Source organism: Streptomyces sp. Z423-1, from assembly GCF_013009255.1.
Lineage (GTDB): Bacteria > Actinomycetota > Actinomycetes > Streptomycetales > Streptomycetaceae > Streptomyces > Streptomyces gossypiisoli.
The window spans coordinates 3,705,614-3,762,682 of sequence record NZ_CP053109.1 but is presented as its reverse complement, the minus strand read 5'-3'; the positions used below and the strand labels follow the sequence as shown (position 1 = coordinate 3,762,682).

The window sequence follows — 57,069 nt, the reverse complement described above, 5'->3', positions numbered from 1 at the left end:
CTTCGGTCATGGGGCGTGACCGTACTGCCCGGCACTGACAGCGGGGCGGTTTTCCGTCACGCCCCGGCCGCCGGGGCAGCGAATACCCGACGCCGGCTCCTCGGCTTCTCGGCTCCTCGGCTCCTTGGAATTCCCGGAGAATTCATCTTCCCGATGTGCGGGAAAAGGCAGGAGCCCCGTCGCCGGATGGCGCGGGGCTCCTTGGGTACTGCACTCGATCCTGGATCAGAGGATCAGACCGGGGTGACGTTCTCCGCCTGCGGGCCCTTCGGGCCCTGGGTGACGTCGAAAGACACCTGCTGGTTCTCCTCGAGGGAGCGGAAGCCGCTCGCGTTGATCGCGGAGTAGTGGACGAAGACGTCGGGGCCGCCGCCCTCCTGGGCGATGAAACCAAAGCCCTTTTCGGCGTTGAACCACTTCACGGTTCCGGTAGCCATAAGCCCTCCTTGGGCTCAAAAGGGTTGCCCTGCTCCAGAACCAGCAAGTGTGAAGATTTGAGTTCTGCACAACTGCATATGTCTGAGAACGACGAGAGCCCGCGGTCACATGCTCCGCAGGCTCTGTACTGCAAGGGAAACCAAACTGCAACTTGCGATGAGCCTAGCACGAGGGCACCCGAAAGCAATAGGGGTCAAGATCACGTCACCCGAATGTTTGAACGCCGTGTCGACGTTGACGCCGGGGGAGGGGTCACCCCAGAAGGCTGCACCCTACCCCACGGGGTCTAGCCTCTCGACGTGGACATTTCTCGCATGCGGCCGCGCGTCGGCCACATCCAGTTCCTGAACTGCCTGCCCCTCTACTGGGGGCTCGCCAGAACGGGGACGCTGCTGGACTTCGAGCTGACGAAGGACACCCCGGAGAAGCTCAGCGAGCAGCTGGTGCGGGGGGATCTCGACATCGGGCCGATCACCCTCGTGGAGTTCCTGAAGAACGCCGACGATCTCGTCGCCTTCCCGGACATCGCCGTCGGCTGCGACGGACCGGTGATGTCCTGCGTGATCGTCTCCCAGGTCCCGCTGGACCGGCTGGACGGCGCCCGGGTGGCCCTCGGCTCCACCTCGCGCACCTCCGTACGCCTCGCCCAGCTGCTGCTAGCGGACCGCTTCGGCGTACGGCCCGACTACTACACCTGCCCGCCCGACCTCAGCCTGATGATGCAGGAGGCCGAGGCGGCCGTACTCATCGGCGACGCGGCCCTGCGGGCGAACCTGCACGACGGGCCGCGGTACGGGCTGGCCGTGCACGACCTCGGCGCGCTGTGGAAGGAATGGACCGGGCTGCCGTTCGTCTTCGCCGTGTGGGCGGCCCGCCGGGACTACCTGGAGCGCGAGCCCGACATCACCCGCAAGGTCCACGAGGCGTTCCTCGCCTCCCGCAACCTCTCCCTGGAGGAGGTCGCCAAGGTCGCCGAGCAGGCGGCCCGCTGGGAGGCCTTCGACGAGCGGATCCTGGAGCAGTACTTCACCACCCTCGACTTCCGCTTCGGCGGCCCGCAGCTGGAGGCCGTGGCGGAGTTCGCCCGCCGGGTCGGGCCCACGACCGGGTTTCCGGCGGATGTGAAGGTGGATCTGCTGCGGCCGTAGTCGTGAGCGTGGATCTGCTGCGGCCGTAGTACGGGGTCCTCAGTACGCCGATACCCTGCGGGCAGTGGAGGCGTACGGGGGAGAGGGGGCGGACGCCATGCAGCCGCTCGGCGTCGATGAACCCACCGTGATCGGGCCCTACCGGCTGCTCGGCCGGCTGGGTTCCGGCGGTATGGGCCGGGTGTATCTGGGCCGCAGCGCGGGCGGCCGTACCGTCGCGGTGAAGGTCGTCCACCCGCATCTCGCGCTCGACGAGGAGTTCCGCGCCCGCTTCCGCCGTGAGGTGGCGGCCGCGCGGCGGGTGGGCGGCGCCTGGACCGCGCCGGTGCTGGACGCGGACCCCGAGGCGCCGGTGCCGTGGGTGGCCACCGCGTACGCCGCCGGGCCGTCGCTCGCGGCGGCGGTCGCGGACGGCGGTCCGCTGCCCGCGCATTCGGTACGGGCGCTGGGCGCGGGCCTGGGCGAGGCGCTGGCGGCGGTGCACGAACTGGGCCTGGTGCACCGGGACGTCAAGCCGTCCAACGTGCTGCTCACCCTGGACGGGCCGCTGCTCATCGACTTCGGTGTCGCGCGCGCCCTGGACGGCACCGCGTCGCTCACCTCGACCGGGGTCTCGGTCGGCTCGCCCGGTTACATGTCGCCGGAGCAGATCCTGGGCAAGGGCGTCACCGGGGCGGCGGACGTCTTCTCGCTGGGTGCGGTGCTGGCGTACGCGGCGACCGGTGAGCCGCCGTTCCCGGGGGACTCCTCGGCCGCGCTGCTCTACAAGGTCGTGCACGAGGATCCGCAGCTCGACGCCCTGGAGGGCGGGCTGTTGCGGGAGGTCGTCGAGGGCTGCCTGGCGAAGGAACCGCGGGAGCGGCCGACCCCGGCGGAGGTGGCTCGGCGGCTCGCGCCGGAGGGGGCGGCGGGGCTGGTGGCGAGTGGGTGGCTGCCGGGGGTGCTGGTGGAGCAGGTGACTCGGGGGGCTGTGCGGCTGCTGAACCTGGAGGCGGCGGGGGCGGAGACTGGGGCTGGTGTCGGGGCGGGTGCGGGGGCTCCTTCGGGGCCGGTGGGGTTCAGTCGTCCGGCGGTGGGGGAGGGGGCGGCGGTCGGTGGGGGTTCGGCCGTGGGGGCGTTCGGGCCGCCGCCCGTGATGCCGGGGGCTGTACCCGAGCCGCGTACGGCGGAACCGGAGGTTCCCGCCTCGGGCAAGCGGCCCGGCAAGCTTTCCGTGAGCGTCGCGGCGACGGCTGCGCCGGAGGCCGACGGGCGGGGCAGGCGAGTGAGCTGCACGGTGGCGCTCGCCGTCGCCGGGGCGTTCGCGGCGGCGACGGTCGGCTCGGTCTTCGTCTTCGACCTGCTGCCCGGCGAACGCCGGGACAGCGCGGGCGATTCCGGCTCCGACGACGCCTACTCCCCGGCCCCGAGCGCCAGCCTGAGCACCGGCCCGTCCGGCATCCCGACCCGCTACCTCGGTACTTGGGAGGGCCAGGGCACCGCCCTGGACGGCACGCTGCCCGCGGGTACGTTCCGGGTCACCGTCCAGCAGGCCGAGGTGGGCGAGGAGTTGGGGCAACTACGGCAGACCGACCAGCTGGGCGGCGTCTGTGTCGACGTACTGACCCTGAAGCAGGTGACGGAGAAACAGCTCGTCGCCAGGTCGGTCGGTCAGAAGGGCAACCACGGCGGCTGCAACCAGGAGCCCACGACGGTCCGCCTCGTCCCGACCGGTGACGACCTCACGTATGAGTCGGACAGCGCGCGGTCCGGGTATCCGAAGGCCCGGATGTCGAAGGTGAAGTAGTCCCTCCGGCGCGGCAGCGGGGGACGAACAGGGGGCGAGCGGGGCTTGGGTGAGGGTCTGTTGGTCGCCGCCGCGCTGGGCTGGGGCGCGGTGGCGGGGGCGCTGCTGCCGCGGGCCGCGTACCGCTTCTCCGTGCCGCCCGACGAGGCGTGGCGGGACCGGTGTTCGCGCGGGCATCCGATCCGGGGGTGGGTCGGGCGGGCGCGGTGCGGCGAGTGTGAGGGCCACGGCCCCGGTGTCCCGCTCCTCGGCACCGTCACCGCCCTGCTCTGCGCCGCCCTCGCCGCCGTCACCGGCCCCCGTCCCGAGCTGGCCGTATGGCTGCTGATCACGCCCGTCGGCGTGCTGCTGGCCGTCGTGGATCTGCGTGTGCGGCGGCTGCCCGATCCGCTGACCCTGCCCCTCGCGGCCGCCACGCCCGCCCTGCTCGGCGTGGCCGCGCTCGCGCCCGGGCACGCCGGGTACTGGGCGAGCGCCCTGCTGGGCGCCCTCGGCCTCGGCGGGTTCTACTTCCTTCTCTTCCTGATCAACCCCGGCGGCCTGGGCTTCGGCGATGTGAAGGTGGCAGTCGGTGCGGGGGCCGTGCTCGGCTGGTACGGGTGGTGGCCGGTGCTGCTGGGGACCTTCGCCGCGTTCGCTTGCGGGGCGGTCTACGGCTGGGTCCGCGCCGTCGTACGGAAGACGGGGCGCAAGACCGTGATCCCGTTCGGGCCGTTCCTGCTCGCGGGCGCCTACGCCGGGCTGCTGCTGGGCGCGGCGGGGTGAGGGTGGGCGGGCCGACGGCCGACGGCTGAGGGCGCGGCGGGCTGAGGGCCGGACGGGCTGCGGGCAGGGCGGGAAAACGGCTGGCGTAGGCTGGTTCAGTCCGTCCACGACCCTTGACGAAAGGGACACCCGGTGACCGAGAAGGCCGACCTCCAGTCCGTTCTCGAACGTGCCGCCGCGGGCGGACGGATCACCCCGGAGGAGGCGCTCGACCTCTACCGCGACGCCCCGCTGCACGCGCTGGGCGCCGCCGCCGACGCCGCCCGCCGCCGTCGGTACGCGGGCACCGAGCACATCGCGACGTACATCATCGAGCGCAACATCAACTACACGAACGTGTGCGTCACGGCGTGCAAGTTCTGCGCCTTCTACGCCCCGCCGAAGGACAAGGCGAAGGGCTGGACCCGCGATCTGGACGACATCCTGCGCCGGTGCGCGGAGACCGTCGAGCTGGGCGGGACGCAGATCATGTTCCAGGGCGGTCACCACCCGGACTACGGCGTCGAGTACTACGAGAAGCACTTCGCGGCCATCAAGAAGGAGTTCCCGCAGCTCGTCATCCACAGCCTGGGGGCGAGCGAGGTCGAACACATGGCCCGCATCTCCAAGGTGACGGTCGAGGAGGCCATCCAGCGGATCAACGCCGCCGGACTGGACTCCTTCGCCGGGGCCGGCGCCGAGCTGCTGCCCGAGCGGCCGCGCAAGGCCATCGCCCCGCTGAAGGAGAGCGGCGAGCGGTGGCTGGAGATCATGGAGACCGCCCACCGGCTGGGGGTCGAATCCACGTCCACGATGCTGATGGGGACCGGCGAGACCAACGCCGAGCGGATCGAGCACATCCGGATGATCCGTGACGTACAGGACCGCACGGGCGGCTTCCGGGCCTTCATCCCGTACCTCTACCAGCCGCAGAACAACCACCTGAAGGGCCGCACCCAGGCCACCATCTTCGAGTACCTGCGGATGATCGCGATCGCCCGGCTCTTCCTGGACAACATCGCCCACATCCAGGGCTCCTGGCTCACCACCGGCAAGGACGCCGGGCAGCTGACCCTGCACTACGGGGCGGACGACCTCGGCTCGGTGATGCTGGAGGAGAACGTCGTCTCGGCGGCCGGTGCCAAGCACCGCTCCAACCTGATGGAGATGATCGAGATGATCCGGGGGGCGGACCGGGTCCCGGCCCAGCGGAACACGACGTACGAGCACCTCGTCGTGCACGACGACCCGGCGAACGACCCCGTCGACGAGCGCGTCATGTCCCACATCTCGTCCACCGCGATCGAGGGCGGCACGGCTCATCCGGAGCTGAAGCTGCTCGCCTCCAACTGAGTTGCTCACGGTTCACGCGGACTCCAGGGGCCGCGCCCTGGCCGTGCGCGGCGAGTGGGTCATCGACGCCGGTCCCCTGGACGAGCTGGCCGCCGCCCATCCGCTCGCGCGCGTGCGGCAGTGGCCCGGCATCCTCACCTCCGGGCTGGTCAACCCGCACGGGCCCGAACTGCTGGAGCAGGCCTACCACCCCGACCCGCGCGAGGCCGACGAACTGGGCATCGAACCGTTGACCGGGGACGCCCTCGCCGCGCTCGCCATGGACGAGGCGCGGTGGGGTGCCAGCGCGCGGCGCGGAGTGCAGCGGATGCTGGCGCGCGGGACCGTCGCGGTGGCGGGGACGTTCGGCAACCGGGCCGTGGTGACCGCCGTACGGCGGTCCGGTATCGGCGTCGTGGGTCGGCTCGGAGCGCCCGGTGGGGTGCCCTCGCTCGACCCGTTCGAGGCTGGGCTGCCAGTGGAGTTCCCGCCGCCGCGCGAGAGCGGGTCCGCCGCGCGGTTCGCCGTGTTCGACGTACGGGACGAGGCGGAGCTGGCCGAGCGCGGGGGCGGGAGCTGTGTGGTGACTGTGGTGGCGGGACGGCTGGTGTACCGCCGCCGATGAGCGTCAGCCCGCCACGCATCCCCGAACGCCCCCGAACTCTGCCGTGAACGCGAACTGCAACAATGGGGCCCGTGACCCGCGCTTCCCTGAACAAGCAGCCGCACGAAGTCGCCTCGATGTTCGACGACGTGGCGGAACGGTACGACCTGGCGAACGATGTGCTGTCGCTCGGCCAGGACCGGGTGTGGCGCCGGGAGGTCGCGAAGGCGGTCGACGCGCGCCCCGCGCAGAAGGTGCTCGACCTGGCCGCCGGTACGGCCACCTCCTCGCTGCCGTTCACGCGTGCGGGCGCGTACGTCGTGCCCTGCGACTTCTCCCTCGGCATGCTCCAGGTCGGCAAGCAGCGCCACCCCTGGCTGCCGCTGACGGCGGGCGACGCGACGCGGCTGCCCTTCAAGGACGACGTGTTCGACGCCGTCACCATCTCCTTCGGGCTGCGCAACGTGCAGGACACGGACGCGGCGCTGCATGAGATGTACCGGGTGACCCGGCCGGGTGGGCGGGTGGTGATCTGCGAGTTCTCGCATCCGACGTGGGAGCCGTTCCGCAAGGTCTACACCGAGTACCTGATGCGGGCGCTGCCGCCGGTGGCCCGTGCGGTGTCGTCGAACCCGGAGGCGTACGTCTATCTCGCCGAGTCCATCCGCGCCTGGCCCGACCAGCCCGCGCTGGCCGAGCAACTGCGCAAGGCCGGGTGGTCGAAGGTGGCGTGGCGGAATCTCACGGGCGGGGTGGTGGCGCTGCACCGGGGGTTCAAGGCCTGAGAACACCGGGGGTTCAAGGCCTGACAACGGACAGGCTTGACCGCCGACGGGCTTACCTGATCGCCTCGAACGCGTCCCCGGGCCGGTCGGGTTCGCGTTCCATGCCGCCTCTCGGGGGCTTCGGCAGCCGCGGTTCCCGTACGCCCGCGCCTCCGCCGCCCTCGCCCTCCCCGAAGTCGAACCACACGGTGACCACCGCACCGCGCGGCACCTCGACGCCGGGCAGCGGGTACTGCCGTACGACATAGTCCACGACGGTGCGATGGAAGTCGGGCCGGTCGGGTGCGGTGAGCAGCACTCCCTGTGCCTCGGCTGCCTCACGGGCGTCCACGGCCATCAGTCCCACGAGCTTCGGCACGCGCACTTCGGGCGTCTTGCGTGTGATGCGCACAGATGTCACCCCCAGAGGTACGGGCAGCGTAACCGCCCGGGGGTGCCGTCCGGAAGCGTCAAGTGTCTTTCCGTAGCCGACTGTTACTCTCTGTTATAGATCCAGTCGGTAGCAGTGCCCCAACTTGTCGGTTTCGGGACTGGTGAAGGTCTCGGCGAGGCGCATACCGAGTCGCTCGATGACCGCGATCGACCGGGTGTTGCGCGCGTTGACCATGGCCACCACGCTGCCGACGCCCGCCGCGCGCACCCGCTCCAGGGTCATCAGCGCGGCCGTCGTGACGTACCCCTTGCCCCAGTGCTCCCGGCCGAGCCGCCAGCCGATCTCGATCTCGCCCGCCGGTCCCCACGGGCGCGGCCACGGCTGGGCGCCGGTGAAGCCGATGACCCGGTCGTCGGCGTCGAGCATCGTCCACAGGCAGAAGCCGAGTTCGGCGTCGTGCTTGCGCTGGCGGGCGGTGAGCTCCTCGTAGACGGACAGCTCCGCGGACTTGCCGCCGTGGAACTCCATGACGTCCGGGTGGTCGAACACCCGGTGCCAGGCGACGGCGTCCTCGTCGGTGGGGACACGCAGCCGTACCACGGGGAGAGCTCGGTTCACTGGGTATCCCTTCAGCCGGTTGATCAATTCTGCTGAATAGACTGCCCATGTCCAGTGCCGGTCGGCACACAGATTTCGAACTTGGGGAGATCCCGCCGTGGCCGAGTCTCTGACGGACAACACCGCCGATGTGATTGTCGTGGGCGCCGGCCCGGCCGGCGCCACGACGGCGTACCACCTCGCCAAGGCCGGACTGGACGTACTGCTCCTGGAGAAGACCGAGTTCCCGCGCGAGAAGGTGTGCGGCGACGGGCTCACCCCGCGCGCCGTCAAGCAGCTCGTGGCGATGGGCATCGACATCTCCGAGGAGGCCGGCTGGCTGCGCAACAAGGGCCTGAGGATCATCGGCGGGGGCGTGCGGCTCCAGCTGGACTGGCCGGATCTCGCCTCCTTCCCCGACTACGGACTGGTCCGCAAGCGCGACGACTTCGACGAGCAGCTGGCCCGGCAGGCGCAGAAGGCGGGCGCGCGGCTGTACGAGCGCTGCAATGTGAGCGCGCCGATCGTGGACGACCGCACGGGCCGCATCACCGGCGTGCACGCGAAGCTCGGCGACTCCGGGGACAAGCGTGAGGTCACCTTCCACGCGCCGCTGGTCGTGGCCGCCGACGGCAACTCCACCCGCCTGTCCCTCGCGATGGGCCTGCACCGCCGCGAGGACCGTCCGATGGGCGTCGCGGTGCGGACCTACTTCACCTCCCCGCGCCACGACGACGACTACCTGGAGTCCTGGCTGGAGCTGTGGGACCGCCGCGGTCCCGGCGAGGACCGGCTGCTGCCGGGCTACGGCTGGATCTTCGGCATGGGCGACGGCACCTCCAACGTCGGCCTCGGCGTGCTCAACACCTCCGACTCCTTCAAGGAACTGGACTGGCGCGAGGTCCTCAAGGCCTGGTGCGCGTCCATGCCCGAGGACTGGGGCTACACACCGGAGAACATGACCGGACCGATCCGCGGCGCCGCCCTGCCGATGGCCTTCAACCGCCAGCCGCACTACACCCGGGGCCTGTTGCTGGTCGGCGACGCCGGCGGCCTGGTGAACCCCTTCAACGGCGAGGGCATCGCCTACGCCATGGAATCCGGCCAGATCGCCGCCGACGTCATCGTCCAGGCGCACGCGCGCTCGACTCCCGCGGGGCGGGAGATGGCGCTCCAGCGCTATCCGCGTGTCCTCAAGGACACCTACGGCGGCTACTACACCCTGGGCCGCGCCTTCGTGAAGCTCATCGGCAACCCGAAGGTCATGAAGATCGCGGCGCAGCGCGGGCTGACGCACCCCCTGCTGATGAAGTTCACCCTGAAGCTCCTGGCCAACCTCACCGACCCGACGGGCGGCGACGCGATGGACCGCATCATCAACGGGCTGTCGAAGGTGGCCCCGAAGGCGTGATCCGCGGGTTCCCTGCGGGTATTGAGGACCATCGGGGTCCACGGGTGTTCGATGTTGGTGGGGTATGCGGGAATGTGATCCCGCTGTGATGTGCCTGTGGACAACGGACCGGCTCCGGCTCAGGTCGAAGGGGGTGTGCCCGCCCGGGCACACCCCGATCGACGAGAGAGCACCCGATGACACTCAAGTCAGCGCGGCCGACGCGGCTGTTCAGATCCGTGGGCCTGCTGGCCGCCACGGGTCTGGCCGCCGTCGGCCTCGTGGGAACCGCCCAGGCCGCGCCCGCACCGCTGCCCGTGACGATCACCGGCGAGGACCGGGTCGACCTGTCGCTGAACTCCGGCAACGGGGACGACACGGAGCCGCAGGTCGACCTGCGGCTGAACGTCCCGGGTGAGGAGTTCGACGGCGACGGCGTCATCCCGCCCGTGTTCACCGGCGACTACACGATCCGTATCGACGCCTCCGAACTCGCCGGCGTCGCCTCGGTGAAACTGCCCTGTGACGCCGACGGCCTCGTCGCGGTCTGCAGCGGCTACGAGCTGTACGCCGGCGAGACGTACAACCGCCTCGGTGGCATCCGGCTCGACATCAACGACGACAGCCAGGCCGGCGACTTCGGCACCGTCAAGGTCACCGGCGAGGGCGAAGGGCTGGAGTTCACGCCGCTCGACATCGACGTACTGGTGGGCGGCTCCGAGTTCGTGAACCGCCGGCTGTCGCTGCCCGCCGGCCTCAAGGCGGGCGACACCTACGCGGCGCCCGTGGGCCTGCACAACAAGGGCGCCATGGACTCCGAAGGCGCGGTACTGCGCTTCCACGGCTCCCGCGGGCTGTCCTTCCCCGACTCGTACGGCAACTGTACCTACACCGAGGTGACCACCGGACCGCTGCTGCACCAGGGCACGGACGCGATCTGCACCTTCCCCGACACCATCAAGGCCGGCACCGCGTACGCGCTGACCGAGCCGCTGAACGTGAAGACCGCCGACTTCGCCCTGTACGACGTCTTCACCTACTCCTTCAGCGCGGTCAGCCCGGCCGAGGCGAAGAGCCTGCGCGAGGCCAAGGACTATCGGCCGGGCAGCGGCCCGGACCTGAAGCTGAAGGAGGTCCCCGGCGCCGACCCGGCGGACTACTCCCGCTACGCCGAGCTGGACCTGCCCGCGACGAACACCTACGACCTGGAGCTGACCGGCGCGTCGCTCAAGGGCACCGCGGGTGACACCGTCACGGCGGACCTCGGCTTCCGCAACAACGGCCCCGCCTGGATCAGCGCCCTGCGCTCGGGCGGTGAGCCGATCGGCTTCACGGTGGAGGTCCCCGAGGGGGCGACGGTCACCAAGGCCCCGGAGGCCTGCCGCGAGACCGACATCGCCGAGGGCACCAGGGGTTACCTCTGCTGGGTGGACACCCCGCTGCTGGAGGACGCGGAGCTGAGCTTCCCGTTCGGGCTGCGCATCGACCGGGTCGTGGAGAACGCCAAGGCGAAGGTGGCGCTGCCCGACTGGGACAACCCGTCCGAATCCGACAAGTCCAACGACACCGCCTGGATCGTCCTCAACGCCCCCGGCGACGAGGGGTCCACGGACGGTGGCACCGGCTCGTCCGACGGCGGCACGTCGAACGGCGGCACGTCCGGCGGCGGTTCCTCGTCCTCCGGCACGGACGGCGGTTCCGGCTCCGGTGGCACCACGGGAGGTGACACCTCCGGCGGCGACTCGGGAGCCGGCACCGACGGCGGTCTGGCGCTCACGGGTGCCGGTGGCGTGACGCTGATCGCCGGGGGCGCGATCCTCGCGCTCGGCCTGGGAGCGGGCCTGGTGCTGTTCCTGCGCCGCCGCGCCGGGCAGCACGGCGGCACCACCGCCTGACAGCCCCTCCTCATTCCCACGCCGACGGGTGCCGTTCGCGAAGAGCGGCACCCGTCACGTATGTCGGTGTATGTGATCGATACGGCTCAGAGCACGCGCACCGCACCCGACGCCGGGTAGCCGGAGAGGTCCTGGATGACGACGCCCTTGGAGGGGTTGGCCGCGTCCAGGTACTGGCCGTTTCCGATGTACACGCCCGTGTGGTACGCGGAGCCCTTGCCGCCCCAGTACAGGATGTCGCCCACCTGGAGGTTGGACAGGGAGACCTCCGTGCCGACCATCGACTGGTCCTGCGACACGCGCGGAAGGTCCACGCCGACCTGCCGGAACGCGGCCTGGACGAGGCTGGAGCAGTCCCACGCGTTGGGACCGGTGGCGCCCATGACGTAGGCGTCGCCCAACTGTGCCTTGAGGAAGGAGATGACCGTCCCCACGCTGCCGCCGACCGGTGTCGTCACGCTTGTGCCGGTGCCCACGGACGCGGACAGGGTCTCCCGCTCGGCGTCGCGCGCGGCACGCTCCGCGGCGGCCTTGCGCGCCTCCTCGGCGGCCTTCTTCCGGGCCTCCGCCTTCTTCTTGGCCTCGGCCAGGTCGGCCTTGGCCTCCTTGGCGGCCTGGGCGGCGGCCGCGTCGCGCTCTGCCTGCAGCTCGTAGTTCGCGGCGGCCAACTGCGTGGCGTCCGCCGACCGGGCGACCTGAGCGGACAGGTCGGCCGTGAGGGTGGGCAGTTCGATCGTCTGCGTCACCGGCTCGGCAGCGTTCGCCGAGGCCGACGCGCCGGCCACTGCCACGGTGCTGAGGATGCCACCGGCAACTCCGGCCCGCATCGCCATCTTCGACGTGCTGGGCTGGCGGGGTTTCCGGTGGCTACGTATGTGAGCGGTGTGGGACATGGGAACAACCGGTATCAGGGGCTCCTCCATACCTTCAAGAAACGTGTGGTCCGCCACAGTTGTTCAATCGATGCACCGAATCCTCGGCGCGTCGCCCTTTATTGCCGCCGTAACGGACATTGCGGACGCCAGTCATCAAGCCTGTGATCATGGGCTTTCTTCGTTACGTCCGAATTGCCCCCCGCTTACCACTGGTTGGGACCGTTGGCCAACCCCGCTTCTTGGAGGCCTCTCGTGAATGTGGCGGAGGTCACGGAACGGTTACCGGAGCCGGAGCGTCCGGCCGTCGCGTCCGGTCGCGTCCGGTCGCGTCCGGCGCGCGGAGTCGGCGCCGTCGAGCTCGTGAACGCGTGCACGCGTCCACACCTCGCCGCCACCTCCCCCTGATGTGTGAACGAGATCCCCTATCAGGCCGTGTCGTCCAACTCCAATTTGCATGCAAGGGAACTCTCTTGATATTGAGACGCCCCTTGCGAGCTGCACTGACGAGCGAAAATGTCACCTCTGGTGATCACTTGAGCGCTTCACGTGCGAAGATCGCCGATCATCCGACTTCATGATCGTTCATCAGGTGGTGGAGATCACAAAGCTTGTGCAATACCCCGTGTCGCAGATCACAGAGCGGCGGGCATAAGATGCGAGGCAGTTGGGCTTGTGACCTGCTTCACATGTTCTCGATCTTCGCCGGGGCCAGCGGGGCTCGTGGGGCTGATGAGCAGGAAGTGAGCTCAGTGCAACCCGCCAGCAGTCAGTGCCGACTGAGAGGAGCGAGGAGCGGTGAACGCGTATGCGCCCATCCTCGTACTGGGAGCCCTCGGGGCAGGCTTTGCGATCTTCTCCGTGGTCATGGCCACGCTGATCGGTCCGAAGCGGTACAACCGCGCCAAGCTCGAGGCCTACGAGTGCGGTATCGAGCCGACCCCCACGCCGGCCGGCGGCGGGCGCTTCCCCATCAAGTACTACCTGACGGCGATGCTCTTCATCGTCTTCGACATCGAGATCGTCTTCCTCTACCCGTGGGCCGTCACCTTCGACGCCCTGGGTGTGTTCGGGCTCGTGGAGATGCTGCTCTTCGTGCTCACCGTCTTCGTCGCCTACGCCTACGTGTGGCGGCGCGGCGGCCTGGAATGGGACTGAGGGGCCTTTAGTCATGGGACTCGAAGAAAAGCTGCCGAGCGGATTCCTGCTGACCACCGTCGAGCAGGCCGCGGGCTGGGTGCGCAAGGCGTCCGTCTTCCCCGCCACGTTCGGCCTCGCCTGCTGTGCCATCGAGATGATGACCACCGGCGCCGGCCGCTACGACATGGCCCGGTTCGGCATGGAGGTCTTCCGCGGGTCACCCCGCCAGGCGGACCTGATGATCGTGGCCGGCCGGGTGAGCCAGAAGATGGCGCCGGTGCTGCGGCAGGTCTACGACCAGATGCCGAACCCCAAGTGGGTGATCTCCATGGGGGTGTGCGCGTCCTCCGGTGGCATGTTCAACAACTACGCCATCGTCCAGGGCGTCGACCACGTCGTTCCGGTCGACATCTATCTCCCCGGCTGTCCGCCCCGGCCGGAGATGCTGCTGGACGCCATCCTCAAGCTTCACCACAAGATCCAGACCTCCAAGCTCGGCGTGAACGCCGAGGAGGCGGCCCGGGAGGCGGAGGAAGCGGCGCTCAAGGCCCTGCCGACGATCGAGATGAAGGGGCTGCTGCGATGAGCGACGCAGGCGGCAACGGGGTCAACCCCGAAAAGGACCTCAGCGCCTCGAACCTCCCGGGGCAGCGCGGCGAGGGCGGTGAGGAGATCCGCGTCCAGCGCGGCATGTTCGGCGCCAACAACGGTGGCGACACCTCCGGCTACGGCGGCCTGGTCCGCTCCGTCCGGCTCCCGGGACCGGCCACCCGCCCCTACGGCGGCTGGTTCGACGAGGTCGCCGACGAGCTGGAGGGCGCCCTGGAGGAACAGGGTCTGCTCCCCGAGAACGCCATCGAGAAGACGGTCGTCGACCGCGGTGAGATCACCTTCCACATCGAACGCGAGCACCTGGTCCGCGTCGCCCGCACCCTGCGCGACGACCCGGCCCTGCGCTTCGAGCTGTGCACCGGCGTCAGCGGCGTCCACTACCTGAACGACAAGGGCCGCGAGCTGCACGCCGTCTACCACCTGCGCTCGATCACCCACAACCGGCTGATCCGCCTGGAAGTCAGCGCCCCGGACAGCGACCCGCACATCCCGTCGCTGGTCGCCGTCTATCCGACCAACGACTGGCACGAGCGCGAGACCTACGACTTCTTCGGCATCGTCTTCGACGGTCACCCGGCCCTGACGCGGATCATGATGCCGGACGACTGGCAGGGCTACCCGCAGCGCAAGGACTACCCCCTCGGCGGCATCCCCGTCGAGTACAAGGGCGCCCAGATCCCGGCTCCGGACCAGCGGAGGTCGTACTCATGAGCACACAGCACGCAACTCCGCGCGAGACCACCGAGGGCACCGTCTACACGGTCACCGGTGGCGACTGGGACGAGGTCGTCCAGTCCGCGGCCCGCGCCGACGACGAGCGCATCGTGGTCAACATGGGCCCCCAGCACCCCTCCACCCACGGCGTGCTCCGGCTGATCCTGGAGATCGAGGGCGAGACGGTCACCGAGGCCCGCTGCGGCATCGGCTATCTGCACACCGGCATCGAGAAGAACCTGGAATTCCGCACGTGGACGCAGGGCACCACCTTCGTCACGCGCATGGATTACCTGACGTCCTTCTTCAACGAGACCGGCTACTGCCTCGCCGTCGAAAAGCTCCTCGGCATCGAGGACGAGATCCCCGACCGGGCCACGATCATCCGGGTGCTCCTGATGGAGCTGAACCGGCTGTCGTCGCACCTGGTGTGCATCGCCACCGGCGGTATGGAACTCGGCGCCACCACGGTCATGATCTACGGATTCCGTGATCGTGAATTGATTCTCGACATCTACGAGCTCATCACGGGCCTGCGGATGAACCACGCGTACATCCGCCCCGGCGGACTCGCCCAGGATCTGCCACCCGGCGCGGTGGACCAGATCCGCGAGTTCGTCAAGAAGATGAAGAAGAACCTCCCCGAGTACGACAAGCTCGCCACCGGGAACCCCATCTTCAAGGCCCGCATGCAGGACATCGGCTATCTCGACCTGGCCGGCTGCATGGCCCTCGGCGCCACCGGCCCGATCCTGCGCGCCGCCGGCCTGCCGCACGACCTGCGCAAGACTCAGCCGTACTGCGGCTACGAGACCTACGACTTCGACATCCCGACCGCCGACACCTGCGATGCCTACGGCCGTTTCCTGATCCGCCTGGAGGAGATGCGCCAGTCGCTCAGGATCGTCGAGCAGTGCCTGGACCGGCTGCAGCCCGGCCCGGTCATGGTCGCCGACAAGAAGATCGCCTGGCCCGCCCAGCTCGCCCTGGGACCGGACGGACTGGGCAACTCCCTGGACCACATCAAGAAGATCATGGGTACCTCCATGGAGGCCCTGATCCACCACTTCAAGCTGGTGACCGAGGGCTTCCGCGTCCCGCCGGGACAGGCGTACGCGGCGGTCGAGTCACCCAAGGGCGAACTCGGAGTGCACGCCGTCTCCGACGGCGGCACCCGCCCCTACCGGGTCCACTTCCGCGACCCGTCCTTCACCAACCTGCAAGCCATGGCGGCGATGTGCGAGGGCGGCCAGGTCGCCGACGTCATCGTCGCCGTCGCGTCCATCGACCCCGTGATGGGAGGCGTCGACCGGTGACCACCTCTTCTTCGGAGCGGGGCGTCAGCCTGGGCATGCCGGAGCTGCCCGCGCCCGACTACCCGGACGACGTTCGAGCCCGGCTGGAGCGGGACGCGCGCGAGATCATCGCCCGCTACCCGGACTCCCGGTCCGCCCTGCTGCCGCTGCTGCATCTCGTGCAGGCGGAGGAGGGCCATGTCTCGCGCACCGGGATGCGGTTCTGCGCGGACATGCTGGACCTGACCACGGCCGAGGTCACCGCGGTCGCCACCTTCTACACCATGTACCGGCGCAAGCCGAGCGGTGACTACCAGGTGGGCGTGTGCACCAACACCCTGTGCGCGGTGATGGGCGGTGACGCGATCTTCGAGGCGCTTCAGGAGCACCTCGGCGTCGGCAACGGCGAGACCACCGACGACGGCAGGATCACCCTGGAGCACATCGAGTGCAACGCGGCCTGCGATTTCGCGCCGGTCGTGATGGTCAACTGGGAGTTCTTCGACAACCAGACCGTTCAGACCGCCACGCGGCTGGTCGACGACCTGCGCGCGGGAGCACGGGTCGAGCCGACCCGCGGGGCGCCGCTGTGCACGTTCAAGGAGACCGCCCGGATTCTGGCGGGCTTCCCCGACGAGCGGACCGGGGCCGTCGAGGCCACGGGCAGCGCGGGACCGGCGTCGCTGGTGGGTCTCCGCCTGGCCAGGGGAGAGACCGCACCCGCGCGCGTGGTCCACCCGCGGGAGGGCGGCCCGCACGACGAGCCGCAGGACGCGGCCGTCCACGAGCCGTCACCGGCGGAGCACCTCAGCTCGCACGACGCGCCGCAGAAAACATCGGCATCCGACCCCGCCCACCCGGCAGGGCCTATCGCCGAGGAGGGGGAGTGATGACGTTGGCAGCCGAGCTGAAGGACCCCAGCCCCGAGAAGCTGCTCGCACCGGTGCTGTCGGCCTTCTGGGACGAGGACGGTTCCTGGACGCTGGACGTCTACCGACGGCACGAGGGATACGAGGGGCTCCGCAAGGCGCTCGCCATGTCGCCCGACGACGTGATCGCGTACGTCAAGGACTCCGGGCTGCGTGGCCGGGGCGGTGCCGGCTTCCCGACGGGAATGAAATGGCAGTTCATTCCCCAGGGTGATGGAAAACCGCACTATCTAGTTGTCAACGCCGACGAATCGGAGCCCGGAACCTGCAAGGACATCCCGCTCCTCTTCGCGAACCCGCACAGCCTCATCGAGGGCATGATCATCGCGTGCTATGCCATCAGGTCGTCGCATGCCTTCATCTATCTGCGTGGTGAAGTCGTCCCCGTGCTGCGGCGGTTGCACTCAGCCGTCGCTGAGGCCTATGCGGCGGGCTACCTCGGCAAGAACATCCTGGGCAGTGGGCTCGACCTCGACATTACGGTGCACGCCGGCGCGGGCGCGTACATCTGTGGTGAGGAAACTGCACTGCTCGACTCGCTCGAAGGCCGCCGGGGTCAACCGCGGCTCCGTCCCCCCTTCCCTGCTGTCGCGGGCCTCTACGCGTGCCCGACTGTTGTGAACAACGTCGAGTCGATCGCCTCGGTTCCCGCCATTCTGAACAACGGCAAGGAATGGTTCAGGTCGATGGGCAGCGAGAAGTCCCCCGGCTTCACGCTCTACTCGCTCAGCGGTCACGTCGCGAGCCCCGGCCAGTACGAGGCGCCGCTCGGCATCACCCTGCGCCAGCTCCTCGACATGAGCGGCGGGATGCGGCCCGGCCACCGGCTGAAGTTCTGGACGCCGGGCGGCTCCTCGACGCCGTTGCTCACCGACGAGCACCTCGACGTCCCTCTTGATTACGAAGGAGTGGGCGCCGCGGGTTCCATGCTCGGCACCAAAGCCCTGCAGTGCTTCGACGAGACGACCTGCGTCGTGCGCGCCGTCACCCGCTGGACGGAGTTCTACGCCCACGAGTCCTGCGGCAAGTGCACGCCGTGCCGCGAAGGGACGTACTGGCTGGTGCAGTTGTTGCGCGACATCGAGGCAGGCAAGGGCGTGATGAGCGACCTGGACAAGCTGAACGACATCGCCGACAACATCAACGGCAAGTCCTTCTGCGCCCTCGGCGACGGTGCCGCCTCGCCGATCTTCTCCTCGCTGAAGTACTTCCGTGAGGAGTACGAGGAGCACATCACGGGCCGTGGCTGCCCCTTCGACCCGGCCAAATCGACGGCCTGGGCCGACCGTACGGAGGTGAACGCATGACGGTGACCACGAGCGCTCCCTCCGGTGGAGGAGAGGCGGCAGTTCCGCCGGAAGACCTCGTCACGCTGACGATCGACGGCGTCGAGATCAGCGTGCCCAAGGGCACCCTGGTCATCCGGGCCGCCGAGCAACTCGGCATCGAGATCCCGCGGTTCTGCGACCATCCCCTCCTCGACCCGGCCGGTGCCTGCCGCCAGTGCATCGTCGAGGTCGAGGGACAGCGCAAGCCGATGGCGTCCTGCACCATCACCTGCACCGACGGGATGGTGGTGAAGACCCAGCTGACCTCGCCGGTCGCCGAGAAGGCACAGCACGGTGTGATGGAGCTGCTGCTCATCAACCACCCGCTGGACTGCCCGGTCTGCGACAAGGGCGGCGAGTGCCCGCTGCAGAACCAGGCGATGTCCCACGGCAACGCCGACTCCCGGTTCGAGGGCAGGAAGCGGACCTTCGAGAAGCCGGTCCCGATCTCCACGCAGGTGCTGCTGGACCGTGAACGGTGTGTGCTGTGCGCGCGCTGCACCCGGTTCTCCAACCAGATCGCGGGCGACCCGATGATCGAGCTGCTGGAGCGGGGCGCGCTTCAGCAGGTGGGCACCGGTGAGGGCGAACCCTTCGAGTCGTACTTCTCCGGGAACACGATCCAGATCTGCCCCGTCGGCGCGCTCACCTCGGCGGCGTACCGCTTCCGCTCCCGCCCGTTCGACCTGGTCTCCTCGCCGAGCGTGTGCGAGCACTGCTCCGGCGGCTGCGCCATGCGCACCGACCACCGGCGCGGCAAGGTCATGCGGCGGCTCGCGGCGAACGACCCCGAGGTCAACGAGGAGTGGATCTGCGACAAGGGGCGCTTCGCGTTCCGGTACGCGCAGCTGAAGGACCGCCTTCAGACACCGCTGCTGCGGAACGCCGAGGGAGAGCTGGAGCCCGCCTCCTGGCCCGAGGCGTTGCAGATCGCCGCCCAGGGGCTGCTCGCCTCGCGCGGCCGCACCGGCGTTCTGACCGGCGGTCGGCTCACCATCGAGGACGCCTACGCGTACAGCAAGTTCGCGCGCGTGGCGCTCGACACCAACGACATCGACTTCCGCGCGCGCGTGCACAGCGGCGAGGAGGCCGACTTCCTCGCCGCGCGGGTCGCCGGCCGCGGCCGCGACCTCGACGGTACGGGCGTCACGTACACGTCCCTGGAGAAGGCGCCCGCCGTCCTGCTGGTCGGGTTCGAGTCGGAGGAGGAGGCGCCCGGCGTCTTCCTCCGGCTGCGCAAGGCCTGGCGCAGGCATGAGCAGAGGGTGTTCTCGCTGGCCACGCACAGCACACGCGGCCTGGAGAAGGCCGGCGGCACGCTGCTGCCCGCCGCTCCCGGCACCGAGACCGAATGGCTGGACGCGCTCGCGAGCGGCGTCGGCCTGGAGGACGACGGTGCGCTGGCCGCCGAGGCGCTGCGCGGCGAGGGCGCGGTGATCGTCGTGGGCGAGCGGTTGGCCGGCGTGTCCGGTGGCCTCACCGCCGCCGTACGGGCCGCGTCCGCGACCGGCGCGCGGCTGGTGTGGGTCCCGCGGCGGGCCGGGGAGCGCGGCGCGATCGAGGCGGGTGCGCTGCCGTCGCTGCTGCCGGGCGGGCGTCCGGCGACCGACCCGCGCGCGCGGAACGAGGTCGCGGCTGTTTGGGGCGTCGCCGAGCTGCCGGTCCGCTACGGCCGTGACACCGGCCAGATCGTCGAGGCCGCCGCGACCGGTGAGCTGCAGGCGCTGCTGGTGGCCGGTGTGGAGGTCGCCGACCTGCCCGACCCGGCACGCGCGCGTGAGGCGCTCGGCGAGGTGGGTTTCCTGGTGTCGCTCGAACAGCGGCCCAGCGAGGTCACGGAACTCGCGGACGTGGTCCTGCCGGTCGCCGCGGTCGCCGAGAAGGCGGGCGCCTTCCTCAACTGGGAGGGCCGGGTCCGCTTCTTCGAGGCCGCGCTCAAGCCCGACCAGATCGCCCGCACACTGTCGCCCACCGACGCGCGCGTACTGCAGATGCTGGCCGACGCCATGGACGTACACCTGGGCCTGCCGGATCTGCGGACCACGCGCGCGGAGCTGGACCGGCTCGGCGCCTGGGACGGGCCGCGGGCCACCGAGCCGCTGGAGAGCGCGGGCGCGCTGCCGCGGCCGGCCGCCGGGGAGGCCGTGCTCGCCGGGCACCGGCTGCTGCTCGACCAGGGGCTGCTCCAGGAGGGCGACGAGGCGCTCGCCGGGACACGGCACGCCGCACGCGCGCGTGTGTCGCCCGCCACGGCCGCCGAGGCGGGAGTCAAGGAGGGCGACCTGCTCGCCGTGACCGGACCCGCCGGAAGCGTCCAACTGCCGCTTCGGATCACCGAGATGCCCGACCGTGTGGTCTGGCTGCCGCTGAACTCCGTCGGCGGGGGCGTCGCCTCCGGCACCGGGGCGCTGCCCGGCTCCCTCGTCCGCATCGGCCCGGCGACGCTCGCCGGTGAGGCCCCCGAGGAGGTGGAGGCATGAGCCCGTACCTCGCCGCTGAAGACCTCTCCATGTTCGGCCGCGACCCGTGGTGGCTGATCGCCATCAAGGCGGTCTTCTGCTTCGCCTTCCTGATGGTGACCGTGCTGTTCTCCATCGTCTGGGAGCGCAAGGTCGTCGCCTGGATGCAGCTGCGCATCGGCCCCAACCGGCACGGCCCCTGGGGCATGCTCCAGTCGCTCGCCGACGGCATCAAGCTGATGCTCAAGGAAGACGTCGTCGTCAAGCGCGCGGACAAGGTGGTCTACGTCCTCGCGCCGATCGTCGCGGCCATCCCGGCCTTCATGGCGATCGCGGTGATCCCCTTCGGGCCGGCCGGCAACGAGATCTCGATCTTCGGCCAGCGCACCACGATGCAGCTGACCGATCTGCCCATCGCGATGCTGTACATCCTCGCGGTCGCCTCGGTCGGCATCTACGGCATCGTGCTGGCGGGTTGGAGTTCCGGATCCACCTATCCGCTGCTGGGCGGTCTGCGCGCCTGCGCGCAGATGATCTCGTACGAGATCGCCATGGGCGCCGCGTTCGCCTCGGTGTTCCTCTACTCGGGCTCGATGTCGACGTCGGCGATCGTCGATGCGCAGGCGGACCGCTGGTTCGTGATCCTGCTGCCGGTCTCGTTCCTGGTCTACATCGTGACGATGGTCGGCGAGGTCAACCGTGCCCCGTTGGACATGCCGGAGTCCGAGGGCGACCTGGTCGGCGGCTTCAACACCGAGTACTCGTCGATCAAGTTCGCGATGTTCATGCTCGCCGAGTACATCAACATGGTGACCGTCTCGGCCGTGTCCGTGACGCTCTTCCTGGGCGGCTGGCGGGCGCCCTGGCCGGTCAGCACCTTCTGGGAGGGCGCGAACCACGGCTGGTGGCCGATGCTCTGGTTCGTCGTCAAGGTGCAGCTGCTGCTGTTCTTCTTCATCTGGCTGCGCGGCACGCTCCCGCGGGTCCGCTACGACCAGCTGATGAAGCTCGGCTGGAAGGTCCTCATCCCGGTCGCCGTGGTCTGGCTGATGCTCGTCGCGACCGTGCGGGTCTTGCGGAACGAGGGCTACGCCTTCGCCGACATCGCCCTCTACGTCGGCGGCGGTGTCCTGGCCTTGCTGCTGCTCTCGTTCGTCGTGGACTTCTTCCGCGAGCGCGTCAAAGCCGCGCCCGAACCCCCCGCCCAGCAGCCCGCCTTCGACCCCATGGCCGGTGGGTTCCCCGTGCCGCCGCTGCCCGGACAGCAGCTGCCACCGGTGCCGCGGCGCCGCTCGCGCCGCGAGCGGGAGCTGATTGTCAGTGGTGGGCCCGATACTCAGAGTGATGGATCTCTGGGTGGATCTACGGATGGAAAGGAGGCGTCCGATGGCTGAGGAGCCCAAGGAGACCAAGCCCGGTTTCCAGAACCCCGTGGCCGGCTTCGGCGTGACCTTCAAGGCCATGTTCAAGAAGCGGCTGACCGAGCAGTACCCGGAGCAGCAGAAGACCACAGCCCCCCGGTTCCACGGACGGCACCAGCTCAACCGCCATCCGGACGGCCTGGAGAAGTGCGTCGGCTGCGAGCTGTGCGCCTGGGCCTGCCCCGCCGACGCCATCTACGTGGAGGGCGCGGACAACACCGACGAGGAGCGCTACTCGCCGGGCGAGCGGTACGGGCGCGTCTACCAGATCAACTACGCCCGCTGCATCCTGTGCGGCCTGTGCATCGAGGCGTGCCCCACGCGCGCGTTGACCATGACGAACGACTTCGAGCTCGCCGACTCCAGCCGCGCCAACCTCATCTACACCAAGGAGCAGCTGCTGGCCGGCCTCGAAGAAGGCATGGTCGACACGCCGCACGCCATCTACCCGGGGATGGACGAACAGGACTACTACCGGGGCCTGGTGACGGAGGCGGCGCCCGGCACGGTGCGTCAGGTCGCCCTCTCCGAGGGGGAGACGCCCCAGGAGGCGGCCTCGACCTTCGGTGAGGGCGAGCCCGCCTCGGAGAAGGTGATCGGCCGATGACCACACAGCTCGCCGCCTACACCACCTCCACCGGAGAGGCCGTCCAGTTCTGGATCCTCGGTACGGTCGCGGTGATCGGCGCCCTGTGCACCGTCTTCATGAAGAAGGCCGTGCACAGCGCGCTCTGCCTGGCCGGCACCATGATCGTCCTGGCGGTGTTCTACCTCGCCAACGGCGCCTACTTCCTGGGCGTCGTACAGATCATCGTCTACACCGGCGCGATCATGATGCTGTTCCTGTTCGTGGTGATGCTGGTCGGTGTCACCGCGGCGGACTCCCTGAAAGAGACCATCAAGGGCCAGCGCTGGCTGGCCCTGCTCTGTGGCCTCGGCTTCGGCATCCTGCTCGTCGGGGGCATCGGCAACGCGTCCCTGACGGAGTTCAACGGCCTCGGCCAGGCCAACGCGAGCGGCAATGTGGAGGGCCTCGCGGCCCTCATCTTCACCAAGTACGTCTTCGCGTTCGAACTCACCGGCGTCCTGCTGATCACGGCCGCCGTCGGTGCCATGGTGCTCACCCACCGCGAGCGCACCGAGCGCGCCAAGACCCAGCGCGAGCTGTCCGAGCAGCGCGTGCGTGAGGGGAAGTACGTACCGCCGCTGCCGGCACCCGGTGTGTACGCGCGACACAACGCCGTGGACATCGCGGGCCTGCTGCCCGACGGCACCCCGTCCGACCTGACGGTCAGCAAGACGCTGCGCGAGCGTGGCCAGATCCGGGACGTGTCCACCGAAGCGCTCAACGACCTGCGGGCCCTCGAACAGCGCGCGGAGGAGCGGCTGGAGCGGAACGCGATCGAGCCGCCGACGTTCAAGCGGGCCGAGGAGGCGTCGAAGTGAACCCCGTCAACTACCTCTATCTCGCCGCCCTGCTGTTCACGATCGGCGCGACCGGCGTGCTGATCCGGCGGAACGCGATCGTGCTGTTCATGTGCATCGAGCTGATGCTCAACGCCTGCAACCTCGCGTTCGTCGCCTTCGCCCGGATGCACGGCAACCTCGACGGCCAGATCATCGCGTTCTTCACGATGGTCGTCGCCGCGGCGGAGGTCGTGGTCGGGCTCGCGATCATCGTGTCGCTGTTCCGTTCCCGCCACTCGGCCTCGGTCGACGACGCCAGCCTGATGAAGCTCTAAGGGGTCGCTGAAGTGGAGAACCTGATTGCGCTGCTGATCGCGGCGCCCCTGCTCGGAGCGGCCGTCCTGCTGTGCGGCGGCCGGCGGCTCGACGCCGTCGGCCACTGGATCGGCACGGTCCTCGCGCTCGTCTCCTTCGCCCTCGGCGCGGTCCTCTTCGCCGACCTGCTGGGCAAGGACGCGGAGCACCGGACGCTGACGCAGCACCTGTTCAGCTGGATCCCCGTCGAGGGCTTCCAGGCCGACGTCGCCTTCCAGCTGGACCAGCTGTCGATGACGTTCGTGCTGCTGATCACCGGCGTCGGCTCGCTGATCCACCTGTACTCGGTCGGGTACATGGAGCACGACGAGCGGCGCCGCCGCTTCTTCGGCTACCTGAACCTGTTCCTCGCGGCGATGCTGCTGCTCGTCCTCGCCGACAACTACCTGCTCCTGTACGTCGGCTGGGAGGGCGTCGGTCTCGCCTCCTACCTGCTGATCGGCTTCTGGCAGCACAAGCCCAGTGCCGCCACCGCCGCGAAGAAGGCATTCCTGGTCAACCGCGTCGGCGACATGGGCCTGTCGATCGCGATCATGCTGATGTTCACGACGTTCGGCACCTTTGCCTTCGGGCCGGTGCTCGGCAGCCACGAAGAGCCGGGCCTCGTGCGCGACACCTCCGAGGGCATGCTCACCGCGATCGGCCTGATGCTGCTGCTCGCCGCCTGCGGCAAGTCCGCCCAGGTGCCGCTGCAGTCCTGGCTCGGGGACGCGATGGAGGGCCCGACCCCCGTCTCGGCCCTGATCCACGCCGCGACGATGGTGACGGCGGGCGTGTACCTGATCGTCCGCTCCGGGGCCATCTTCAACGCCGCGCCCGACGCGCAACTGGTCGTCACCATCGTCGGAGCGGTCACGCTCCTGTTCGGTGCGATCATCGGTTGCGCCAAGGACGACATCAAGAAGGCGCTGGCCGGCTCGACCATGTCGCAGATCGGCTATATGACCCTCGCCGCCGGCCTCGGCCCCATCGGCTACGTCTTCGCGATCATGCATCTGGTGACGCACGGCTTCTTCAAGGCCGGGCTGTTCCTCGGCGCCGGTTCGGTGATGCACGGGATGAACGACGAGGTCGACATGCGCCGCTACGGCGGCCTGCGCAAGTACATGCCGATCACCTTCGTCACCTTCGGCCTCGGCTACCTCGCGATCATCGGCTTCCCGGGCCTGTCCGGCTTCTTCTCCAAGGACAAGATCATCGAGGCGGCGTTCGCCAAGGGCGGCACCGAGGGCTGGATCCTCGGCGGCGCGGCCCTGCTGGGCGCGGCCATCACGGCGTACTACATGACGCGCGTGATGCTGCTGACGTTCTTCGGAGAAGAACGCTGGCGGCACGCCCCGACCCCGTCCCCGGCCGAGCCGAGCGTGGAGCCCGCGGCGGAGACTCGGGGTGAGCACGCGGAGCCGCACCCGCACGAGTCGCCCAAGGTCATGACGATCCCGATGATCCTGCTGGCCGTCGGGTCGGTCTTCGGCGGCGCGTACTTCAGCATCGGCGACCGGTTCGTGCACTGGCTGGAGCCGGTCACCGGCCATGACCACGGGAACCCGCCGATCAGCGCACTGACGGTCACGCTGTCCACGGTGGCCGTGATGGTGATCGGCGTCGCGGTCGCCTACGCGCAGTACGGCCGCCGCCCGGTCCCGGTCGTCGCCCCGCGCGGGTCGCTGCTCACCCGGGCCGCCCGCCGCGACCTCCTCCAGGACGACTTCAACCACGTCGTCCTGGTCCGAGGCGGCGAGCACCTCACGCGGTCCCTGGTGTACGTCGACCACACCCTGGTCGACGGAGTCGTCAACGGCACGGCGGCCTCCGTCGGCGGCCTGTCCGGGCGGATGCGCAGGCTGCAGAGCGGCTTCGCGCGGTCGTACGCGGTCTCGATGTTCGGCGGCGCGGCGATCCTCGTCGCCGCGACCCTGCTGATGAGGGCGGTCTGATACCGATGTCCTTTCCTCTGCTGACAGTGACAGCGGCGCTCCCGGCGCTCGGGGCGATCGCCACGGCCGCCGTCCCGGCCGCGCAGCGCACCGTCGCCAAGTGGCTGGCGCTGCTCGTCTCGCTCGCCACGCTCGCCCTCGCCATCACGGTGCTGATCCGCTTCGACCCGGACGGCGCCCGCTACCAGCTCACCGAATCGCACGCCTGGATCGCCGACTTCGGCGTCCGCTACGAGCTGGGCGTGGACGGCATCGCGGTGGCGCTCATCGCACTCACCGCCCTGCTGATTCCGTTCATCATCCTCGCGGGCTGGCACGACGCCGACCCGTTGGAGACGGGCAGCAAGCGGTGGCGCCCCACGCAGGGCTTCTTCGCCCTGATCCTGGCCGTCGAGGCGATGGTGATCCTCTCCTTCGAGGCCACCGACGTCTTCCTCTTCTACATCTTCTTCGAGGCCATGCTCATCCCGATGTACTTCCTCATCGGAGGCTTCGGGGACCGTGCCCACGAGCACGGCGAGCAGGTGGCGTCGACGCAACGGTCGTACGCGGCCGTGAAGTTCCTGCTCTACAACCTGGTCGGCGGTCTGATCATGCTGGCCGCGGTGATCGGCCTCTATGTGGTCGCCGGGAACTTCTCCCTCACCGAGATCGCCGAGGCCCGGGCCAACGGCTCGCTGGACATGGCGACCAGCACCGAACGCTGGCTGTTCCTCGGCTTCTTCTTCGCCTTCGCGGTGAAGGCGCCGCTGTGGCCGCTGCACACCTGGCTGCCCAACGCCATGCAGGAGTCCACCGCCCCGGTCGCCGTCCTCATCACGGCGGTCGTGGACAAGGTGGGCACCTTCGCGATGCTCCGCTTCTGCCTCCAGCTGTTCCCGGAGGCGAGCAAGTGGGCGACGCCGGTGATCCTCGTACTGGCGCTCGTCAGCATCATCTACGGGGCGCTGCTCGCGGTCGGCCAGCGCGACATGAAGCGCCTGATCGCGTATGCGTCGATCTCGCACTTCGGCTTCATCATCATGGGCATCTTCGCGATGACCAGCCAGGGCCAGTCCGGCGCGACGCTGTACATGGTCAACCACGGGATCTCGACGGCCGCGCTGATGCTGGTGGCCGGTTTCCTGATCTCTCGGCGCGGCTCGCGGCTCATCGCGGACTACGGCGGTGTCCAGAAGGTCGCCCCGGTGCTCGCCGGCACCTTCCTGGTCGGTGGCCTGGCCACCCTGTCGCTGCCCGGGCTCGCACCCTTCGTCAGTGAATTCCTGGTCCTGGTCGGCACGTTCGCGCGCTACCCGGTGATCGGCATCATCGCCACCTTCGGCATCGTGCTCGCCGCGCTCTACACCCTCGTCCTCTACCAGCGGACGATGACGGGCCCGGTGAAGCCGGAGGTCTCCGCGATGCCCGATCTCAGAGTGCGTGAACTGGTGGTCGTCGCCCCGCTGGTCGCGTTGTTGATCTTCCTGGGCGTCTACCCGAAGCCCGTCACGGACATCGTCAACCCGGCGGTGAAGCAGACCATGTCCGACGTTCAGAAGCAGGACCCCCGGCCCGAGGTGGAGGCGGCCAAGTGAGCGCAACAGCCGTCCACAGCCTGTGGACAACGGCGGCCGAGCCCATCGGCAAGATCGACGCCCCGAAGATCGAGTACGCCCAGCTGTCGCCCATGCTGATCGTGATCGGCGCGGCGATCCTCGGGGTGCTGATCGAGGCGTTCGTACCGCGCAAGTCCCGTTACTACGCTCAGATGTTCGTGTCCGCCGTGGGACTGGCCGCCGGTTTCGCCGCGGTCGTCGCCCTCGCGGCGGACGGATACGGCACCACGAAGGCCCAGATCGCGGCGATGGGCGCCATCGCGGTCGACGGACCGGCGCTGTTCCTGCAGGGCACGATCCTGCTGTCCGGGCTGGTCGCCCTGTTCATCTTCGCCGAGCGGCGGCTCGACCCGGCCGCGCACGGCAACCGGGTCGACTCCTTCGCCGCGCAGGCGGCGTCCGTGCCCGGCAGCGACAGCGAGAAGGCCGCGGTCAAGGCCGGTTTCGCCACGACCGAGGTCTTCCCGCTGCTGCTCTTCGCGGTTTCCGGCATGCTGCTCTTCCCCGCGGCCAACGATCTGCTGACGCTGTTCGTGGCCCTGGAGGTCTTCTCGCTGCCGCTGTACCTGATGTGCGCGCTGGCCCGCCGCAAGCGACTGATGTCGCAGGAGGCCGCGGTGAAGTACTTCCTGCTCGGTGCGTTCGCGTCGGCGTTCACACTGTTCGGGATCGCGCTGCTGTACGGCTACTCCGGCTCGATGGCGTACGGCACGATCGCGCAGGTCGTCGACGGCACCATCACCGACATCACCCCGGCCCTGGCGAACACCATGGGCAACGACGTGCTCCTGCTGCTCGGCACTGCGCTGATCGTGATGGGCCTGCTGTTCAAGGTGGGCGCTGTCCCGTTCCACATGTGGACGCCGGACGTGTACCAGGGCGCGCCGACGCCGGTGACCGGCTTCATGGCGGCGGCGACGAAGGTGGCGGCGTTCGGCGCGCTGCTGCGGATCCTGTACGTCGTGCTACCGGGCCTGCGCTGGGACTGGCGGCCGGTGATGTGGGGCGTCGCGATCGTCACCATGCTGGGCGGCGCGATCGTCGCGATCACGCAGACCGACATCAAGCGGCTGCTGGCGTACTCGTCGATCGCCCACGCGGGATTCATCCTCGCGGGTCTCATCGCGATGACGCCGGACGGTGTGTCCTCGGTGCTCTTCTACCTGCTGGCGTACTCGTTCGTGACGATCGGGGCGTTCGCGGTGGTGACGCTGGTACGGGACGCGGGCGGCGAGGCGACGCACCTGTCCAAGTGGGCCGGCCTGGGTCGTAGGTCGCCGCTGGTGGCGGCCGTGTTCGCGGTCTTCCTGCTGGCCTTCGCCGGCATCCCGCTGACCTCCGGGTTCGCCGGGAAGTTCGCCGTGTTCAAGGCGGCGGCGGAGGGCGGGGCGGTGCCGCTGGTGGTGATCGGCGTGATCTCGTCGGCGATCGCCGCGTTCTTCTACGTCCGGGTGATCGTGCTGATGTTCTTCAGCGAGCCGAAGCCGGAGGGGCCGACGGTGGCGGTGCCGTCACCGCTGACGGTGACGGCGATCGGGGTGGGCGTGGCGGTCACGCTGGTCTTGGGTGTGGCGCCGCAGTACTTCCTGGACCTGGCTGGGGACGCGGGGGTGTTCGTGCGCTGACGCGTTCCCTTGACGGCCCTCCCCGAGTGATCGGGGAGGGCCGTTCTACTACCCGGGCCCGACCGGTGTGGTCGCACGTTTGACCGGTGGCGGAGGGCCCCGGGGAAAGCCTGTGGATAACTCCGAAGCTGTCAGTGCGGGCGCCTATCGTGGACGCAGTGGTCGAGGGACGACGTACGGGGGACACGACGATGGGTGGGACAGGCGGTATCACCGAGATGCCATTGACGGAGAGCGAGGCGCTGGCCACGCTGCACCGGATCTTCGGGTACGAGGCCTTCCGGGGCGAGCAGGAAGCAGTCATCGAGCATGTGGTGGCCGGTGGCGACGCCGTCGTCCTCATGCCGACCGGTGGCGGGAAGTCGCTCTGCTATCAGATTCCGGCCCTGGTCAGACCCGGTACGGGCATCGTCGTCTCGCCGCTCATCGCGCTGATGCAGGACCAGGTGGACGCGCTGCGGGCGCTGGGTGTGCGGGCCGGGTTCATCAACTCCACGCAGGACTTCGACGAGCGGCGGGTGGTGGAGGCCGAGTTCCTCGCCGGTGAGCTGGATCTGCTGTATCTGGCGCCGGAGCGGCTGCGGCTCGACGCCACGCTGGATCTGCTGTCACGCGGGAAGATCTCCGTCTTCGCGATCGACGAGGCGCACTGTGTGTCCCAGTGGGGGCACGACTTCCGCCCCGACTATCTGACGCTGTCGCTGCTCGGCGAGCGCTGGCCCGACGTGCCGCGGATCGCGCTCACGGCGACGGCCACCCGGGCCACGCACCAGGAGATCACCCAGCGGCTGAACATGCCGACGGCCCGGCACTTCGTGGCGAGCTTCGACCGGCCCAACATCCAGTACCGGATCGTGCCGAAGGCGGACCCCAAGAAGCAGCTGCTGAGCTTCCTGCGCGAGGAGCACGCGGGTGACGCGGGGATCGTCTACTGCCTGTCGCGCAAGTCGGTGGAGTCGACGGCCGAGTTCCTGACCCGGAACGGTATCGAGGCGGTGCCGTACCACGCGGGCCTGGACGCGGGCACGCGCGCGGCGCATCAGTCCCGGTTCCTGCGGGAGGACGGGCTGGTCGTCGTGGCGACCATCGCCTTCGGGATGGGCATCGACAAGCCGGACGTGCGGTTCGTGGCCCACCTGGATCTGCCGAAGTCGGTGGAGGGGTACTACCAGGAGACCGGGCGTGCCGGGCGGGACGGGCTGCCGTCCACGGCCTGGATGGCGTACGGCCTCAACGACGTCATACAGCAGCGCAAGCTGATCCAGTCCGGCGAGGGCGACGAGGCGTTCCGGCGGCGGGCGCAGACGCACCTGGACGCGATGCTGGCGCTGTGCGAGACGGCCCAGTGCCGGCGCGGGCAGCTCCTTGTCTACTTCGGGCAGGAGCCCGACCCGGCCGGCTGCGGCAACTGCGACACCTGTCTCACGCCGCCCGAGACCTGGGACGGCACGATCGCGGCGCAGAAGGTGCTGTCGACGGTGGTGCGGTTGCAGCGGGAGCGGGGGCAGAAGTTCGGTGCGGTGCAGATCGTCGACATTCTGCTGGGCAAGCGCACCGGCAAGGTGATCCAGTTCGATCACGACCAGCTGTCCGTGTTCGGCATCGGTCAGGAACTCGCCGAGGGTGAATGGCGGGGCGTAGTCCGGCAGTTGCTGGCGCAGGGGCTGCTCGCGGTCGAGGGGGAGTACGGGACGCTGGTGCTGACCGAGGCCAGCGGTGCGGTGCTGCGGCGGGAGCGGGAGGTGCCGCTGCGCAAGGAACCGAAGAAGCCGGTGGGCTCGCGGTCGGGTTCGTCCTCCTCCGGCCGAGGTGAGCGCAAGCCGAAGGCTGCCGCCGCCGAGCTGTCCGAGGAACTGCTGCCCGCCTTCGAGGCGTTGCGCGCCTGGCGCGCCGAGCAGGCCCGCGAGCAGGGCGTCCCGGCCTACGTCATCTTCCACGACGCCACGCTGCGGGAGATCGCCACGGTGTGGCCCACGTCGGTGCGGGAGCTGGGTGGCATCAGCGGGGTGGGGGAGAAGAAGCTGGCGACCTACGGGGAGGGGGTGCTGGCCGTCCTCGCGTCCCTCGACGCCCCGACAGGCGCGGACACACACGCGGAGGCGGCCGGATCAGACGACTGGCCCGAGATGGAGGGCGAGCCGGAGCCGGACGACTGGATGTAGGGACCCGACCGGCCTCAGGCACAGGGACAGCCCCGCACACTCACCCGAGGGCTGTCAGCCCCGGCGCGAAGGTGATCAGCAGGGGGAGCAACGGCACCAGAGCCGCCGCCGTCGTCGTCAAGGCCCGGTGTCTGCGGTCCAGTCGAGCGGGGGGCTCCAGAAGCCGGTCCACGCGTTCGCCCAGGAGGCGGTGGCTGGAGGCGCAGGAGAGGACGCCCCGGTGCTGGTTGAGCTCGATCAGTGCCAGCGCCGTGGTCAGGTGGCCGCAGCGCCGGGAGGCCGTGTCGTCGGCGGCGAGTTCGACCAGGCGGTGGGTCTGGTCGCAGAAGTGGGTGAAGAGGGGGACACGCGGGAAGCCGGTGGCCAGCGCGGTGGACAGGTGCAGCAGCCAGTCGTGGCGGGCGCGGGCGTGGCCGCGCTCGTGGGTGAGGACGGCGTCGAGCTGATGGTCGGTCAGGCGGTGCAGCGCGCCGGTGGTGACGATCAGCTGGGGCGGGCTGCCCGGCATCCACCAGGCGTCGGGGTACTCGTCCTCCAGGACGAGCAGCGGGCCGCGCGCCGCGCCCAGGCCCGCTGGTAGGTCGGGGGCGCGTTCGCGCAGGTGGGCGCGGGCCTGGCCACGGCGGCGGCGGGCCTCGAACAGCTCGCGGGCGAGCATCGCGGTGGTCCAGGCGGCACCGCAGGCCAGCAGCAGGGTGAGCGCCACGGCCCACGGCGGCGCGGCGGACAGGTTGTACGCGGCGGTGACGTGGGGCGGTGCGGGGGCGAAGACCTGGTCACGCACGGTCTGGAAGACGGCCGCCGCGCCGAGGGTGAGCGCGGTCAGACAGCACAGCAGGACGGTGGCGACCAGGCACTGCCACACCCACAGCCCGACCACGGGCTCCCGTTCGGGCCACGCCGCCCGGACCAGCGCACGAGGCATCGGTACGGCGGCCGTCAGGGCGACGGCGCTGAGCAGGAGCAGGCAGACGGTCATGCCACGGGCTCCGGATCCTGATCGGGAGTGGGCGGCTTCGGGTTGGTGCGGTGTGGTGCGGTGCGGGCGGCGGTCGCGCGCCGTATGCGTCACACGTCCCGCGTCACGCCTGGCGCACACCGCCGCCGCCAGTATGACGGTGATGGGCGCCCGGAGTCAGTGCCCGGACCGTCGCTGTCGCGGAAACGTCATCCCGCGACGACCCGCCCACTCACCTCCCCCAGCCCGACCCGGGCCCCGCCCGCCCCCGGTGCCCAGGCCGTCATCGTCACCACGTCGCCGTCCTCCAGGAACGTCCGCTTGCCGTCGGGGAGTTCGAGGGCATCGCGGCCGTTCCAGGTCAGTTCGAGGAGAGAGCCGCGTTCGCGCTCGCCGGGACCGCTGACCGTGCCCGACCCGTACAGGTCGCCGGTGCGCAGGGAGGCGCCGTTGACGGTCATGTGGGCGAGCTGCTGGGCGGCCGTCCAGTACATGGTGGAGAAGGGCGGCTCCGAGATGACGTGGCCGTTGAGGGCGACGGAGATCCGGAGGTCGTAGCCGCCGGGTTCCTCGTCGGTGTCGTCCAGGTACGGCAGCAAGGGGTGCGTCCGCTCCGGCGGCGCCACCCGTGCCTCGTCCAGCGCGTCCAGCGGGGTGATCCACGCCGACACCGAGGTGGCGAAGGACTTGCCGAGGAACGGGCCGAGAGGGACGTACTCCCAGGCCTGGATGTCGCGGGCGGACCAGTCGTTGAGGAGACACAGGCCGAAGACGTGGTCGCGGAAGCCGGACAGCGGGACGGGCGTGCCCATCGCCGACGGGACGCCGACCACGAAGCCGACCTCGGCCTCGATGTCCAGGCGGACGGACGGGCCGAAGACCGGCGCGGCGTCGGTCGGGGCCTTGCGCTGGCCGCAGGGGCGGGCGACGTCCGTGCCGGAGACGACGACCGTGCCCGAGCGGCCGTGGTAACCGATCGGCAGATGCTTCCAGTTGGGGGTGAGGGAGTCGGCCGCGTCGGGGCGGAAGATCCGGCCGACGTTCCGGGCGTGGTTCTCGGACGCGTAGAAGTCGACGTAGTCCGCGACCTCGAAGGGCAGGTGCAGGGTCACCGAGGAGAGGGGGTGCAGCAGGGGCGCGAGGGTCTCGCGGTGGGAGGGCACGGTGACCCAGGCGGTCAGTGCCCGCCGGACGTCCGACCAGGCGGTGCGGCCCGCGGCGAGCAGCGGGTTCAGGGTCGGGCGGGCCAGCAGTTCGGCGTACGGGGAACCGAGCGCCAGCGCCGCCGCGCCGGCGTCGAGGACGTGGTCGCCGAGGCGGACTCCCACCGTCCGGTCGGCGGAGCCGGCGGGCGAGAACACGCCGTACGGAAGGTTGTGCGGGCCGAAGGGGTCGCCCTCGGGGACATCGAAGGGGGGCATGGGGTGCTGCCTCACTTTCGTACGCGGTCCATGCGGTCGCGGATCACGTTACGGCTGGGGCCTCTGTCTTGGGAGTGTCTGCAGCGCGACAAATGGATCTTGATGTTCTGAATTTCGTCCCTCAGGTCCGTCACAACGACCGCCCCCGATCCGTCAGTGCAGTGAAAGCAAGCATCGCACCGGCCACTGACAACAGGAGGCAGCACCATGCAGGCACGGATGACGAACCCGGCGTACGTCCTCCCGAACGCGATGAAGGGCATCGGCACCCTCACCCAGGCCATCGGGGAGGGCGGGCTGTCCCAGGAGTTCGCGGAGCTCGTGGCGCTGCGGGTCAGCCAGATCAACGGATGCGGCGCGTGCGTGTACGGGCATGTGCACAATCTGCGCAAGGCGGGCGTGAGCGAGGAGCGCATCACATCGGTCGTCACCTGGCGGCACGCGCCCTACTACAGCGACGCCGAGCGCGCCGCGCTGACGCTCGCGGAGAAGATGACGCGGCTCGCCGACCTGTCCGAGGAGTCGGTTCCGGACGTGTTGTGGGACGAGGTCGCCGACCACTTCGACGAGAAGGAACTGTCGGCGCTGATCCTGACCATCTCGCTGACGAACCTGTTCAACCGCATCAACACCACGATCAAGGAGCCTGCGGGCACCACGTGGGGGTGAAAAGCAGACAGGCGGACGATAGTTGGGGATGAACGGTGTGGGTGCGTTGTCCGTATTCTCTGATCATGGCCGCACCCACCGCATATGCCGCGCGCACCGAGTACGCGCGTACCGACTACGCCCTCATCGCCACTGACCTGGACGGAACGCTGCTGCGCGGCGACGACACGGTCTCCGACCGTTCGCTCGCCGCGCTCGCGCGGGTCTCGGCGGCCGGTGCCCGGCATCTGGTGGTGACCGGACGGCCGGCGCCGAGGGTGCGACCGCTGCTGGAGTTCCTGGGCGGCGGGGGGCTCGCGGTGTGCGGGCAGGGCGCGCAGTTGTACGACGCCGGCGCGGACCGTCTGCTGTGGTCCGTCACGTTGGACCGGGAACTCGCCGAGACCGCCCTCGGCAAGATCGAGGCCGAGGTCGGCCAGGTGTACGCGGCCGTCGACCAGGACGGCGTGGACGGGCTCACGCTCATCGAGCCCGGCTATCTGATGCCGCACCCCACGCTGCCCGCGGTGCGGGTCGACCGTCGCGAGGACCTGTGGTGCGCGCCGATCAGCAAGGTGCTGCTGCGCCATCCGGCCCTGACCGACGACGAGTTGGCGGCGGTGGCCCGCACGGTGGTCGGCTCGCTCGCGACCGTCACCATGTCGGGGCCGGGGACGGTCGAGCTCCAGCCGTGCGGCATCACCAAGGCGACGGGGCTGGCGCTGGCGGCCCGCTATCTGGGCCTGAGTCCGCAGCAGACCATCGCCTTCGGGGACATGCCCAACGACATCCCCATGTTCGACTGGGCGGCGTACGGCGTCGCCATGGCCAACGCCCACCCCGAACTCAAGGCGGTGGCCGACGAGATCACCCTGTCGAACGAGGACGACGGCATCGCCGTCGTCCTCGAACGGCTGCTCGCCCGGGCTCAGTAGGGGCCGAAGACGTTGTCGATGGAGCCGTAGCGGGCGGCCGCGTAGTTGCAGGCGGCGGTGATGTTGGCGACCGGGTCGTACGGGTCGAAGGCGGTGCCGGGCACGTGGTAGGCGGCGAAGGTCGGGTCGATGACCTGGAGCAGGCCCTTCGACGGGGTGCCCTTGGCGGCGTTGGAGTCCCAGTTGTTGATGGCGTACGGGTTGCCGGACGACTCACGCATGATGTTGCGGTAGATGCCGTTGTACGAGCCCGGAATCCCGTGCTGCGCCATGATGTCGAGCGACTCGCGGATCCAGCCGTCGAGGTTGTTCGGGTACGTCGTGGCCGTGGCGGCGGTGGTGACGGCCGTGGGCGTGGCGGCGGAGGCGCTGGTGGCCCCCATCAGCGGGAGGGCGAGCACGGCCACGCCGGTACCGGCGACGGCGAGCTTGCGGGCGATGCGGGCAGAGCGGGAGCGGCGGTACTGACCGTTTGCAGTCATGGGGGATGTCCTCTCCGGCGCCTGCGAGGTGAGCTGTCGGGTTCGGGCGGGGAGGTGCCCGGCCGCGCCCTTGCGAGTGCGACTTCACCCCAAGCCGTTCCGTGTGTCGTTGCGTACGACATCCGGCCCGGCGACTTACCTGGGTCCCCCGCTCCTGCCGTGCGGTGAGTGAGTCCGTCATGGGTGGCGCGGGCGGCGGCAGGATTCGGCGTTCCGCCCGACTGGCCGGGAACGTATGCGAGAGCACATGTCCGAAACAAGTAGCGGATTCATATATTGCGCGATTTGATCTTCGAACTGCGTGTTTGCCATGCTTGATCCTTTGCGGTCGGCAAGGGGCAACTCGGCGGCGCGTAAAGGCGGATCGCGGGATCTCTGTGAGGGGATCGTGAAGGCGTACGCGTGAGCCAACTCACGCGCAAGTAGAAGAACGGCAATTCGGGCAATGCGCCCAAGTGCTGCTCAACCGGCGGTCCGTGGGATGCGCTTCTCCCAGGTCCGATGGAAGGTCACCTCTTCATCGGCGGTGCAAATTGCCTCATTTGCGGACAAGGAGTCCTCTGTGGACGGACAGTGGATCGTCCTCGCCGATGGGGCGAGGGGCCGGATAGGCGACGCCGTGCGGCTCGGACTGCTCCGGTTCCTCGAAGGCGAGGGGCGAGACCTCGAAGGTGACGTCCTCGGTGGTGCCCGGGGCCCACGGCACGATCCGGTCGCGCCCCTCACGCGCGGAGAGGTTCATCACACCCGCGTCACCAGGGTCGAGGATCCGTCCGGCGCCACATCGCACACGCGCGTGATGACCTGGCCGCGGGGCACCTGTGACGTCAGCCGCAGCCGCGCCCGCGGCCGGCGCAGGGTCTCCTGGAGGAAGCCGATCGCCGGGCCGGGCGGCAGGCCGCGGTCGGGGTACTGGTGGGACCAGGGGCCGATCTGGCCGCGGACGCGGTCGGGCGGGAGGTGTTCGACCAGGCGGAGCACCGTGTCGCGGTACGGGTCGTGCCAGCCGCCCACCGCGAGGACGGCCGCCCGGATCGCGCCGTAGTCCTCGCAGACGCTGCCGTGCCGGCAGTGGTCGTCGCGCTTCTGGTGGTCGAGCCAGGTGTGCAGAAAGGGTTCGACCTCGTCGAGGCGCCGCAGCTGCATGTCCCGCCAGGCGTCGCCGACATACCGCGGATCGGGCGGGCGGCAGACGAACGCCAGCATGGTCGCCGCCCACGCGTGCATGTCCACGGCGAGGACGGAACCTCCCATGTACTGCACGTCGTTGTCGTAGCGATCGTCCGTGGAGCAGACCGTGACGATCGCATTGAGCGGCTCGGGCGGCTCGGGCGCAAGGGCCGCGATCTGGAGGGAGTTGAAGCCGCGGCCAGCCAGTTCACCACCCGGCGTACCAGAGGTGGCGCTGGTGGTCGCGGGGCGCGGTCCAGTCGGTCAGGCGGTACGGGAGGTACTCCAGAGGATGGCTTCAGTGGACCGGGTGCATCGTGCGGCGCAGCCAGGGCGCGGCGGCCGGCACCACCAGGCCGGCGAAGGCGGCGGGGGCGAGCTTGGTGGTGGCCGACATGCCGGAGGTCGGCGGGGCTATGAGGAGGAAGGACAGGCCGCCGGGGACGACACCAAGGGCGATCTTGTGGGAGGCGTGCGGCCGGCTGTGGCCCATCCGCACCCACAGGGCGGCCACCAGCGGCGCGAGGGCGACTTCGAAGGCGCCCAGGGCGGAGGCTTACCAACTGGTGGGGAAGTCGAAGCCGAGGATCGTCGTCTCGGCGTTCGACGCGGGCGGCAGCATCATCGTGGAGTACGCCTGGAAAGGGACGAAGTTGAAGACCGTCGAGGAGAGGAAGAGCACGACGTACGGGCGCAGTCGGCCGCGTTCCTCGGGGGTCACCCGCAGGGTCATGAACATGATCACGAAGTAGCCGGCCGGGGCGATCACCGAGACGAGCGCGGTGGCGATCACCAGCCCGGTGGCGATGGGCTGGACGGCACGGCGCCTCGCCTCCGGCGCGAGCGCGAACTGCGCGGCGTGCTTGCGTCCGGCCAGGTGACGGCGGCCGGTGACGTACTGGACGAGGCCGAACGTCATACCGATCGCGGCCGCCGAGAAGCCCCAGCGCCGGCCCTGGTGGTCGCCGAGCCGACCGGTGACCAGGGGGCCCGCGAAGGCGCCGATGTCGATCGCCATGTAGGAGAGGGTGAACCCGGCGTCGCGGCGGTCGTCGTCGGTGCGGTAGAGCTTGCCGGCCATGGGGGCCACGTTGGGCTTCAGCAGACCGGTGCCCGCGCTGGTCAGGCCGAGGCCCACCCAGGTCATGGTCGCGGTGGGCACGGCCAGGGCGTAGTGGCCGCAGGTGATCGGGACGCCGCCCCAGAGCACGGCTCGGTACGAGCCGAGGACACGGTCGGCGAGCCGGCCGCCGACGGCGGAGACCAGGTAGACGAGGGTGCCGTAGGCGGCGGAGACGGAGGCGGCCGTCCCGGCGGACATGACCGGGCCGCCGGTTGCGAGCGTGTCGGCGAAGTACAGGACGAGGATGGCCTGCATGCCGAGGAACGAGAAGCGCTCCCAGACCTTAAGACCGGAGAGGGCGAGCAGGCCCCTGGGCCGGCCGAGGAAGGCGCTCTCGTCGCCGGGTCGCGGCAGGCTGTCGGGCGCGGTATCGACGGCGCTGCGAGGCGAGGGTCACCTCTTCCGGCCGAGTCGATAAATACCTGCTCATATCAACTGATCAAAAACATACCCGGCGTGATCCGATACCGCCCGAGGTGTAACGGTGGGCGGCCTCGGTGATCGAAACGTGACCGGATACGCTGACTTGAGTGAAGGCAGCGACCTATCGACATTCCGCGTAATCGCCAGTAGACACCAGCAGACAGGAGACCCCTCGTGACCGTCGTCGGGCCGTTCGGGCTGAGCGTGCGGGACCAGGCTCTGGAAGCCGATGTCCAGGCCGGATTGGCGGCTGTCGAGGAAGGGTTGCTCGAAGCCACCAAGAGCGAGGTCCCCTTCATCACGGAGGCCGCGCAGCATCTGGTGCGAGCCGGCGGGAAGCGGTTCCGGCCGCTGCTCGTGATGCTCACGGCCCAGTTCGGTGACCCGTACGCGCCCGGAGTCGTGCCCTCCGCCGTGGTCGTGGAGCTGACCCACCTCGCGACGCTGTACCACGACGACGTGATGGACGAGGCGGCGGTACGGCGCGGGGTGCCGAGTGCGAACGTTCGCTGGGGCAACTCCGTCGCCGTCCTCACCGGCGACTTCCTGTTCGCCCGGGCCTCGCACATCCTGGCCGACCTCGGACCCGAGGCGGTGCGGGTGCAGGCCGAGGCGTTCGAACGGCTGGTGACCGGGCAGATCCTGGAGACCGCGGGTCCCTCGGACGGGCGGGACCCGGTCGAGCACTACCTCGATGTGCTCGCCGGCAAGACCGGATCGCTGGTGGCGGTGTCGTGCCGGTTCGGCGCGATGATGTCCGGGGCCGACGAGTCGGTGGTGGACGTGCTGACCCAGTACGGGGAGCGACTGGGCGTCGCCTTCCAGCTCGCCGACGACGTGCTGGACATCGCCTCCGACTCCCACGAGTCCGGCAAGACACCGGGGACCGACCTTCGCGAGGGCATCCCGACGATGCCCGTGCTGCGGTTGCGGGAGCGAGTGGCCCGGCTGGGACTGGCGGAGGACGTCGCGCTGTGCGAGCTGCTCGACTCCGATCTGACCGATGACACGCGGCACGCGCAGGCGCTGGCCGCGCTGCGGATGCATCCGGCGCTGGAGCAGGCCCGGCGGGACACCGTGCGGTTCGCGGAGGAGGCGCGGGCGGCGCTCGCGCCGCTGCCCGAATGCGACGCGAAGGCGGCGCTGACGGAGCTGTGCGACGCGGTGGTGCACCGGGCCGGATAGCCCGCGTCCGGTCGGCGGTGTTCGACGTCCGGTTCGCCGGGCGTTGGCCGTCCGGTTTGTTGTCGTGGCCCCGTCGAACCCCTACGGGTCGGGAGTAGATGCCGTCCTGTCGTGTCATACCGCAGCAGTACGCGGAGTTGGCTCCCCGGTCTGACGCTTCTCGCCGTCCGGTTTGGTCAGATGGAGACCACGGAACACACCACTCCTCACCGATCCGGGTGAGAATGGCGGCTCAGGGTGGGACCCATGCGGGGACGTGACGAGACAGCCGCCGCCGACGACGGAGGTAAGGCACACATGGCACCGTACGAATCCGACGACACCACGGCCGTGGCGGACGCGGACGAACTGCGCGCGGCGCGGCGGCGCAAGGCCGCGCGGTACGTCGTCCCGGCGGCGGTCCTGGGGGTGGCGGCGGGGACCATCGGGCTCGTCCCCGCGATCGCCGACTCCGGCAGCCCCGACCTTCCGGAGATCACCGGGCAGCAACTCATAGAGAAGATCGCCGCATCGGACGTACAGCAGCTGTCCGGCACGGTGAAGATCAGCACCGATCTGGGACTGCCCGACCTGGGCGGCCTGGAGAGCGAGCTGATGTCCGGCGCGACCCCTTCCGGCGGCGAGGGCTCCTCCGCCGACCCGTCGGCCAAGCTCACCGAGCTGGCCTCCGGTACGCACACCCTGCGCGTCGCCGCCGACGGCCCCGACAAGCAGAAGCTGTCGCTGCTGGAGAACGCCGCCGAGTACAGCCTGATCCACAACGGCAAGGACGTCTGGGGCTACGACAGCGCGTCCAACGAGGTCTACCACGGCACCGCGAGCGAGGGCGCCGAGCAGCGCGAGGAAGAGTTCCCGGCCACGCCCAAGGAACTCGCCGAGGAGGCGCTGAAGGCGGTCGACGACACCACGTCCGTGACCGTCGACGGCACCGCGCAGGTCGCCGGCCGTGACGCCTACAAGCTGGTCATCGAGCCGAAGCAGTCCGGTTCCACGGTGGGTGCGATCAGTGTGGCGGTGGACGCCAAGACCGGGCTGCCGCTGAAGTTCACGCTGACCCCGGCGAGCGGCGGCGCCGCCGTGGTGGACGCGGGCTTCACGCAGATCAGCTTCGCCAAGCCGGCCGCGTCGACCTTCGACTTCACCCCGCCCAAGGGCGCGAAGGTGACCGAGGAGGGCAGCGTGGACGCGCCGGAGCACTCGCAGCAGCCCAAGGAGGAGGACTTCGCCAAGGGCCTCGACGGGCTGAACGTCATAGGCGAGGGCTGGACGTCCGTCGCCGTCATCGACTCCGGCGCCGAGGGCATGCCCTCCGACGCCAAGCGCGGCGACATGGGCGACGCGGGCGCCATGGGCGGTTTCCTGGGCTCCCTGGGCGACGAGGTGACCGGCAAGTTCGGCTCGGGAACGGTCTTCAAGACCCGCCTGGTCAACGCGCTGATCACGGACGACGGCAAGGTCTACGTCGGCGCTGTCACGAAGGACGCGCTGGTGAAGGCGGCCGACTCCGGGAAGTGAGTCAGGCGTGAGCGCCGACTCCTGGAAGTGAGCCGGGAGTGAGTGCGACTCCGGAAAGTGAGCCCGGGGTTCGGTGCCGCGTGTGAGTCCGGTACGAGTACGAGTACGACACATCGGGGGGACGCATGGACGAGCCGTCCGTCACGGGACCGCTGAGGGGCGCCGCGGGTGAGGGCATCATCCACACCCGCGCGCTCACCAAGCGCTACCGCGGCGGACAGCTCGCCGTCGACGGCCTCGACCTGACCGTCCCGGCGGGCAGCGTCTTCGGCTTCCTCGGTCCCAACGGCTCCGGCAAGACCACCACCATCCGCATGCTGATGGGCCTGATCGAGCCCACGTCGGGCACGGCGCACGTGCTGGGGCGCCCCGTGCCCCGGGCCACGCACGCCGTGCTCCCGCACGTGGGCGCCCTCATCGAGGGCCCGGCCCTGTACGGCTTCCTCTCCGGCCGCGACAACCTCCTGCGGTACGACTCCGCCGACCCGTCCGCCGACCCACGCACCCGGCATGCCCGCGTCGCGGCGGCGCTGGAGCGGGTGGGACTGGCGGCGGCCGCGGGCAAGAAGGCGAAGGCCTACTCGCTCGGCATGAAACAGCGGCTGGGCCTCGCGGCCGCCCTGCTCCAGCCGCGCCGCCTGCTCGTCCTGGACGAGCCGACCAACGGGCTCGACCCGCAGGGCATGCGCGAAATCCGCGCCCTGATCCGCGAGTTGTCCTCCGACGGCACGACCGTGTTCCTCTCCTCGCACCTCCTCGACGAGATCGAGCAGGTCTGCACACACGCGGCCGTGATGGCGCAGGGCCGGCTGATCACCCAGGGCGCGGTGGCGGACCTGGCGGCGGGGATGCGGGGCCGGCTGGTGGTGACCACGCCGGACACCGCGGACGCGGCCCGGGTGCTGAAGGAACGCGGGGTCGGTGATGTGGCCGTCACCGAGGACCGGGTGACCGGGGAGCCGTCGGAGGGGGAACTCGCCGAGCTGAACGCCGCGTTGGTGGCGGCGGGCGTGCGGGTCCGCGGCTTCGGCGTGGAACGGGTGTCTTTGGAGGACGCGTTCGTGGCACTGACGGGGGAGGGCTTCGATGTCGCAGGCTGAGGTCGTCGGTTCCCGCCGCAGCCCGTTGTGGACCTTCGGTCTGCTGCGCAGTGAGCTCACCATCACCTTCAGACGCTGGCGCACCCTCGCGCTGCTCGGTGTGCTGGCCGCCGTGCCCGTCCTGGTCGGCATCGCCGTGAAGATCGAGACCAGCGACGGCTCGTCCCTGGGCGGCGGCGGTGGTGGCGGCGAGGGACCGGCGTTCATCACGCAGATCACCAACAACGGCCTGTTCCTCGTCTTCACCGCCCTCGCCGCGACCCTGCCGTTCTTCCTGCCGATGGCCATCGGAGTCGTCGCGGGCGACGCGATAGCCGGTGAGGCGAACGCCGGGACCCTGCGCTACCTCCTGGTCGCCCCGGTCGGCCGTACGCGCCTGCTGCTCACCAAGTACGCGACGACGATGGCCTTCTGCCTGGCGGCCACCCTGGTCGTCGCCGTCTCGGCGCTGTCCGTCGGGGCGCTGCTGTTCCCGCTGGGAGACCTGACGACCATCTCCGGCACGCGGATCAGCTTCGCCGAAGGCCTGGCCAGAGCCCTGCTGATCGCCCTGGTCGTCGCCGTCTCACTGATCGGCGTGGCGGCGCTCGGACTGTTCGTCTCGACGCTGACCAGCAGCGGTATCGCCGCGATGGCGACGACCGTGGGGCTGCTGATCACCGTGCAGATCCTCGACCAGATACCCCAACTGCACGCGATACAGCCCTACTTCTTCTCCCACTACTGGCTGTCCTTCGCCGACTTGATGCGCGAGCCGGTCTACTGGGACGACTTGATACGCAACCTCGGCCTGCAGGCCCTCTACGCGATCGTGTTCGGCTCGGCGGCGTGGGCCCGGTTCACGACGAAGGACATCACCGCGTAGCCGTCCGGGCTACTGGGCCTCGTACGGGAAACGGGCGAGCGGCGCCTCCCGTGCGAAGAACGTCTTCGCGCGGGCGAGGGCCTCGGTGTCCTTCAGTACGTCGCCGGGCTTGCTGCCGTTGCCCAGCAGGACTCCGCCGAAGCGCATCCCCATGTACGCGGCCGAGTGGTTGAGGGTGCCGATCAGCGGGTCGGCGACCTCGGTCTCCTCGTGCGCGAGGGCGGTGACGCCCCAGAGCGTGCGGCCGGCCAGTGTCGCCTTGAAGTCCAGACCGGGGGTGCGCAGCCAGCCCGACCAGTAGTCCAGGTAGCGCTTGACGTGGGCGGACACCGAGTACCAGTAGAGCGGGGAGGCGATCACGATGTCCGTCGCGGCGAGCGTGGCGTCGAGCAGCAGCGCGACATTGCCCTCCGTGGGGCGGACGTGATCGCTGTCGTGCCGGAGATCCTCGAAGTCGGGCAGACGGTGCGTGGCGAGGTCGATCCACTGCTGCTCGATGTCGGCGGGGAGCTGCTCGGCGGCCCTGCGGGCCAGCAGTTCGGTGTTGCCGTCGCTGCGGCTGCTGCCCAGCACGAACAGGAAGCGTCGGGTCATGGTGTCCCCCAGGGAGTTCCGGATGTGCGGCGTGCGGCGATTACCTGCTCCTGCATTATATGTACACACATGGAGATGGCGTCCAGTGTCAGGGGGATTCGATGGGGTTCGCCGGAGCCCAGGGTCGGCTCAGTGGTGGCTCAGCGAACCGTCGCCGTCAGCCGGACCAGCGCCGCCGTCTCGCGAGGCGGGCACCCGCTGAGATCACCCAGCCGCCATGCGGGCACCCAGGGCACCCGGTAGACGTCGACGACCGACTCGATGAGCCTGATCTGCTGGGTGAGCGGGCGGGGGAGCCGGCCCGGCGCGTCCGCGACCAGGACGACGGCGTCCAGGTCGAGCCCGGCGGGGGCCTCGCCACGCCGGAACACCTCCAGGGCGTGGACGGCGGAGGCCAGCCCGGTCGCGTGCGTGCGGGCGACGAGCAGCACCGACGGTGGATCGGCGGGGCCGGGCCAGTCACATCCGCAGTCCTGACCGCCGTACACCGCGGCGAGCGTGGAGACCCCCGACCCGCCGTGGGTGCCGACCCAGGAGAAACGCCGGACCCTGCCGGGGGAGGTGGGAGCGGGCTCCGGTGCCGGTGGCACGGCCACTGGGCCGCGGAGCCAGATCTCCGGTCCCTGTCGCGCGCTCGTCCGCATGCCCGCTCCTCTCCGCCGTCGGCCGGCGATCGTCATCCATCGATCTTCGCGTGATCGCGGAGAACTCCGTGACGAGGGTGCCGGGTCTTGGGACGAGGCTGTGACGCCCCGGTGACGCGTGCATGGTGCGGAAGCGGTGAGACTCGACGGTAGGGTCCGCCGAGGTGTGGACGCCGGCGAGTGAGGGAACCGATGTCTCGACCAGGCCGCGAGAAGAAGCGGGAACAGCAGTACCGGACCGCGGGTGCGGTGATCGACGTGCACGTTCCGGGCGCCGGGCAGGGCACCGGCGGCACCGGCAGCGCCTCGATCGGCGGTGTCCCGGTCGTCCCCGCGCCCGGCGAGGAGCTCCAGCAGACGGTCCTGAACCACCTCCACCGCATCGCCCTCGCCACCGGCCGGCCGGTCCTCGCCACGGTTCACGACGAACGGATCGGGTACGTCGTACCGCTTCGGGTTCACCCGGACGGGTCCAGTTGTTTCGCGGCGGAGCCCGTACGGACGAGCGCGGCGCAGGAAGCCGTACCCGCGCCGCCCCGGCCGCTTCAGGAACCCGCACCGGCTCCGCCCCGCCCGCCTCAGGAACCCGGACGGCCCGCACAGGCCACGCGTCAGGACAACGCGACGCAGTTGCTGCGCACGCCGCCGACCTCCGCGGCCACCGCCACGCCGACCTTCCGGCTGCAGGCGGTTCAGGAGCCGCAGCCGCTGGGCGAGTTCGGACCGCCGCCGGTCATGGACGCGAGGCCGCACCCGGAGCCCCTCACCACGCCGGAGCCGAATCCGGAGCCGCAGCCGGACATGGGCCCGGGCCCGCAACCCGACCTGGGCCCGCAACCCGACCTGGGCCCGGAACCCGACCTGGGCCCGGGCCTGGAGCTGGACCCGGACCCGGATCCGAAGCCCACCCCACCCCGCGGCTTCGACGCGGTCGCCGAAGCCATCCTCGTCGAGCCCGCGGATCTCCCGAGCCCCACCTCCACCCTCCTCGCCGAACCCACAGCCCGTATCGGCGAAGCCGTGAAGGCAGGGCAGATAGACACCGCTGCGGCCCTCGCGGAGCAAGCCGTGGCCGAGGCGTCGGCCGCCCTCGCCCCGGACCACCCCGAACTGCTCCGGCTGCTCGAACTCACCGCGTACATCGCCTACTTGGCGGCCGACCCGGTCCGTGCCTTCCGTCTCTCCCTGGACGTGGCCCGAATCCACCGCCGTAGGCACGACGCGGAGGGTGCCTACGGAAACGTGCAGAGCGCGGCCACGGCCTGGCGGGCCGTGCGTGACCCCGCGCTCGGACTGGACCTGGGGCGTGAACTGATCGGCCTGTGGGTCGAGTTGGCCGCCGAGGGCGGTCCGGCCGCCGACGACGTCGAAGAGCTCGAATCGGCCCGCGCCCGCATGGGCCGCCTCGCCGCGCGGGCGGGTGGGGCGTCCGGCGCCTGAGCGGCCCCCGCCCTTCCCGTCAGAACTGGGCACGCAGAACTCGTTCAGTGCACGCAGAACTCGTTCCCCTCCGGATCAGCCATCACCACCCACTCGCCACCAGCCTCCTTGACCTCCCGCAGCACGCTGGCCCCCAGCTCCCGCAACCGCTCCACCTCGCTCGCCCGCTGCCCCTCGGCGGGGTGCAGGTCCAGGTGGAGCCGGTTCTTGCCGGTCTTGGGCTCCGGTACGCGCTGGAACAGCACCCGCCGCCCCAGCCCGGTACCGCTCTGCTCCTCGTACGGATCGTCCGGATGCCGTACGGCGACCAGGTCCCGGAAGGCCGGACGGCCGTGGAAGTCCACGGTGCCGGCGACCGGGAGCGCGCCCAGCTGGAGCAGCCGTTCGATCAGAGCGCTGTTGTCCTCGACCTCGTAGCCCAGCGCGGCGGCCCAGAAGTCGGCCTGTGCGTGCGGGTCGTTGGCGTCGATGACGAGCTTCCAGTGCACGGGTGAGGATGCCTTCTCAGTCATGCAACCAATATTGCTTACGTGAGTGACAGGCCGCGTGACGCCGCCTGCGCAACCGGCGCTTCCGCACTACCGTTCGTCGACACCTCCTGGGCCTCTTGCGTCTCGCGGGCGTCGTACGCCGCCCGGGCCGCCGCGATCTCCCGCTGGTGCTCCTCCGTCCACCGCACCAGCGACTGGATCGTGGCGTGCAGGGTGCCGCCCAGGGGCGTGAGCTCGTAGTCGACGCGTGGCGGTACGACGGGGTGGACCGTGCGCCTGACCAGTCCGTCCCGCTCCAGCTGGCGCAGGGTGACCGTCAGCATGCGCTGGCTGACGCCGTCGATCTCCCGGCGCAGTTCGGTGAAGCGGAGCTTGCGGTTCTCCAGGAGGGCGATGACGAGCAGGGACCACTTGTCGGCGACCCGGTCCAGGATCTGCCGCACCTCGCAGCCCTCGCGGGTGTCCCACTGGAAGGGGTCGGCGTCGCCGTAGTCCACGGTGCTCGCGCAGTTACTCGGTGACTTCGAAGTGCCTTCTTCCATGTCTGTCGATGCTGCCGCAGGCTGGCCATGGTTACAAGAGGGAACCGACCCTCAATCCGGTAACCGACCTCTGTCTATCTCCGGGAGTGTGGTCATGGGCGCCCGTGCCTGGGCTCTGCTGCTCGTGCTGTGCGGAACGATCTTTCTGGAGGGCATCGACGTCGCGATGATGGCTGTCGCGATCCCGTCGATCAGGGCCGATCTGGCGCTGTCGACCGGTACCGCGGCCTGGGTGATGAGCGCGTACGTCCTCGGTTACGCCGGTTTCACCCTGCTCGGCGGACGCGCCGCCGACCTGCTCGGCCGTCGTCGGATGTTCCTGACCTGGCTGACGGTCTTCCTGCTCTTCTCGGGGCTCGGCGGTTTCGCCACCGACGGCTGGATGCTGGTCGTGGCCCGGTTCGTCACCGGCGTCGCGGCGGCCTTCATGACCCCGGCCGCGCTGTCGCTGATCACCACCTCCTACGAGGAGGGCCCGCAGCGCAACCAGGCCCTGCTCATCTTCGCCGGCACCGCGGCCGGCGGTTTCTCGCTGGGCCTGGTCATCGGGGGGCTGCTCACCGCGATCGGCTGGCGGTGGGTGTTCTTCGCGCCCGTGGTGCTGGCGGGGGCGCTGCTGGTCGCGGCGGTCCGCCTGGTACCCGCGGCGGGTCCTGTGGGGCGTGACGGGCGTGGCTTCGACCTGCTCGGCGCGGTCACCGCCGCCGGCGCCATGCTGCTGGCCGCCTACACCGTCGTACGGCTGGAACACGGTCTGCACGACTGGCCGCTCACCGCTGTCGCCGGGCTCGCCGCGCTGGCGCTCGGGGCCGCCTTCGTCGTCGTCGAACGGCGGGCCGCCGCGCCGCTGGTCCGGCTCGGCATCCTGCGCAACGGCTCCGTGGTGCGCGCCGATCTGGGTGCGCTGCTCTTCGTAGGGGCCTTCTTCGGCTTCCAGTTCGTGGTGACGCTGTACTTGCAGGAGCTGCGCGGCTGGTCGTCGCTGCAGACCGCGATCGCGCTGGTCGTCATGGGCTGCGACGCCGTCCTCGCCCCGACGCTCACCCCGAGGCTGGTCGCCCGCTTCGGCAACGTCCGCGTGACCCTCGGCGGCTTCGTGCTGGCGGTCGTCGCCTACGGGCTGTTCCTGCCGGTCGGGATGGACTGGTCGTACGCCGCCATGTTCCCGACGCTGATCCTCGCGGGCACGGCGTTCGCGCTGGCGTACGGGCCGCTCACCATCGCGGCGACCGACGGGGTCGCGGAGGAGGAGCAGGGCCTGGCGGGCGGGCTGCTGAACACCGCGACCCAGTTCGGCTCGGCGATCGGTATCTCCGCGGTGACCGCCGTCTACGGCTTGGCGTCGACGACCGGATCGGGTCCGGAGGCCACGCTGTCCGCGTTCCGTACGGCGCTGACCGTGCCGGTCGTGATGGTGGTGGCGGGCACGATCCTGTCGGCCCTCAGCGTGCGGGCCGCCCGGCGCGCGGTGCGCAGCGCGTCCCAGGTGAGCAGCGTCAGCGCCAGCCAGACCAGCGCGAACCCGGCCCAGCGCTCGGGCGGCATGGCCTCGCGGAAGTAGAGGACGCCCAGCAGGAACTGGAACACCGGGGCCAGGTACTGCAGCAGCCCCAGCGTCGACAGGGGCACGCGGATCGCGGCCGCGCCGAAGCAGACCAGCGGAAGCGCGGTCACGACGCCGGTCGCAGCGAGCAGCGCCGCGTGTCCCACGCCCTCGGTGTGGAAGGTCGACTGGTCCTCGGCGGTCAGCCACAGCAGGAAGCCGAGCGCGGGCAGGAACTGGATCGCGGTCTCGGCGGCCAGCGACTCCAGGCCGCTGAGGTTGACCTTCTTCTTCACCAGGCCGTAGGCGGCGAAGGAGAAGGCGAGGACGAGCGAGACCCACGGCGGGCGGCCGTAGCCGATGGTGAGCACGAGCACGGCCGTGAAGCCGATCCCGACCGCCGCCCACTGCACGGGCCGCAGCCGCTCCTTCAGCAGCAGCACGCCGATCGCGATGGTGACCAGCGGGTTGATGAAGTAGCCGAGCGAGGCCTCGACGACCTGTTCGTTGTTGACGGCCCAGATGTAGACGCCCCAGTTGACGGTGATGACCGCCGCGGCGACGGTGATGAGCCCGAGGCGGCGCGGCTGCCGCAGCAGCTCGCGGGCCCAGCTCCAGCGTCGTACGAAGAGCAGCGCGACGGCGACGACGGCGAGCGACCACACCATGCGGTGGGCGAGGATCTCGACCGGGCCGGCGGGCTTCAGCAGGGGCCAGAAGAGGGGGACGAGCCCCCACATTCCGTAGGCCGCGAAGCCGTTCAGCAGTCCTATGTGGCTCTCGCCCATCGACTTCCTGGCCACCGGCCCCTCCTTCGTACGTCAGCCCGCCCGCACGAAGGTAGCGCCGACCGGCCGTCCCTGTCATGGACGTATCGCCATACGGTCATGACAGGCACGGGTGGGCGGGGTGAGGTCAGCCCTTGAGCGCGGCGGTGACGGCCTCGGAGAGCGGGGTGGTCGGACGCCCGGTCAGGCGGGAGAGGTCGCCGGTGCGCACGGCCAGCTCGCCCTTCTCGATGGACGCGTCCACGCCGGCCAGGATCGCGGCGAGCGGCCCGGGCAGGCCGGCGCCGGTCAGGATGCCCTGGTAGGCCTCGACGGAGACCGGGTTGTACGCGATCTCCCTGCCGGTCTGGCGGCTGAGCTCGGCCGCGTACTCCGCGAAGCTCCACGCCTCGTCGCCGCTCAGCTCGTACGTCCGGTTCTCGTGTCCCTCGCCGGTCAGCACCGCCACGGCGGCGGCCGCGTAGTCGGCGCGCGAGGCGGAGGCGACCCGGCCCTCACCGGCGGCGGCGAGGACCGCGTTGTGCTCCAGCACCGGGGCGAGGTTCTCGGTGTAGTTCTCGTGGTACCAGCCGTTGCGCAGCAGCGCATACGGCAGGCCCGACGCCAGGAGCGCCTCCTCGGTGGCGCGGTGGTCGTCGGCGAGGGCGGCCGTGAGGCTGCCGGGGGCGCTGGTGTAGGCGAGGAGCGCGACGCCGGCCGTCTTCGCGGCGTCGATCACGACCTTGTGCTGGGCGGCTCGGCCCTTGTCGAACTCGTTGCCGGAGATGAGCAGCACCTTGTCGCCGGCGGAGAAGAGGGCGTCGAACGTCGCGGGCACGTTGTAGTCGGCGAGCGCGATCTTCACACCGCGGTTCGCGAAGTCGGCGGCCTTCTCGGCGTTGCGGACGACGGCCGTGATCTGGTCGGCCGGGACCTTCTCCAGCAGCTGCTCGACGACGTGGCGGCCGAGGTGTCCGGTGGCTCCGGTGACGACGATGCTCATGGGGGCTCCTCTGTGCGGGTGCGTATGTCAAGGTGTGGCACTCACCCTAAGAGGGACACTAACTCTGACTAAAGTACCCACTTTTAAGTAAGGTACTGGCATGGCAGAAAGTGCAGGGAAGCCCGAGGGCGAGGCGATGTGCCCCTACCGGCTGGTCCTGGAGCACGTCACCAGCCGCTGGGGCGTCCTGGTGCTGATCCGGCTCATGGAGCGGCCGTACCGGTTCAGCGAGCTGCGCCGGGCGATCGGCGAGGTCCGGCAGGTCAGCGAGAAGATGCTCACCCAGACGTTGCAGACCCTGGAGCGGGACGGGTTCGTCCACCGCGACGCGCAGCCCGTCATCCCGCCCCGCGTCGACTACTCCCTCACCGACCTCGGCCGCGAGGCCGCGGAGCAGGTGCGGTCGCTGGCGCTGTGGACGGAGCGGCGGATGGCCGATGTGGAGCGGGCGCGGAAGGCATACGACGAGGCCCGGGCCTGAGCCCGGGCCTGTGGCGTAACCGGTGTTGCTGGGTGCGGCTGTGGTGTGGCTCAGCCGACGACGGTCCAGGTGTCGCCGCCCGCGAGCAGTGCGGCGAGGTCGCCCTTGCCGTTCTGTTCGATGGCGGTGTCGAGCTGGTCGGCCATCTGGGTGTCGTAGACCGGGCGGTCCACGGAGCGGAAGACGCCGATCGGGGTGTGGTGCAGGGTGTCCGGGTCGGCGAGTCTGCTGAGCGCGAAGGCGGTGGTCGGGGAGTCGGCGGCGGCGTCGTGAACGAGCACCTGCTGCTCGTTCTCCGGCGTGACCGTGACGACCGTGAGGTCGCCGGTCTGCGGATCCCGGACCACCCCGCGGGTGTTGTCCGGCCCGAAGCGGATCGGCTGCCCGTGCTCCAGCCGGATCACCGCCTCCTGGCTCTGCTGCTTGTCCTTCAGGGCGTCGAAGGCGCCGTCGTTGAAGATGTTGCAGTTCTGGTAGATCTCGATCAGCGCGGTGCCGGGGTGGGCGGCCGCCGCCCGCAGCACCTCGGTGAGGTGCTTGCGGTCGGAGTCGATGGTCCGCGCGACGAACGAGGCCTCCGCGCCCAGGGCCAGGGACACCGGGTTGAACGGGGCGTCCAGGGAGCCCATCGGGGTCGACTTGGTGATCTTGCCGACCTCGGAAGTGGGGGAGTACTGGCCCTTGGTCAGGCCGTAGATCCGGTTGTTGAACAGCAGGATCTTGAGGTTGACGTTGCGGCGCAGGACGTGGATGAGGTGGTTGCCGCCGATGGACAGCGCGTCGCCGTCGCCGGTGACGACCCACACGCTCAGGTCGCGGCGGGAGGTGGCCAGGCCGGTGGCGATGGCGGGGGCCCGGCCGTGGATGGAGTGCATCCCATAGGTGTTCATGTAGTACGGGAAGCGGGAGGAGCAGCCGATGCCGGAGACGAAGACGATGTTCTCCTTCGCCAGGCCCAGTTCGGGCATGAAGCCCTGGACCGCGGCGAGGATCGCGTAGTCACCGCAGCCTGGGCACCAGCGCACTTCCTGATCGGACTTGAAGTCCCTCATGGACTGCTTGCCCTCGGCCCTGGGCACCAGGGAGAGCGCTTCGATCGTGCCGGTGCCTTCCATGGACGTCTCAGCCATCGATGGCCTCCTTCAACGCCGCGGCCAGCTGCTCGGCCTTGAACGGCATGCCGTTGACCTGGTTGTACGAGTGGGCGTCCACCAGGTACTTCGCCCGGATCAGCGTGGCGAGCTGCCCGAGGTTCATCTCGGGGATCACCACCTTGTCGTAACGTGCCAGCACCTCGCCGAGATTCCCCGGGAACGGATTGACATGGCGCAGATGCGCCTGCGCGACGGGATGTCCGGCGGCGCGCAGGCGTCGTACCGCCGCGGTGATCGGCCCGTACGTCGAGCCCCAGCCCAGCACCAGCAACTTCGCGTCGGCCGGGTCGTCGACCTCGATGTCCGGCACGTCGATGCCGTCGACCTTGGCCTGCCGGGTGCGGACCATCAGATCGTGGTTGGCGGGGTCGTAGGAGATGTTGCCCGTGCCGTCCTGCTTCTCGATGCCGCCGATGCGGTGCTCCAGGCCCGGCGTGCCCGGAATCGCCCAGGGGCGGGCGAGGGTCTGCGGGTCACGCTTGTACGGCCAGAAGGTTTCGGTGCCGTCCTCCTGGGTGTGGTTCGGCCCCTGTGCGAACTGCACGGTCAGCTCCGGCAGTTCGTCCAGCTCCGGGATCCGCCACGGCTCGGAGCCGTTGGCGAGATAGCCGTCGGAGAGCAGGAAGACCGGCGTCCGGTAGGTCAGCGCGATCCGGGCGGCTTCGAGGGCGGCGTCGAAGCAGTCGGCGGGCGTGCGGGGCGCGACGACCGGGACGGGCGCCTCGCCGTTGCGGCCGAACATCGCCTGGAGCAGGTCGGCCTGCTCGGTCTTGGTCGGCAGGCCGGTGGAGGGCCCGCCGCGCTGGATGTCGACGATGAGCAGGGGCAGCTCCAGCGACACCGCCAGCCCGATGGTCTCGCTCTTGAGCGCCACGCCCGGGCCGGAGGTGGTGGTCACGGCGAGCGAACCGCCGAACGCCGCGCCCAGCGCCGCGCCGATGCCCGCGATCTCGTCCTCGGCCTGGAAGGTGCGCACACCGAAGTTCTTGTGCTTGCTCAGCTCGTGCAGGATGTCCGAGGCCGGGGTGATCGGGTACGAGCCCAGGAACAGCGGCAGGTCCGCCTGCTTGCTCGCGGCGATCAGGCCGTAGGCCAGGGCGAGGTTGCCGGAGATGTTCCGGTAGGTGCCGACCGGGAAGGCCTTCGCCGCCGGGGCGACCTCGTAGGAGACGGCGAAGTCCTCCGTCGTCTCGCCGAAGTTCCAGCCCGCCCGGAAGGCGGCGATGTTGGCGGCCGCGATGTCGGGCTTCTTGGCGAACTTCGAGGTCAGGAACTTCTCGGTGCCCTCGGTCGGCCGGTGGTACATCCAGCTCAGCAGGCCCAGCGCGAACATGTTCTTGCTGCGCTCGGCCTCCTTGCGCGTGAGGTCGAAGTCCTTCAGCGCCTCCACCGTGAGCGTGGTGAGCGGCACCGGGTGCAGCTGGTAGCCGTCGAGCGAACCGTCCTCCAGCGGGTTCGCCTCGTAGCCGACCTTCTGCATCGCCCGTTTGGTGAACTCGTCCGTGTTGACGATGATCTCCGCACCCCGCGGCAGATCCCCCACGTTCGCCTTCAGCGCCGCCGGGTTCATGGCGACGAGGACGTTGGGTGCGTCACCCGGGGTGAGGATGTCGTGATCGGCGAAGTGCAGCTGGAACGACGAGACACCGGGCAGCGTCCCGGCAGGGGCACGGATCTCGGCCGGGAAGTTCGGCAACGTCGACAGGTCGTTGCCGAACGATGCGGTCTCCGAGGTGAAGCGGTCTCCGGTGAGCTGCATACCGTCACCCGAGTCCCCCGCGAACCTGATGATCACTCGGTCCAGACGGCGGACGTCCTTCACGCCGGCCGCTTTGCGCTGCTCTCCCACGACGGCTCCGTCGGTCTGCTCCGCTGGGCTACTGACCTGGCTCGTCACTGAACTGCTCCTCCTTCGAGGCGGCTGTCGGGACCCGACCCCACAGGGTCCTCCCAGGATCAACCCTACGTCTGTGCGGCTCGCCTTCCTTCGACCATTCGCATGATGACCACCTGCCTGAGACGGGTGGGCGTCAGGAGTTCAGGTACGTCAGCACGGCGAGGACCCGGCGGTGATCCCCCTCGCTCGGGGACAGGCCCAGCTTGAGGAAGATGTTGCTGACGTGTTTCTCGACCGCGCCGTCGCTCACGACCAGCTGCTTGGCGATGGCCGAATTGGTCCGCCCCTCGGCCATCAGCCCCAGGACTTCCCGCTCCCTCGGCGTGAGCCCCGCGAGCACGTCCTGCTTGCGGCTGCGCCCGAGCAGCTGCGCCACGACCTCCGGGTCGAGCGCCGTGCCCCCCTCGGCCACCCGCACCACCGCGTCCACGAACTCCCGCACCTCTGCCACACGGTCCTTCAGCAGATAGCCGACCCCCCGGCTGGAACCGGCCAGCAGTTCCGTGGCGTAGCGCTCCTCCACGTACTGTGACAGCACCAGCACGCCGAGCCCCGGATGCGTCTTCCGCAGCTGCACCGCCGCCCTGACGCCTTCGTCCGTGTGCGTCGGCGGCATGCGCACGTCGGCGACCACGACGTCCGGCAGGCTGCCCTCGGCGTCCAGTTCCGTGACGGTCTTGATCAACGCCTCCGCGTCGCCCACTCCGGCGACGACGTCGTGCCCTCGGTCGGTGAGGAGCCGGGTCAGGCCCTCCCTGAGCAGCACCGAGTCCTCGGCGATGACCACCCGCACCCTGTCCTCCACGATCCTCGGCCCCCGTTGCTCGACTCCACCCCAATGACCCGTCAAGCATTTCAGGTTTTGGGTGGAGGCGGGGTGGGTTGCTCGGGTGGGGAGAGGGGCGTGCTGTGGGGGCGGCGGGAGTGCTGGGTTTGTGAGAGGGCGGCCTGCGCCAGGACGCAGGGCGGTTCAACCGCGCCAGGGCAGTTCCGCCGTGATGCGGGTGGGGCCGCCCACCGGTGAGTCGACCACCAATATGCCGTCCACCGCGTCCAACCGCTCCGCGAGCCCGGCCAGACCGGAACTCCCGCTCGCGCCGGCCTCGGCCCCGCCCATGCCGTTGTCCATGACCTGCAACATCAGCCGGTCCTCCGACCGCCACACGTCCACCGCCGCCGAGGTCGCCTGCGCGTGCTTGCTGATGTTCTGCAGGAGCTCGGAGACCGTGAAGTACGCGATGCCCTCGATCGCCGGCGCCGGCCGCGACGCCAGGTCCACGTCCACCTGAACCGGCACCGTGCACCGCGAGGCGACCGCCGAGAGCGCCGCGTCCAGGCCACGGTCGGTGAGGACCGCCGGATGGATGCCGCGCGCCAGGTCCCGCAGTTCCTGCAACGCCGTCTTCACCTCGCCGTGCGCCTCGTCCACCATTCGCGCCGCCGTGCGCGGATCCTCGGCCAGCTTCTCCTTCGCCAGCCCCAGGTCCATCGCCAGCGCCACCAGGCGGGCCTGCGCCCCGTCATGCAGATCGCGCTCGATGCGTCGTAGATCCGCGGCGGCCGTGTCGACCACGACCCCCCGGTCCGACTCCAGCTCCACCACCCGCGTCGCCAGCCGCGACGGCCCGAGCAGCCCGTGCACCAGCAGCCGGTCCACCAGCGTCAGGGCCCGCACGATCCACGGCGTGGCCAGCGTGAACAGCAGCCCCACCAGCGCCGTCACCGTGATCTCGAACGGGTTGTCGAGGTAGATCCGGTGCGTCTCGTCGCCGTACAGCTGGAGCCCGTCCTGCCCGCCGTACATCGGGAAGAGCCAGAACCACACCGGGTACGTCAGCAGCGCCCAGCCGTACGCCCAGAAGCTTGCCCCGATGGCGAAGGAGAACACGGCCCACGGGAAGTGCAGCATCGCGTACAGCAGGTGCCGCCAGGAGGTGCCGCTCTTGAGGACCGCGCCCATCCACGCCATCAGGCCGCTCTTGCGCACCCGCAGCGGCTCCGGGTCGGCCACGTCGAGCCCGAGCAGCCCGCGCGCCCGCGCCCGCTCCAGCGCGCCGAGGCCCCGGCAGCCGGCCAGTCCCGCCGCCAGCACCGGTATGCCGAGGAACGTCACCAGCAGGCCCGCACCGAGCGCCAGCATCGTCACGGCGTACGTGAACATCAGCACGCTGATCGGCAGGCTGAGCAGCACGTAGGCGAGCTCTCGCCAGGTGCGGCCCTCGAACGGCGCGCGCAGCCCGGCGGGCAGCCGAAACCGCCGCCCGACGTTCCCTTCCGCATCCCAGTCGGACGCCCCATTGCGGCGTCCGTAGCCGTGCCCGTACTCCGTGGCCATTGGTCTGGTCCCCGTTCTCCTCGGTCTGCTGTGGTTGCTCGGCTTTGTTTGCTCGGCGCTTGCTGCTTGCTTGTCGCACCTTCAACCCTGCTGTGCCCGGCGGCTGCGGACCATGGAGGCCGTCGGCATCTTGAACGGGGGGTTTTCCCCACCCCTCAGCGCTGTCGGTCCCGCCACGGCAGTTCCGCGGTGATGACCGTCGGGCCGCCCGATGGTGAGTCGATGACGAACAGGCCGTCGACGGCGTCGAGGCGTTCCGCCAGGCCGCGCATTCCGGTGCCGCCGTCGAGGTGGGCGCCGCCCCGGCCGTCGTCGGCGACCTGTATGAGAAGGCGTTCCTCGGTGCGCCAGACGTCGACGGACGCGGCCTTCGCGCCGCTGTGCTTGCTGACGTTCTGCAGCAGCTCCGAGACGGTGAAGTAGGCGATGCCCTCGATGGCCTCGGCCGGTCTGTACTCCAGGTCGACGGTCACTTTCACCGGCACCGTGCAGCGTGAGGCGACCGCGGAGAGGGCTGCGTCCAGGCCACGGTCGGTGAGGACCGCCGGGTGGATGCCGCGTGCCAGGTCCCGGAGTTCCTGGAGCGCCAGCTTCACCTCGCCGTGCGCTTCCTCGACCATCGCCGCCGCGTGGTCGGGGTCCTCCAGCAGCTTCTCCTTCGCCAGGCCGAGGCCCATGGCCAGGTTGACCAGGCGGGCCTGAGCCCCGTCGTGCAGATCGCGCTCGATCCGTCGCAGATCCGCGGCGGCCGTGTCGACCACGACCCCCCGGTCGGACTCCAGCTCGGCGATGCGCCGCTCCAGCTCGTCGGAGGGCGACAGCAGCCCGCGCACCATCGCCCGGTCCACGTTGGCCAGCCCGCGCGCGATGAACGGCAGCACCGGCCACAGCACGAACAGCGAGGTCAGCGTGAGGGTGAAGGTGAGGATGCCCCACGGCAGCCGGATGAAGTCGTACAGGACGGTCCGCCAGCCCACCGGGTCCTTCAGCGCCATCCACAGCCGCGGGAAGATGCCGCCGGCGGTCCGCACGGGCAGCCGGCTCGGCTCGTCCACGCGCACGCCGAGCAGCTTCCTGGCCCGCGCCCGCTCCAGTCTGCCGAGCTGCCGGGCGCCCAGCAGACCTGCGGCGAGCAGCGGGAAGCCGATCACCGTGACGGTCAGGAAGGCGCTGGTGGGCAGCACCGTGACGACGTAGACGAAGCCCAGCAGGGCCACCGGCAGGTTCGCCAGGAGATGCGCGATCTCCTTCCAGGTGTGTGCGTCATAGGCGAGGCGTGCCGGCGGCAGGCGGTCCGGGTTTCCGTCGGCCGCCGCCGCGCTCGCGGACGGGGATTTCTTGGTCACATGGGCCAGCGTGCCCGGCGGCAAGCGCCCACGCCATGAGG

The 57,069-nt window shown here is 70.0% G+C and carries 50 protein-coding genes, 3 pseudogenes and 1 riboswitch (1 of these 54 running past the window's edge); of the genes and pseudogenes, 32 read left to right on the top strand and 21 right to left on the bottom strand.

Annotation, left to right across the window (positions count from 1 at the left end; genetic code table 11):
- Positions 1-10, bottom strand: partial view of a class I SAM-dependent methyltransferase gene (locus HJD23_RS16840; protein WP_171112571.1) — the 5' portion only. The gene continues 659 nt to the left of window position 1, outside the view; only the first 10 of its 669 coding nucleotides appear in the window; it begins with the start codon at positions 8-10; its stop codon lies off the left edge, out of view.
- Between the two features lie 223 nt (positions 11-233).
- Positions 234-437 (bottom strand): cold-shock protein, encoded by a 204-nt coding sequence (locus HJD23_RS16835; protein WP_003992177.1) that lies wholly within the window; start codon positions 435-437, stop codon positions 234-236.
- A gap of 300 nt (positions 438-737) precedes the next feature.
- Between HJD23_RS16835 and HJD23_RS16830 the strand changes: the two genes are divergently transcribed.
- The 6 genes from HJD23_RS16830 (at position 738) to HJD23_RS16805 (ending at position 6,837) form a co-directional block, all read left to right on the top strand.
- Positions 738-1,586 (top strand): menaquinone biosynthesis protein, encoded by an 849-nt coding sequence (locus HJD23_RS16830; protein WP_171112569.1) that lies wholly within the window; start codon positions 738-740, stop codon positions 1,584-1,586.
- Positions 1,587-1,683: 97 nt separating this feature from the next.
- Positions 1,684-3,372, top strand: coding sequence for a serine/threonine-protein kinase (locus tag HJD23_RS16825; protein ID WP_171118591.1), 1,689 nt, complete (start codon positions 1,684-1,686; stop codon positions 3,370-3,372).
- Positions 3,373-3,417: 45 nt separating this feature from the next.
- Positions 3,418-4,137: an A24 family peptidase gene (locus HJD23_RS16820; protein ID WP_171112567.1), complete on the top strand. Its 720-nt coding sequence runs from the start codon at positions 3,418-3,420 to the stop codon at positions 4,135-4,137.
- Positions 4,138-4,269: 132 nt separating this feature from the next.
- Positions 4,270-5,469, top strand: a complete 1,200-nt coding sequence (gene mqnC / locus HJD23_RS16815) for a cyclic dehypoxanthinyl futalosine synthase (RefSeq protein WP_171112565.1) — start codon at positions 4,270-4,272, stop codon at positions 5,467-5,469.
- Between the two features lies 1 nt (position 5,470).
- Entirely contained in the window at positions 5,471-6,073 is a 603-nt protein-coding gene (locus HJD23_RS16810; RefSeq protein WP_171112564.1) for a hypothetical protein, read from the top strand.
- Between the two features lie 71 nt (positions 6,074-6,144).
- Entirely contained in the window at positions 6,145-6,837 is a 693-nt protein-coding gene (locus tag HJD23_RS16805) for a demethylmenaquinone methyltransferase (protein WP_171112562.1), read from the top strand.
- A gap of 52 nt (positions 6,838-6,889) precedes the next feature.
- Here the strand turns inward: HJD23_RS16805 and HJD23_RS16800 are convergent, their stop codons facing one another.
- On the bottom strand, positions 6,890-7,228 hold the full coding sequence (locus HJD23_RS16800; protein WP_171112560.1) for a PASTA domain-containing protein: 339 nt from the start codon (positions 7,226-7,228) through the stop codon (positions 6,890-6,892).
- Positions 7,229-7,321: 93 nt separating this feature from the next.
- Positions 7,322-7,828 carry a GNAT family N-acetyltransferase gene (locus HJD23_RS16795; RefSeq protein ID WP_171112558.1) on the bottom strand — a complete coding sequence of 169 codons (507 nt, stop codon included), beginning with the start codon at positions 7,826-7,828 and terminating at the stop codon, positions 7,322-7,324.
- Positions 7,829-7,925: 97 nt separating this feature from the next.
- On the opposite strand from HJD23_RS16795, the gene HJD23_RS16790 reads away from it, so the two are divergent.
- Together HJD23_RS16790 and HJD23_RS16785 are read left to right on the top strand one after the other, a co-directional pair.
- Positions 7,926-9,218 (top strand): geranylgeranyl reductase family protein, encoded by a 1,293-nt coding sequence (locus tag HJD23_RS16790; protein WP_171112556.1) that lies wholly within the window; start codon positions 7,926-7,928, stop codon positions 9,216-9,218.
- A 176-nt stretch (positions 9,219-9,394) separates the two neighbouring features.
- Positions 9,395-11,092: a hypothetical protein gene (locus HJD23_RS16785; RefSeq protein WP_171112554.1), complete on the top strand. Its 1,698-nt coding sequence runs from the start codon at positions 9,395-9,397 to the stop codon at positions 11,090-11,092.
- A gap of 86 nt (positions 11,093-11,178) precedes the next feature.
- Here HJD23_RS16785 and HJD23_RS16780 read toward each other — a convergent pair whose 3' ends face one another.
- The gene (locus HJD23_RS16780; RefSeq protein WP_171112552.1) at positions 11,179-12,015 is read right to left on the bottom strand and encodes a C40 family peptidase; all 837 of its coding nucleotides are present in this window, start codon (positions 12,013-12,015) and stop codon (positions 11,179-11,181) included.
- A gap of 747 nt (positions 12,016-12,762) precedes the next feature.
- Here HJD23_RS16780 and HJD23_RS16775 point away from each other — a divergent pair.
- The 15 genes from HJD23_RS16775 to recQ all read left to right on the top strand — a co-directional run bounded on the left by HJD23_RS16775 (position 12,763) and on the right by recQ (position 30,966).
- A complete protein-coding gene (locus HJD23_RS16775) occupies positions 12,763-13,122 on the top strand; it encodes an NADH-quinone oxidoreductase subunit A (RefSeq protein ID WP_007383963.1) in 360 nt (119 codons plus the stop codon).
- Positions 13,123-13,135: 13 nt separating this feature from the next.
- Positions 13,136-13,690: an NADH-quinone oxidoreductase subunit B gene (locus HJD23_RS16770; protein WP_171112551.1), complete on the top strand. Its 555-nt coding sequence runs from the start codon at positions 13,136-13,138 to the stop codon at positions 13,688-13,690.
- A complete protein-coding gene (locus tag HJD23_RS16765) occupies positions 13,687-14,427 on the top strand; it encodes an NADH-quinone oxidoreductase subunit C (RefSeq protein ID WP_171112549.1) in 741 nt (246 codons plus the stop codon). The genes HJD23_RS16770 and HJD23_RS16765 overlap by 4 nt, the downstream gene beginning before the upstream one ends.
- Complete coding sequence (locus tag HJD23_RS16760; RefSeq protein WP_171112547.1) at positions 14,424-15,746, top strand: NADH-quinone oxidoreductase subunit D; 1,323 nt, start codon at positions 14,424-14,426, stop codon at positions 15,744-15,746. The genes HJD23_RS16765 and HJD23_RS16760 overlap by 4 nt, the downstream gene beginning before the upstream one ends.
- Positions 15,743-16,615: an NADH-quinone oxidoreductase subunit NuoE gene (nuoE, locus tag HJD23_RS16755; RefSeq protein ID WP_171112545.1), complete on the top strand. Its 873-nt coding sequence runs from the start codon at positions 15,743-15,745 to the stop codon at positions 16,613-16,615. The genes HJD23_RS16760 and nuoE overlap by 4 nt, the downstream gene beginning before the upstream one ends.
- Positions 16,612-17,961, top strand: a complete 1,350-nt coding sequence (gene nuoF / locus HJD23_RS16750; protein WP_171112543.1) for an NADH-quinone oxidoreductase subunit NuoF — start codon at positions 16,612-16,614, stop codon at positions 17,959-17,961. Before nuoE ends, nuoF begins: the two co-directional genes overlap by 4 nt.
- Positions 17,958-20,462, top strand: a complete 2,505-nt coding sequence (locus HJD23_RS16745) for an NADH-quinone oxidoreductase subunit G (protein WP_171112541.1) — start codon at positions 17,958-17,960, stop codon at positions 20,460-20,462. The genes nuoF and HJD23_RS16745 overlap by 4 nt, the downstream gene beginning before the upstream one ends.
- A complete protein-coding gene (nuoH, locus tag HJD23_RS16740) occupies positions 20,459-21,835 on the top strand; it encodes an NADH-quinone oxidoreductase subunit NuoH (protein WP_171112539.1) in 1,377 nt (458 codons plus the stop codon). The genes HJD23_RS16745 and nuoH overlap by 4 nt, the downstream gene beginning before the upstream one ends.
- On the top strand, positions 21,828-22,469 hold the full coding sequence (gene nuoI, locus HJD23_RS16735) for an NADH-quinone oxidoreductase subunit NuoI (protein ID WP_171112537.1): 642 nt from the start codon (positions 21,828-21,830) through the stop codon (positions 22,467-22,469). The genes nuoH and nuoI overlap by 8 nt, the downstream gene beginning before the upstream one ends.
- Positions 22,466-23,308 (top strand): NADH-quinone oxidoreductase subunit J, encoded by an 843-nt coding sequence (locus HJD23_RS16730; protein ID WP_171112535.1) that lies wholly within the window; start codon positions 22,466-22,468, stop codon positions 23,306-23,308. The genes nuoI and HJD23_RS16730 overlap by 4 nt, the downstream gene beginning before the upstream one ends.
- The gene (gene nuoK, locus HJD23_RS16725; RefSeq protein ID WP_171112534.1) at positions 23,305-23,604 is read left to right on the top strand and encodes an NADH-quinone oxidoreductase subunit NuoK; all 300 of its coding nucleotides are present in this window, start codon (positions 23,305-23,307) and stop codon (positions 23,602-23,604) included. The genes HJD23_RS16730 and nuoK overlap by 4 nt, the downstream gene beginning before the upstream one ends.
- Positions 23,605-23,616: 12 nt before the next feature.
- Complete coding sequence (gene nuoL / locus HJD23_RS16720) at positions 23,617-25,581, top strand: NADH-quinone oxidoreductase subunit L (RefSeq protein WP_171112532.1); 1,965 nt, start codon at positions 23,617-23,619, stop codon at positions 25,579-25,581.
- 5 nt (positions 25,582-25,586) lie between these two features.
- A complete protein-coding gene (locus HJD23_RS16715; protein ID WP_171112530.1) occupies positions 25,587-27,158 on the top strand; it encodes an NADH-quinone oxidoreductase subunit M in 1,572 nt (523 codons plus the stop codon).
- Positions 27,155-28,804, top strand: coding sequence for an NADH-quinone oxidoreductase subunit NuoN (gene nuoN / locus HJD23_RS16710; RefSeq protein WP_171112528.1), 1,650 nt, complete (start codon positions 27,155-27,157; stop codon positions 28,802-28,804). Before HJD23_RS16715 ends, nuoN begins: the two co-directional genes overlap by 4 nt.
- A gap of 191 nt (positions 28,805-28,995) precedes the next feature.
- Positions 28,996-30,966 carry a DNA helicase RecQ gene (gene recQ / locus HJD23_RS16705; protein ID WP_171118589.1) on the top strand — a complete coding sequence of 657 codons (1,971 nt, stop codon included), beginning with the start codon at positions 28,996-28,998 and terminating at the stop codon, positions 30,964-30,966.
- 40 nt (positions 30,967-31,006) lie between these two features.
- Here the strand turns inward: recQ and HJD23_RS16700 are convergent, their stop codons facing one another.
- Both HJD23_RS16700 and fahA read right to left on the bottom strand, forming a co-directional pair.
- On the bottom strand, positions 31,007-31,945 hold the full coding sequence (locus HJD23_RS16700; RefSeq protein ID WP_141309554.1) for a M56 family metallopeptidase: 939 nt from the start codon (positions 31,943-31,945) through the stop codon (positions 31,007-31,009).
- Positions 31,946-32,133: 188 nt separating this feature from the next.
- A complete protein-coding gene (gene fahA, locus HJD23_RS16695) occupies positions 32,134-33,345 on the bottom strand; it encodes a fumarylacetoacetase (protein WP_171112527.1) in 1,212 nt (403 codons plus the stop codon).
- Positions 33,346-33,552: 207 nt separating this feature from the next.
- On the opposite strand from fahA, the gene HJD23_RS16690 reads away from it, so the two are divergent.
- Positions 33,553-34,014: a carboxymuconolactone decarboxylase family protein gene (locus tag HJD23_RS16690; RefSeq protein ID WP_171112526.1), complete on the top strand. Its 462-nt coding sequence runs from the start codon at positions 33,553-33,555 to the stop codon at positions 34,012-34,014.
- A gap of 65 nt (positions 34,015-34,079) precedes the next feature.
- Positions 34,080-34,928: an HAD family hydrolase gene (locus HJD23_RS16685; protein ID WP_171112523.1), complete on the top strand. Its 849-nt coding sequence runs from the start codon at positions 34,080-34,082 to the stop codon at positions 34,926-34,928.
- Here HJD23_RS16685 and HJD23_RS16680 read toward each other — a convergent pair.
- From HJD23_RS16680 to HJD23_RS16670, 3 genes and pseudogenes are all read right to left on the bottom strand, one after another.
- Positions 34,922-35,410: a transglycosylase SLT domain-containing protein gene (locus tag HJD23_RS16680; RefSeq protein ID WP_171112522.1), complete on the bottom strand. Its 489-nt coding sequence runs from the start codon at positions 35,408-35,410 to the stop codon at positions 34,922-34,924. The genes HJD23_RS16685 and HJD23_RS16680 overlap by 7 nt on opposite strands.
- Before the next feature lie 5 nt (positions 35,411-35,415).
- Positions 35,416-35,591: riboswitch (cyclic di-AMP (ydaO/yuaA leader) on the bottom strand.
- 281 nt (positions 35,592-35,872) lie between these two features.
- A pseudogene (locus tag HJD23_RS16675) lies at positions 35,873-36,869 on the bottom strand (CocE/NonD family hydrolase); the annotation flags it as partial.
- 9 nt (positions 36,870-36,878) lie between these two features.
- Positions 36,879-38,057: pseudogene (locus HJD23_RS16670) on the bottom strand (peptide MFS transporter).
- Between the two features lie 243 nt (positions 38,058-38,300).
- Between HJD23_RS16670 and HJD23_RS16665 the strand changes: the two are divergent.
- The 4 genes from HJD23_RS16665 to HJD23_RS16650 all read left to right on the top strand — a co-directional run bounded on the left by HJD23_RS16665 (position 38,301) and on the right by HJD23_RS16650 (position 42,791).
- Positions 38,301-39,311 (top strand): polyprenyl synthetase family protein, encoded by a 1,011-nt coding sequence (locus tag HJD23_RS16665; protein ID WP_171112520.1) that lies wholly within the window; start codon positions 38,301-38,303, stop codon positions 39,309-39,311.
- A 297-nt stretch (positions 39,312-39,608) separates the two neighbouring features.
- Positions 39,609-40,826, top strand: a complete 1,218-nt coding sequence (locus HJD23_RS16660; RefSeq protein WP_171112517.1) for an outer membrane lipoprotein carrier protein LolA — start codon at positions 39,609-39,611, stop codon at positions 40,824-40,826.
- A 125-nt stretch (positions 40,827-40,951) separates the two neighbouring features.
- The gene (locus HJD23_RS16655) at positions 40,952-41,926 is read left to right on the top strand and encodes an ABC transporter ATP-binding protein (RefSeq protein WP_171112515.1); all 975 of its coding nucleotides are present in this window, start codon (positions 40,952-40,954) and stop codon (positions 41,924-41,926) included.
- Positions 41,913-42,791 (top strand): ABC transporter permease, encoded by an 879-nt coding sequence (locus HJD23_RS16650; RefSeq protein WP_171112514.1) that lies wholly within the window; start codon positions 41,913-41,915, stop codon positions 42,789-42,791. Before HJD23_RS16655 ends, HJD23_RS16650 begins: the two co-directional genes overlap by 14 nt.
- A 9-nt stretch (positions 42,792-42,800) precedes the next feature.
- On the opposite strand, the gene HJD23_RS16645 is transcribed toward HJD23_RS16650, so the two are convergent.
- Together HJD23_RS16645 and HJD23_RS16640 are read right to left on the bottom strand one after the other, a co-directional pair.
- The gene (locus HJD23_RS16645; protein ID WP_171112512.1) at positions 42,801-43,385 is read right to left on the bottom strand and encodes an NAD(P)H-dependent oxidoreductase; all 585 of its coding nucleotides are present in this window, start codon (positions 43,383-43,385) and stop codon (positions 42,801-42,803) included.
- Between the two features lie 140 nt (positions 43,386-43,525).
- Positions 43,526-44,029: a DUF6668 family protein gene (locus HJD23_RS16640; RefSeq protein WP_171112510.1), complete on the bottom strand. Its 504-nt coding sequence runs from the start codon at positions 44,027-44,029 to the stop codon at positions 43,526-43,528.
- Positions 44,030-44,221: 192 nt separating this feature from the next.
- On the opposite strand from HJD23_RS16640, the gene HJD23_RS16635 reads away from it, so the two are divergent.
- Entirely contained in the window at positions 44,222-45,469 is a 1,248-nt protein-coding gene (locus HJD23_RS16635) for a tetratricopeptide repeat protein (RefSeq protein WP_171112508.1), read from the top strand.
- Between the two features lie 44 nt (positions 45,470-45,513).
- Here HJD23_RS16635 and HJD23_RS16630 read toward each other — a convergent pair whose 3' ends face one another.
- The gene (locus HJD23_RS16630) at positions 45,514-45,981 is read right to left on the bottom strand and encodes a VOC family protein (protein WP_171112507.1); all 468 of its coding nucleotides are present in this window, start codon (positions 45,979-45,981) and stop codon (positions 45,514-45,516) included.
- Between the two features lie 14 nt (positions 45,982-45,995).
- Entirely contained in the window at positions 45,996-46,502 is a 507-nt protein-coding gene (locus tag HJD23_RS16625) for a helix-turn-helix domain-containing protein (protein ID WP_171112505.1), read from the bottom strand.
- A gap of 94 nt (positions 46,503-46,596) precedes the next feature.
- Between HJD23_RS16625 and HJD23_RS16620 the strand changes: the two genes are divergently transcribed.
- Positions 46,597-48,063 (top strand): MFS transporter, encoded by a 1,467-nt coding sequence (locus tag HJD23_RS16620; protein ID WP_232107869.1) that lies wholly within the window; start codon positions 46,597-46,599, stop codon positions 48,061-48,063.
- On the opposite strand, the pseudogene rarD reads toward HJD23_RS16620, so the two are convergent.
- Together rarD and HJD23_RS16610 are read right to left on the bottom strand one after the other, a co-directional pair.
- Positions 48,048-48,785 (bottom strand): annotated as a pseudogene (gene rarD, locus HJD23_RS16615) (EamA family transporter RarD); the annotation flags it as partial. The gene HJD23_RS16620 and the pseudogene rarD overlap by 16 nt on opposite strands.
- Positions 48,786-48,960: 175 nt before the next feature.
- Positions 48,961-49,815 carry an SDR family oxidoreductase gene (locus tag HJD23_RS16610; RefSeq protein WP_171112503.1) on the bottom strand — a complete coding sequence of 285 codons (855 nt, stop codon included), beginning with the start codon at positions 49,813-49,815 and terminating at the stop codon, positions 48,961-48,963.
- 100 nt (positions 49,816-49,915) lie between these two features.
- Between HJD23_RS16610 and HJD23_RS16605 the strand changes: the two genes are divergently transcribed.
- Positions 49,916-50,296, top strand: coding sequence for a helix-turn-helix domain-containing protein (locus HJD23_RS16605; protein WP_171112501.1), 381 nt, complete (start codon positions 49,916-49,918; stop codon positions 50,294-50,296).
- A 50-nt stretch (positions 50,297-50,346) separates the two neighbouring features.
- Here the strand turns inward: HJD23_RS16605 and HJD23_RS16600 are convergent, their stop codons facing one another.
- The 5 genes from HJD23_RS16600 to HJD23_RS16580 form a co-directional block, all read right to left on the bottom strand.
- Positions 50,347-51,426 carry a 2-oxoacid:ferredoxin oxidoreductase subunit beta gene (locus HJD23_RS16600; RefSeq protein WP_171112500.1) on the bottom strand — a complete coding sequence of 360 codons (1,080 nt, stop codon included), beginning with the start codon at positions 51,424-51,426 and terminating at the stop codon, positions 50,347-50,349.
- Positions 51,419-53,347: a 2-oxoacid:acceptor oxidoreductase subunit alpha gene (locus HJD23_RS16595; RefSeq protein WP_171112498.1), complete on the bottom strand. Its 1,929-nt coding sequence runs from the start codon at positions 53,345-53,347 to the stop codon at positions 51,419-51,421. The genes HJD23_RS16600 and HJD23_RS16595 overlap by 8 nt, the downstream gene beginning before the upstream one ends.
- A 133-nt stretch (positions 53,348-53,480) precedes the next feature.
- Positions 53,481-54,140, bottom strand: coding sequence for a response regulator transcription factor (locus HJD23_RS16590; RefSeq protein WP_277347805.1), 660 nt, complete (start codon positions 54,138-54,140; stop codon positions 53,481-53,483).
- Positions 54,141-54,317: 177 nt separating this feature from the next.
- Entirely contained in the window at positions 54,318-55,682 is a 1,365-nt protein-coding gene (locus tag HJD23_RS16585; RefSeq protein WP_171112493.1) for a sensor histidine kinase, read from the bottom strand.
- 155 nt (positions 55,683-55,837) lie between these two features.
- Complete coding sequence (locus HJD23_RS16580) at positions 55,838-57,028, bottom strand: sensor histidine kinase (protein ID WP_171112492.1); 1,191 nt, start codon at positions 57,026-57,028, stop codon at positions 55,838-55,840.
- Between the last annotated feature and the right edge of the window lie 41 nt (positions 57,029-57,069).

Excerpts from the sequence above, each read along its gene's own strand:
- HJD23_RS16835 (WP_003992177.1), bottom strand. The coding sequence starts at position 437 with ATGGCTACCGGAACCGTGAAGTGGTTCAACGCCGAAAAGGGCTTTGGT.
- HJD23_RS16825 (WP_171118591.1), top strand. The coding sequence starts at position 1,684 with ATGCAGCCGCTCGGCGTCGATGAACCCACCGTGATCGGGCCCTACCGG.
- HJD23_RS16785 (WP_171112554.1), top strand. The coding sequence starts at position 9,395 with ATGACACTCAAGTCAGCGCGGCCGACGCGGCTGTTCAGATCCGTGGGC.
- HJD23_RS16780 (WP_171112552.1), bottom strand. The coding sequence starts at position 12,015 with ATGGAGGAGCCCCTGATACCGGTTGTTCCCATGTCCCACACCGCTCAC.
- HJD23_RS16770 (WP_171112551.1), top strand. The coding sequence starts at position 13,136 with ATGGGACTCGAAGAAAAGCTGCCGAGCGGATTCCTGCTGACCACCGTC.
- HJD23_RS16765 (WP_171112549.1), top strand. The coding sequence starts at position 13,687 with ATGAGCGACGCAGGCGGCAACGGGGTCAACCCCGAAAAGGACCTCAGC.
- HJD23_RS16760 (WP_171112547.1), top strand. The coding sequence starts at position 14,424 with ATGAGCACACAGCACGCAACTCCGCGCGAGACCACCGAGGGCACCGTC.
- HJD23_RS16745 (WP_171112541.1), top strand. The coding sequence starts at position 17,958 with ATGACGGTGACCACGAGCGCTCCCTCCGGTGGAGGAGAGGCGGCAGTT.
- nuoH (WP_171112539.1), top strand. The coding sequence starts at position 20,459 with ATGAGCCCGTACCTCGCCGCTGAAGACCTCTCCATGTTCGGCCGCGAC.
- nuoI (WP_171112537.1), top strand. The coding sequence starts at position 21,828 with ATGGCTGAGGAGCCCAAGGAGACCAAGCCCGGTTTCCAGAACCCCGTG.
- HJD23_RS16730 (WP_171112535.1), top strand. The coding sequence starts at position 22,466 with ATGACCACACAGCTCGCCGCCTACACCACCTCCACCGGAGAGGCCGTC.
- HJD23_RS16715 (WP_171112530.1), top strand. The coding sequence starts at position 25,587 with ATGTCCTTTCCTCTGCTGACAGTGACAGCGGCGCTCCCGGCGCTCGGG.
- recQ (WP_171118589.1), top strand. The coding sequence starts at position 28,996 with ATGGGTGGGACAGGCGGTATCACCGAGATGCCATTGACGGAGAGCGAG.
- HJD23_RS16700 (WP_141309554.1), bottom strand. The coding sequence starts at position 31,945 with ATGACCGTCTGCCTGCTCCTGCTCAGCGCCGTCGCCCTGACGGCCGCC.
- fahA (WP_171112527.1), bottom strand. The coding sequence starts at position 33,345 with ATGCCCCCCTTCGATGTCCCCGAGGGCGACCCCTTCGGCCCGCACAAC.
- HJD23_RS16690 (WP_171112526.1), top strand. The coding sequence starts at position 33,553 with ATGCAGGCACGGATGACGAACCCGGCGTACGTCCTCCCGAACGCGATG.
- HJD23_RS16685 (WP_171112523.1), top strand. The coding sequence starts at position 34,080 with ATGGCCGCACCCACCGCATATGCCGCGCGCACCGAGTACGCGCGTACC.
- HJD23_RS16680 (WP_171112522.1), bottom strand. The coding sequence starts at position 35,410 with ATGACTGCAAACGGTCAGTACCGCCGCTCCCGCTCTGCCCGCATCGCC.
- HJD23_RS16660 (WP_171112517.1), top strand. The coding sequence starts at position 39,609 with ATGGCACCGTACGAATCCGACGACACCACGGCCGTGGCGGACGCGGAC.
- HJD23_RS16655 (WP_171112515.1), top strand. The coding sequence starts at position 40,952 with ATGGACGAGCCGTCCGTCACGGGACCGCTGAGGGGCGCCGCGGGTGAG.
- HJD23_RS16650 (WP_171112514.1), top strand. The coding sequence starts at position 41,913 with ATGTCGCAGGCTGAGGTCGTCGGTTCCCGCCGCAGCCCGTTGTGGACC.
- HJD23_RS16645 (WP_171112512.1), bottom strand. The coding sequence starts at position 43,385 with ATGACCCGACGCTTCCTGTTCGTGCTGGGCAGCAGCCGCAGCGACGGC.
- HJD23_RS16640 (WP_171112510.1), bottom strand. The coding sequence starts at position 44,029 with ATGCGGACGAGCGCGCGACAGGGACCGGAGATCTGGCTCCGCGGCCCA.
- HJD23_RS16635 (WP_171112508.1), top strand. The coding sequence starts at position 44,222 with ATGTCTCGACCAGGCCGCGAGAAGAAGCGGGAACAGCAGTACCGGACC.
- HJD23_RS16630 (WP_171112507.1), bottom strand. The coding sequence starts at position 45,981 with ATGACTGAGAAGGCATCCTCACCCGTGCACTGGAAGCTCGTCATCGAC.
- HJD23_RS16625 (WP_171112505.1), bottom strand. The coding sequence starts at position 46,502 with ATGGAAGAAGGCACTTCGAAGTCACCGAGTAACTGCGCGAGCACCGTG.
- HJD23_RS16620 (WP_232107869.1), top strand. The coding sequence starts at position 46,597 with ATGGGCGCCCGTGCCTGGGCTCTGCTGCTCGTGCTGTGCGGAACGATC.
- HJD23_RS16610 (WP_171112503.1), bottom strand. The coding sequence starts at position 49,815 with ATGAGCATCGTCGTCACCGGAGCCACCGGACACCTCGGCCGCCACGTC.
- HJD23_RS16605 (WP_171112501.1), top strand. The coding sequence starts at position 49,916 with ATGGCAGAAAGTGCAGGGAAGCCCGAGGGCGAGGCGATGTGCCCCTAC.
- HJD23_RS16600 (WP_171112500.1), bottom strand. The coding sequence starts at position 51,426 with ATGGCTGAGACGTCCATGGAAGGCACCGGCACGATCGAAGCGCTCTCC.
- HJD23_RS16585 (WP_171112493.1), bottom strand. The coding sequence starts at position 55,682 with ATGGCCACGGAGTACGGGCACGGCTACGGACGCCGCAATGGGGCGTCC.